50 protein-coding genes, 2 pseudogenes and 2 riboswitches (1 of these 54 cut by a window edge) are annotated in these 57671 nt (G+C 60.9%); of the genes and pseudogenes, 26 read left to right on the top strand and 26 right to left on the bottom strand.

The annotated features are described in order from the left end of the window. Positions 1-340 carry the 5' end (the start) of a hypothetical protein gene (locus NWI_RS14945; protein ID WP_011316059.1) on the bottom strand. The gene continues 620 nt to the left of window position 1, outside the view, so only the first 340 of its 960 coding nucleotides appear in the window; the start codon lies at positions 338-340; its stop codon lies off the left edge, out of view. A gap of 2 nt (positions 341-342) precedes the next feature. Next, entirely contained in the window at positions 343-531 is a 189-nt protein-coding gene (locus NWI_RS14950; protein ID WP_041345175.1) for a hypothetical protein, read from the bottom strand. A 77-nt stretch (positions 532-608) separates the two neighbouring features. Between NWI_RS14950 and NWI_RS14955 the strand changes: the two genes are divergently transcribed. Continuing rightward, complete coding sequence (locus tag NWI_RS14955) at positions 609-881, top strand: hypothetical protein (protein ID WP_011316060.1); 273 nt, start codon at positions 609-611, stop codon at positions 879-881. 177 nt (positions 882-1058) lie between these two features. On the opposite strand, the gene NWI_RS14960 is transcribed toward NWI_RS14955, so the two are convergent. From NWI_RS14960 to NWI_RS14990, 6 genes are all read right to left on the bottom strand, one after another. Continuing rightward, positions 1059-2410, bottom strand: a protein-coding gene (locus NWI_RS14960) for an IS3 family transposase (protein WP_148203749.1) whose coding sequence is annotated in 2 segments (ribosomal slippage) — positions 1059-2077 and positions 2077-2410 — 1353 coding nt in all. Because the reading frame shifts where the segments join, the coding sequence is not laid out codon by codon here. A gap of 263 nt (positions 2411-2673) precedes the next feature. Next, entirely contained in the window at positions 2674-5139 is a 2466-nt protein-coding gene (locus tag NWI_RS14970) for a TonB-dependent siderophore receptor (RefSeq protein WP_011316061.1), read from the bottom strand. A gap of 212 nt (positions 5140-5351) precedes the next feature. After that, positions 5352-6356 carry a FecR family protein gene (locus NWI_RS14975; RefSeq protein WP_011316062.1) on the bottom strand — a complete coding sequence of 335 codons (1005 nt, stop codon included), beginning with the start codon at positions 6354-6356 and terminating at the stop codon, positions 5352-5354. Positions 6357-6646: 290 nt separating this feature from the next. Next, complete coding sequence (locus tag NWI_RS14980; RefSeq protein ID WP_011316063.1) at positions 6647-7165, bottom strand: RNA polymerase sigma factor; 519 nt, start codon at positions 7163-7165, stop codon at positions 6647-6649. 345 nt (positions 7166-7510) lie between these two features. Further along, positions 7511-7942: a hypothetical protein gene (locus NWI_RS14985; protein ID WP_148203881.1), complete on the bottom strand. Its 432-nt coding sequence runs from the start codon at positions 7940-7942 to the stop codon at positions 7511-7513. Between the two features lie 276 nt (positions 7943-8218). Continuing rightward, positions 8219-8689: a MarR family winged helix-turn-helix transcriptional regulator gene (locus NWI_RS14990; RefSeq protein ID WP_011316065.1), complete on the bottom strand. Its 471-nt coding sequence runs from the start codon at positions 8687-8689 to the stop codon at positions 8219-8221. Positions 8690-8973: 284 nt separating this feature from the next. Between NWI_RS14990 and NWI_RS15000 the strand changes: the two genes are divergently transcribed. Beyond that, positions 8974-9420, top strand: coding sequence for a VOC family protein (locus tag NWI_RS15000; protein ID WP_011316066.1), 447 nt, complete (start codon positions 8974-8976; stop codon positions 9418-9420). 113 nt (positions 9421-9533) lie between these two features. Here the strand turns inward: NWI_RS15000 and NWI_RS15005 are convergent, their stop codons facing one another. Then, positions 9534-10709: a ribonucleotide-diphosphate reductase subunit beta gene (locus NWI_RS15005; protein WP_011316067.1), complete on the bottom strand. Its 1176-nt coding sequence runs from the start codon at positions 10707-10709 to the stop codon at positions 9534-9536. Between the two features lie 92 nt (positions 10710-10801). After that, complete coding sequence (locus NWI_RS15010) at positions 10802-13711, bottom strand: ribonucleoside-diphosphate reductase subunit alpha (protein WP_011316068.1); 2910 nt, start codon at positions 13709-13711, stop codon at positions 10802-10804. Between the two features lie 113 nt (positions 13712-13824). Further along, positions 13825-14046: riboswitch (cobalamin riboswitch) on the bottom strand. A gap of 199 nt (positions 14047-14245) precedes the next feature. On the opposite strand from NWI_RS15010, the gene NWI_RS15015 reads away from it, so the two are divergent. The 4 genes from NWI_RS15015 to NWI_RS15030 all read left to right on the top strand — a co-directional run bounded on the left by NWI_RS15015 (position 14246) and on the right by NWI_RS15030 (position 19682). After that, positions 14246-14914: an epoxyqueuosine reductase QueH gene (locus tag NWI_RS15015; protein ID WP_041345688.1), complete on the top strand. Its 669-nt coding sequence runs from the start codon at positions 14246-14248 to the stop codon at positions 14912-14914. 39 nt (positions 14915-14953) lie between these two features. Then, positions 14954-15159, top strand: a riboswitch (cobalamin riboswitch). A gap of 109 nt (positions 15160-15268) precedes the next feature. After that, positions 15269-17608, top strand: coding sequence for a 5-methyltetrahydropteroyltriglutamate--homocysteine S-methyltransferase (gene metE, locus NWI_RS15020; protein ID WP_041345181.1), 2340 nt, complete (start codon positions 15269-15271; stop codon positions 17606-17608). A 390-nt stretch (positions 17609-17998) separates the two neighbouring features. Beyond that, the gene (locus tag NWI_RS15025) at positions 17999-18589 is read left to right on the top strand and encodes a L,D-transpeptidase (RefSeq protein ID WP_011316071.1); all 591 of its coding nucleotides are present in this window, start codon (positions 17999-18001) and stop codon (positions 18587-18589) included. 55 nt (positions 18590-18644) lie between these two features. Continuing rightward, positions 18645-19682 (top strand): amino acid ABC transporter substrate-binding protein, encoded by a 1038-nt coding sequence (locus tag NWI_RS15030; protein ID WP_011316072.1) that lies wholly within the window; start codon positions 18645-18647, stop codon positions 19680-19682. A 54-nt stretch (positions 19683-19736) separates the two neighbouring features. Here NWI_RS15030 and NWI_RS15035 read toward each other — a convergent pair whose 3' ends face one another. Then, positions 19737-20408 carry a DUF938 domain-containing protein gene (locus NWI_RS15035; RefSeq protein ID WP_011316073.1) on the bottom strand — a complete coding sequence of 224 codons (672 nt, stop codon included), beginning with the start codon at positions 20406-20408 and terminating at the stop codon, positions 19737-19739. Positions 20409-20754: 346 nt separating this feature from the next. Between NWI_RS15035 and NWI_RS15040 the strand changes: the two genes are divergently transcribed. Continuing rightward, positions 20755-21225, top strand: coding sequence for a hypothetical protein (locus NWI_RS15040; protein ID WP_011316074.1), 471 nt, complete (start codon positions 20755-20757; stop codon positions 21223-21225). Between the two features lie 292 nt (positions 21226-21517). Continuing rightward, a complete protein-coding gene (locus tag NWI_RS15045) occupies positions 21518-22558 on the top strand; it encodes an MBL fold metallo-hydrolase (protein WP_011316075.1) in 1041 nt (346 codons plus the stop codon). Between the two features lie 128 nt (positions 22559-22686). On the opposite strand, the gene NWI_RS15050 is transcribed toward NWI_RS15045, so the two are convergent. From NWI_RS15050 to NWI_RS16515, 3 genes are all read right to left on the bottom strand, one after another. Continuing rightward, the gene (locus NWI_RS15050; RefSeq protein ID WP_011316076.1) at positions 22687-23868 is read right to left on the bottom strand and encodes a sensor domain-containing diguanylate cyclase; all 1182 of its coding nucleotides are present in this window, start codon (positions 23866-23868) and stop codon (positions 22687-22689) included. Between the two features lie 643 nt (positions 23869-24511). Then, entirely contained in the window at positions 24512-24871 is a 360-nt protein-coding gene (locus NWI_RS15055; RefSeq protein WP_148203882.1) for a PRC-barrel domain-containing protein, read from the bottom strand. Positions 24872-25143: 272 nt separating this feature from the next. Next, positions 25144-25542 carry a copper-binding protein gene (locus NWI_RS16515; RefSeq protein ID WP_011316078.1) on the bottom strand — a complete coding sequence of 133 codons (399 nt, stop codon included), beginning with the start codon at positions 25540-25542 and terminating at the stop codon, positions 25144-25146. A 116-nt stretch (positions 25543-25658) separates the two neighbouring features. Here NWI_RS16515 and NWI_RS15065 point away from each other — a divergent pair, with 116 nt between their 5' ends. From NWI_RS15065 to NWI_RS15090, 6 genes are all read left to right on the top strand, one after another. Then, on the top strand, positions 25659-26642 hold the full coding sequence (locus NWI_RS15065; protein WP_011316079.1) for an IS481 family transposase: 984 nt from the start codon (positions 25659-25661) through the stop codon (positions 26640-26642). Then, positions 26629-27069 (top strand): four-helix bundle copper-binding protein, encoded by a 441-nt coding sequence (locus NWI_RS15070; RefSeq protein WP_011316080.1) that lies wholly within the window; start codon positions 26629-26631, stop codon positions 27067-27069. Before NWI_RS15065 ends, NWI_RS15070 begins: the two co-directional genes overlap by 14 nt. A gap of 312 nt (positions 27070-27381) precedes the next feature. Further along, on the top strand, positions 27382-27753 hold the full coding sequence (locus tag NWI_RS15075) for a DUF2946 domain-containing protein (RefSeq protein ID WP_011316081.1): 372 nt from the start codon (positions 27382-27384) through the stop codon (positions 27751-27753). Positions 27754-27862: 109 nt separating this feature from the next. Then, the gene (locus NWI_RS15080) at positions 27863-30238 is read left to right on the top strand and encodes a TonB-dependent receptor family protein (protein ID WP_011316082.1); all 2376 of its coding nucleotides are present in this window, start codon (positions 27863-27865) and stop codon (positions 30236-30238) included. A 17-nt stretch (positions 30239-30255) separates the two neighbouring features. Beyond that, a complete protein-coding gene (locus tag NWI_RS15085) occupies positions 30256-31464 on the top strand; it encodes a sialidase family protein (protein WP_011316083.1) in 1209 nt (402 codons plus the stop codon). Further along, the gene (locus NWI_RS15090) at positions 31461-31988 is read left to right on the top strand and encodes a TlpA family protein disulfide reductase (RefSeq protein ID WP_011316084.1); all 528 of its coding nucleotides are present in this window, start codon (positions 31461-31463) and stop codon (positions 31986-31988) included. Before NWI_RS15085 ends, NWI_RS15090 begins: the two co-directional genes overlap by 4 nt. A gap of 280 nt (positions 31989-32268) precedes the next feature. On the opposite strand, the gene NWI_RS15095 is transcribed toward NWI_RS15090, so the two are convergent. Both NWI_RS15095 and NWI_RS15100 read right to left on the bottom strand, forming a co-directional pair. Continuing rightward, positions 32269-33414 carry a nickel/cobalt transporter gene (locus NWI_RS15095; protein ID WP_011316085.1) on the bottom strand — a complete coding sequence of 382 codons (1146 nt, stop codon included), beginning with the start codon at positions 33412-33414 and terminating at the stop codon, positions 32269-32271. A gap of 24 nt (positions 33415-33438) precedes the next feature. Beyond that, on the bottom strand, positions 33439-34083 hold the full coding sequence (locus tag NWI_RS15100) for a DUF1007 family protein (protein WP_011316086.1): 645 nt from the start codon (positions 34081-34083) through the stop codon (positions 33439-33441). Positions 34084-34384: 301 nt separating this feature from the next. Here NWI_RS15100 and NWI_RS18055 point away from each other — a divergent pair, with 301 nt between their 5' ends. Further along, positions 34385-34684 carry an ArsR/SmtB family transcription factor gene (locus tag NWI_RS18055; protein WP_041345183.1) on the top strand — a complete coding sequence of 100 codons (300 nt, stop codon included), beginning with the start codon at positions 34385-34387 and terminating at the stop codon, positions 34682-34684. Between the two features lie 63 nt (positions 34685-34747). Here the strand turns inward: NWI_RS18055 and NWI_RS18060 are convergent, their stop codons facing one another. Further along, complete coding sequence (locus NWI_RS18060; RefSeq protein WP_187147991.1) at positions 34748-35026, bottom strand: hypothetical protein; 279 nt, start codon at positions 35024-35026, stop codon at positions 34748-34750. A 201-nt stretch (positions 35027-35227) separates the two neighbouring features. Between NWI_RS18060 and NWI_RS17200 the strand changes: the two genes are divergently transcribed. Further along, positions 35228-35554, top strand: coding sequence for a hypothetical protein (locus NWI_RS17200; RefSeq protein ID WP_148203884.1), 327 nt, complete (start codon positions 35228-35230; stop codon positions 35552-35554). 259 nt (positions 35555-35813) lie between these two features. Here the strand turns inward: NWI_RS17200 and NWI_RS15115 are convergent, their stop codons facing one another. Genes NWI_RS15115 through NWI_RS15125 form a run of 3 tightly spaced genes read right to left on the bottom strand, consistent with a single transcriptional unit; the run spans position 35814 to position 41850 of the window. Further along, positions 35814-37382 (bottom strand): efflux transporter outer membrane subunit, encoded by a 1569-nt coding sequence (locus tag NWI_RS15115; RefSeq protein WP_011316090.1) that lies wholly within the window; start codon positions 37380-37382, stop codon positions 35814-35816. A gap of 40 nt (positions 37383-37422) precedes the next feature. After that, a complete protein-coding gene (locus NWI_RS15120) occupies positions 37423-40575 on the bottom strand; it encodes an efflux RND transporter permease subunit (RefSeq protein ID WP_011316091.1) in 3153 nt (1050 codons plus the stop codon). 18 nt (positions 40576-40593) lie between these two features. Further along, a complete protein-coding gene (locus tag NWI_RS15125; protein WP_011316092.1) occupies positions 40594-41850 on the bottom strand; it encodes an efflux RND transporter periplasmic adaptor subunit in 1257 nt (418 codons plus the stop codon). Positions 41851-42177: 327 nt separating this feature from the next. Between NWI_RS15125 and NWI_RS15130 the strand changes: the two genes are divergently transcribed. From NWI_RS15130 to NWI_RS15160, 6 genes are all read left to right on the top strand, one after another. Continuing rightward, a complete protein-coding gene (locus NWI_RS15130; protein WP_011316093.1) occupies positions 42178-42852 on the top strand; it encodes a response regulator transcription factor in 675 nt (224 codons plus the stop codon). Between the two features lie 289 nt (positions 42853-43141). Beyond that, a complete protein-coding gene (locus NWI_RS15135; RefSeq protein ID WP_011316094.1) occupies positions 43142-44512 on the top strand; it encodes a sensor histidine kinase in 1371 nt (456 codons plus the stop codon). Positions 44513-44829: 317 nt separating this feature from the next. After that, a complete protein-coding gene (locus NWI_RS15140; RefSeq protein WP_011316095.1) occupies positions 44830-45294 on the top strand; it encodes a DUF2231 domain-containing protein in 465 nt (154 codons plus the stop codon). Between the two features lie 731 nt (positions 45295-46025). Then, positions 46026-46559, top strand: coding sequence for a hypothetical protein (locus NWI_RS15150; protein WP_041345187.1), 534 nt, complete (start codon positions 46026-46028; stop codon positions 46557-46559). 148 nt (positions 46560-46707) lie between these two features. Continuing rightward, a complete protein-coding gene (locus NWI_RS15155) occupies positions 46708-47673 on the top strand; it encodes an IS481 family transposase (protein WP_011316097.1) in 966 nt (321 codons plus the stop codon). Between the two features lie 160 nt (positions 47674-47833). Then, complete coding sequence (locus NWI_RS15160; protein ID WP_011316098.1) at positions 47834-48784, top strand: IS481 family transposase; 951 nt, start codon at positions 47834-47836, stop codon at positions 48782-48784. Here the strand turns inward: NWI_RS15160 and NWI_RS17205 are convergent. Beyond that, a protein-coding gene (locus tag NWI_RS17205) for an IS5 family transposase (protein ID WP_430691775.1) occupies positions 48781-49550 on the bottom strand; the annotation gives its coding sequence in 2 pieces (ribosomal slippage) (positions 48781-49236 and positions 49239-49550; 768 coding nt in all). The two genes, NWI_RS15160 and NWI_RS17205, sit on opposite strands and share 4 nt — an antisense overlap. Before the next feature lie 163 nt (positions 49551-49713). Here NWI_RS17205 and NWI_RS17210 point away from each other — a divergent pair. Beyond that, positions 49714-50650, top strand: a protein-coding gene (locus tag NWI_RS17210) for an IS630 family transposase (RefSeq protein ID WP_148203782.1) whose coding sequence is annotated in 2 segments (ribosomal slippage) — positions 49714-50049 and positions 50051-50650 — 936 coding nt in all. Because the reading frame shifts where the segments join, the coding sequence is not laid out codon by codon here. A 93-nt stretch (positions 50651-50743) separates the two neighbouring features. Next, positions 50744-51513 (top strand): annotated as a pseudogene (locus tag NWI_RS17215) (IS5 family transposase). A gap of 47 nt (positions 51514-51560) precedes the next feature. Here the strand turns inward: NWI_RS17215 and NWI_RS17220 are convergent. Next, a protein-coding gene (locus NWI_RS17220) for an IS5 family transposase (RefSeq protein ID WP_244375027.1) occupies positions 51561-52311 on the bottom strand; the annotation gives its coding sequence in 2 pieces (ribosomal slippage) (positions 51561-51981 and positions 51980-52311; 753 coding nt in all). Positions 52312-52413: 102 nt separating this feature from the next. Beyond that, a pseudogene (locus NWI_RS17225) lies at positions 52414-53164 on the bottom strand (IS5 family transposase). Positions 53165-53618: 454 nt separating this feature from the next. Between NWI_RS17225 and NWI_RS15210 the strand changes: the two are divergent. After that, positions 53619-53930 (top strand): helix-turn-helix domain-containing protein, encoded by a 312-nt coding sequence (locus NWI_RS15210; protein WP_011316101.1) that lies wholly within the window; start codon positions 53619-53621, stop codon positions 53928-53930. 316 nt (positions 53931-54246) lie between these two features. On the opposite strand, the gene cbbX is transcribed toward NWI_RS15210, so the two are convergent. From cbbX to NWI_RS15225, 3 genes are all read right to left on the bottom strand, one after another. Then, positions 54247-55161, bottom strand: a complete 915-nt coding sequence (gene cbbX, locus NWI_RS15215) for a CbbX protein (RefSeq protein ID WP_011316102.1) — start codon at positions 55159-55161, stop codon at positions 54247-54249. Positions 55162-55321: 160 nt separating this feature from the next. Then, the gene (locus NWI_RS15220; RefSeq protein WP_011316103.1) at positions 55322-55747 is read right to left on the bottom strand and encodes a ribulose bisphosphate carboxylase small subunit; all 426 of its coding nucleotides are present in this window, start codon (positions 55745-55747) and stop codon (positions 55322-55324) included. An 11-nt stretch (positions 55748-55758) separates the two neighbouring features. Further along, positions 55759-57228 carry a form I ribulose bisphosphate carboxylase large subunit gene (locus tag NWI_RS15225; protein WP_011316104.1) on the bottom strand — a complete coding sequence of 490 codons (1470 nt, stop codon included), beginning with the start codon at positions 57226-57228 and terminating at the stop codon, positions 55759-55761. A 181-nt stretch (positions 57229-57409) separates the two neighbouring features. On the opposite strand from NWI_RS15225, the gene NWI_RS18065 reads away from it, so the two are divergent. Continuing rightward, entirely contained in the window at positions 57410-57571 is a 162-nt protein-coding gene (locus NWI_RS18065) for a hypothetical protein (protein WP_187147992.1), read from the top strand. Positions 57572-57671: the final 100 nt, after the last annotated feature.

Genomic DNA, 57671 nt, shown 5'->3' on the forward strand with positions numbered 1-57671 from the left:
AGCGGGCTTCGCTGAAGAGCATCAACCCGCGCATGGCCGCAGACCATTGAGAACGATCAAGCTGCTCCTCGACCGTCAACGCCGTGCCTGGCGTATTTCTAAGAAACGTCGGCTGCCGCCACCATACCGAACGAAGGTTGGTCCCAACCTGCCAAACCTGATCGACATACCGGCAAGTGAGGCGCGCCCTCGCGGGATCCAATTGGAGGCCAACGTCGCGGAGTTGCTCCCTGTTCAATCGAAGGAAGCCAATGCCCATTGTTGACAGATGATAGCAAATACGATCGGTTGAAATATCTGCCAAGCTCGACAAAATCAGTACGTCGACATTGCCCGGCAAAACTATTCTCCTTTTTGATCTTCTCCCGTTTCGATATCATTCTTTTTGGTGGAAGGCGCGCCTCCGTTCTGGAAAGCCACGACTCCGCTCTGATTGCGCCAGACCCCCGCCGAAAAGTCGTACGTCGCATCCGTTGGCTGGCCGTTTCCGCTGGCTTGGTATTTTTTGGCTTTGCGCTGCAAAATATGCATGACGACCCCCGAAATATATTGTCCCCCGTCTTCCTCTAAACGATATCTGAAATCAGTGGGGGCACAAGCTATAGAACGTGACCGGTGTTGGACGGCGACCGGAAGAGCCAACACGTATCCTCAACATGCAGCAGTCCAGTAACGTGCGCGCCAGGAGCGAGCAAGCCTTCCGCGACAGCATCGTCATGTCACCAGAACACGCCGCGTCGTTCAAAGACGCTCATCGCTATCGTCTCGCCAGCGAAGCTCCCGCGTCATTCGCACGTCTGCGCATGCACGAATATCTGCGGGCACCTCGGAAATGGTTGGCGTCGATTAACGGACGGGTGCGCAAACGGGAAAACGAATGAGTGCAACATCGAGAGAACGGATCGTAAAAAATCGTAGAACGTTCGTGCACAGAAACTGCACACGACCCCCTTCTAACTATTTGATTTCGCGAAACTCTCCATCTGTCCGTCGTCAGATAATTTGAGACTGATCAGACATTTCTAGAAGAGAGGCTCTGGTTCATCTGTGGTTAGAGTTTAAGCGGCCTGCAGCTGATGCTGCAAGCGACGGTTTGCGATGGTGTCGCGCTTGATGCGGTGTCGTTCGGCGAGGATTGTCTCAGCCCTGCCGAAGTAGACGTCGGCAGGTGTAACGTTGCCGATGCTCTCGTGGTAGCGGTCATGATTATAGTGTTCGACGAACGCGGCGACCTGACGTTTGAGGTCGTCCGGTAAATAGTAGTTCTCAAGCAGGATGCGGTTCTTCAACGTTTGATGCCAACGCTCGATCTTGCCCTGAGTCTGAGGATGATACGGCGCTCCGCGCACATGCTGCATGTCCTTGGCCCTGAGCCACGTGGCCAGATCATCCGCGACGTAACTCGAACCATTGTCGCTGAGAAGCCGGGGCCGCTGCCTGACGCTGACGTGATCCAGACCAGAGGCGGCCAGTGCCTGATCGAGCGTAGCCGTGACGTCGGAGGCACACATCGTGGGACCTAACCTCCAGGCGACGATGTAGCGCGAGAAGTCGTCGAGCACCGTCGATAGATAGTACCAGCCCCAGCCGGTGATCTTCAGGTAGGTGAAGTCGGTCTGCCAGAGCTGGTTGGCGGCGGTGGTCTTGTCCTTGAACTCGTTCGCCGCCTTGATCACTACATAGGCCGGACTGGTGATGAGGTCGTGCGCCTTCAGCAGCCGATAGACCGAAGCCTCCGAGACAAAGTACTTTCTCTCGTCGGTAAACCGCACGGCGAGCTCTCGCGGCGATAGTTCCGGAAGCTCCAATGCCAGGTCGATGATCTGGCCGCGGACGTCATCCGGGATACGATTCCAGACCCGATCCGGTCGAGAGCGGTGATCTGCCAGGGCCTCAATGCCGCCCGCGCGGTAGCGATCGTACCATCTATAAAACGTGGCGCGGGGGATGCCGAGCTTGTCCAGCGTGCGTTTGGCCGGCAAATGCGACTGCTCCACCAACGCGATGATCTCGGCTTTCTCGGACGCAGGATACCTCATGCCTCGTTCTCCCCATCCCCGTTCATGCTTTTTTTTAGCAGACGGTTCTCCAGGGTGAGATCGGCGACGACTTCCTTCAACGCCGAGGCTTCCCGACGAAGATCTTTCACCTCGCCAGAGGTTGCGGCACGTGCCGTGTCGCCCGCCAACCGGCGCTTGCCGGCTTCCAGGAACTCCTTGGACCAACCGTAATACATCGAGGCGGCGATGCCTTCGCGGCGGCAAAGCTCGGAGATGTTCTCCTCGCCGCGCAGTCCTTCCAGCACGATACGGATCTTCTCCTCCGCCGAATAATGCCGGCGCGTCTGCCGTCGGATGTCCTTCAGCACCTGTTCTGCCGGCGCTTTGCCTGGTCCGGATTTCTGTCTCATCTGCGCTCCAAATTGGCTGCGATGATCCAGAAATCCTCCCTTCCCGAAAACTCCTAAACTGTCTCAAGAGCCCTGACGGCGGACACTCTCCATCCAATCCATCATCGGCGCAACGGAGAAAAGCCGAGACAAGCCTGTCTGATCAGGTCCCGGTAAATCCAATGCGTCCCAACCGCGGCGCGACTTTACTCAAACCTCGCTCCAGATCACGTGAGCAATCGCTGTGACCGGTCCACAGCGCCACAGCCGCGAATGCCGTCAAGCTACCAGCGATAACTCACCCTGCCGAGCACGGTGCGCACGCGCCCGACGTTGCATTGAACAAGGCTGAAGCACCCCACGACATACTGATTGTCGAACAGGTTGCTGACGTTGAGGGAGAAACGCCAGTTGTCGATGTCGTAGCGGGCCATCGCGTCCACCACCGTATAGGCGGGCGCCTCAAACGTGTTCAAAAAGTCTCCCGCGCTGGCCGAGACATAGCGTATGCCGCCGCCGAAGCCGAGCCCGTTCAGTGCGCCCTCGCGGATGGTGTAGTCGGCCCAGAGCGATGCAAGATGCGGTGGCGTCGTCACCGGCCGCTTGCCAAGGTTGGCGTCGTTGCTCTGGGTCACCCGCGCATCGTTGTAGGCATAGGCGGCGGTCAGGTTGAGATTGCTGGTCAGGCTGGCGACCGCCTCGAACTCGAAGCCGCGAGATGTGACCTCGCCGATCTGGATTGAGAACCCCGGATTTGCCAAATCCGCCGTCGTGACATTCTGGCGCTGCAAGTCGTAAACCGCGGCGGTGATCCGCAAGTTCATGTCCCTGGGCTGGTACTTGATGCCCGCCTCATACTGCACGCCGGTCTCCGGCCGGAGCGGCGACCCGTCGAATGTCCTGCCGGAAAGGGGCGTAAAGGATTCGGCATAGCTGACATAGGGAACGACGCCGCTGTCGAACTCGTAGCCAAGCCCGGCCCGCTTGGTGAAAGCCCGATTGTTCTGATCGGTGACCGAGCCGCCAATGATATCCACTATGCTGGTGTCCGCCCAGTCGTGGCGTCCGCCGAGAGTCAAAATCCATTGGTCGAGCTTGATCTGATCCTGAACATAGACGCCGATGAAGTTTTCGGGTTGCCTCTCTGCATATTGATCAGTAGTCGACCAAACAACAGGCGAACCATAAACCGGCGCGAAAACATCGATCGGACCGACGGTCCCATAATTACCTAGGACAGCGGTTTTACCCCGCCGATGGTCCACGCCGAACAGCACGGTATGTTGCAGGGGGCCGGTCATTGCTTTCAGCTCGGCATGATTGTCGATCGCAAACGTATCCCTCGTAACATGTCGGCTTTCCGCCCGGCGATTCACCGTGCGCAGATCTGCGCCTACAGACGTCGGATTGACGTCACGACGCTCCCAACTCTCTCGTGAATATTGAACGTTCTGCCTGAAGGTCAGGCTATCGGTGACGTGGTGTTGCAGATTGTATCCCGCGACAGTCATCTCCGTTCTGTTATAAGTGTCAGGCTCACCGATGAACCGCGTAACCGGGATCCGCCCGTTCGGATTCGGCAGCACCGTCCCCCGCGCGGGAAGGCCGAAGTTCCATCTGCCCTGGTTTCTCTGATGCAGGCTGTACGCCGTGATTTCCGTCTCGGCGGTCGGACGCCAGGTCAACGCGCCGGAGAGAAACGCGCGCTTGTCGTTCGAGAAATCGATGCCGTTGCCGCCCTCGCGCAGCAGGCCGGTGAAGCGATAGAGCAGCTTTCCGTCCTCCGTTACCGGCCCGCCAAAGTCAAAAGCGCCACTCCTCTGTTCGAAGCTGCCACCCTGAAGCTGAAATTCATGAATGGGTTTCTCGGAGGGGCGCTTGGTGACGAGAGCAATCACGCCGCTGGGCTGACCCTGACCGTAAAGGACCGATGCAGGCCCGCGCATCACCTCGATACGCTCCAGCCCGTAAGGCTCGATATCGGACCAGTTCGTGGCGCCACGTAGCCCGTTCAGATAGATCGCCCCGTTAAATCCATCGGCACTGAAGCCTCGCACCTGGAACCTGGGTGCGAATTGCTGCTGGCCGGTACGCTCAGCCAGAACACCCGGCGTATACTGCAGCGTCTCGTTCAGGGTCTGGTTTCTCCGGGTCTCGATCTGGTCGCGCGTCACCACCGAGATCGACTGCGGCACTTCGAGGATCGGCGTGTCGGTCTTGGTGGCGGTGGCGCTACGGCTGGCGACAAAGCCGTTCACCGGACCCCATGCGGTCTCGCCCTGAATATCGATCGTATCGAGCGCGATCGCCCCGGCTGGCGCCGCACCGCCGGCTGCGGCGCTATTTGGCCCGACAAGAGTAGCCGTGTTGGCCCCGGTCAAACTGACATTGATTCCGGTGCCGGCAAGCAACATTCGGAGCGCCTGCGCGGGCGGCATGGCGCCGTTCACAGCAGTCGAGCGATGGCCATCAGTGAGGCGGGTGGAATAGCCGACCTGCCAGCCGCTTGCGCGAATGAAGGCATCGAGCGCCGCGGGCAACGGCTGAGCGGGAATCGAGAACTGAACGGCCCGGCTCTGCGCCGAGGCCGGGGCCGGGGCCGGTTGTTGCGCCAATGACGGAGACGACAAGCCAACGCCTGCGCAGCACAAAATCGTCGACGCCAGCAGCCACGAGGTTATGCGGCGGAGACTTCCAGCCGTAAAGGGAGTCCCCTGCTTGTTCTTTACCGCCTCCAGTCGAAATGCCATCTGCGAAGCCCCGTTTAGTCCCAGAGTCTTTCACCGCTTCATGGAAACGGTGAAAAACTCTGTCCTTATGTTTTGACGCGTTTTCTTCACGCGAACCGGTGTCCGCTTCGCTCGAAAACGCTGGGGTCCACGCGTCCGCTGAATGCGAACGTCGCGCCCTATCACTGAGGACTGAGAAGGACCGCCAATCTCACAAAAAAAGTTTGCGCGGGTCAGCGCAGCACGACGATTCCGCCTGGAAGCACCGTCACGGTCGCACCGGCGGCTTCCGCCAGCGACTGGATCACCAGAAGCGGTTGATCCAGTTTGTAGTTCCCGCTCACCGAGACCTGCTCGATCGCGCTGGTCGCGACGAAGATTCTTCCGGGATAATAGCGGCGCAGATCGTTCAGAACTTCTCCAAAAGGCCGGTCATCGAAACGAATGCGGCCTTCCAGCCACGCGAGCGAACGCTCCGCATCGATTTTCCGGACTGGCGAGATCGATGTCGCCGTCACGCTGACCGTCTCACCCGGCGACAGTGAGGCGTGCTCGCGCGGATGCGCGCGGTTCGCGACCTCCACGACGCCGCGGCTGAGAACCACGTTGTCTTCGCTATCATCCAGTTTCACCGAGAACGCCGTGCCCTTGACTTCGACATCTCCGAAATGACCGGCGACCCGGAACGGAATCGGCAATCCGGAGCGCACGTCGAAATAAGCCTCTCCCTTCAGCACCCTGACGTCGCGCTGTCCGTTCGCGAAGTCGAGGGCAACCGCGCTCCCGGTATTCAATGTCAGGCGCGATCCGTCAGGCAGCGTCACCAACCGCTGTTCACCCGCGGCGGTGACGTAGTCGGCCTGCAGCCGCAGCGACAGGTCGGGCCCTTTCGCCAGTGCAAACGCGACGATCACGGCCGATGCGACGGCGGCCGCCTTCTTGGCGAGCGAGCGCCGCCGCGTTTTCTGCCGTGGAGCAGCAACCCCCGTGGCGTCGGCGACATTTTTGGTGGCCTGCAAGAATTCCGCCGCGCCCCAGACTTCCGTGACCTTCTCGAACGCCGCCGCCCGACGCGGATCGCCATCGAGCCAGGCCCTGAAAGCGCGGCTGGTCGCGGGATCGCCGCTCTGCCCTTGCAGGCGCACGAACCAGTCGAGCGCCTCGGCGGTGAACGGATCGTCCGCGCCGGGCTTTGAAGAACCGCCTGCTTCAGGATCGGCAGGGTTGTCCTGTGTCACTCAAATCGCCCGCGTTGCTGCCTGGAGGTCTCATCAGACGTGGAGGTCTCATAAGATATGACTCCATGCACGATCCGATCTCACAAAAAAAGAGCGGGACGGAATCCAGAAACGGAATCCAGAAAAAGTCCCCGTCAGGACGGGCGCGGGAGAGGCAGGTCTTGGCTGTAGCGTTTTCAAGCGAAGCATGTCCTCGGGCCTGACCCGAGGACGGATGACCTGTTCGCGTGAAGAAAACGCGTCAGATCAAAAACATGGAGCCCGCTTCTGATTGGATCAGAAGCGAAAATCTAGCCGCGCTTTGGCCGCTCCATGGCGGTCATGCAATGTCCCATCGCCAGCCGCACGTCATTATAGACCGTATTCGGAGAGACGCCGAGGTGCTGGGCAATGGCGGGATAGGACCAGCCCTCGATCCGCCTCAGGAGAAGCACCTTTCTCGGCCTTTCGGGAAGCCCGATCAGCGCCTGCTCGAAGAGATGGAGCCGCTCCTTGTCGATCAGCGCCATCTCCGGGGACGGCGCGTCGCAGGGAATATTGAGAACGGCCTTCTCATCGGTGATCGGACATTCGACCTGGGCGCGCCGCTGCTGAAGGCGCTCCTGGTCGACGGCGATATTGCGCGCGGTCCGGAACAGATAGGCTTGCGGGTTCTCGATCAGGCTGCGCTGCGCCGACGCCAGCAGCCGAAGGAAGGTTTCCTGAGTCGCGTCCGCGGCATCCGCCCGATTGCGGAAACGCCGCTGGAAAAACCGGCGAAGCCGGCCTTCCTCCGTCTGCTGCAACTCCTGAACCAACGTCCCGAGCATATCGGGGTCTCCTGTTCAACATCACGGCGGGCGTCGTTCCAAATGCTAAGCCGCCCAAACGGAAAACCACCTACATGACCAACCGAACGACCCGGTCGCACGGTCCCGCCACATGCCAGGATGAACCGGCCGCACCGAGTTTCTTAGCGTGACCGGATTTCCCTCACAAACACAATTATTTAGAATGAGTTTAAGAAGGTCGGCCAGAAAATGAGGTTGAACCCACTCACCATCCATCACATTGAAATCTCGATCCATTACTGGGACTTCATCCGAAGCGGGGATGCCTCATGATCTATTCGGTCAGCGGATGGGCATGCTTACAACTGGGATCAGTCACTGACCCTACTCGGCCGCTATGGACTTATGCAGGTCCGCGCAGGCGTCATCCGCGGCGCGATCGAGAATGAAGATGCTGTCCGCTGGTCCGAAAGCAACGTACTCGCCCGGTCCTTCCGTGACGCGCGCCTCCGTTCGCATGGTGATGTCGTCATCAATATAGATCTTCAGCTTGTTGTCGACAGGCTCGATCATGAAGATACCGCCTTCCGCATCGAGATTCTCACCGGTCATATGGCAGGCGATGCCATCGGCGTGTGCGTAGTTTGAAACGATTGCGCGCCCGTCGGCGCGGTTTGCTTGTTGGTCAAACGCGCATTGTCCGATGGCCCGCCACGGCCGGGTGTCGTTGCGACGCATGATCTCCAGTCGGGCGAAAGTCAGGAGCGGCGTATCGACGCTGTCTGGATAGGTTTCACGCCGCAGCGCGAACCTCATGGACGTCGTCTTCTGATTCGGTTTCTTCGCCAGATGAGCGGCATCGTAATGGCGGGTGAAGCAGGCCTGCGAGCCGGCTGCGTCATCAATAAGATCAGACGCCGCGTGAACGTCAGCGGCAGCAACCGAAATCGCGGTTAGAATTAAGAGCGTTTGTTTGTTCATCCTCGCCTGCATTTCCGTCTGCCCCGTTGAAATGACGGAGTATACCGAAGAGACGTTGGAGGAAGCAGCGGTTATTTCAACTGCACGCGCCTGGGCCGGAATGACTTTTGTTCAGCCCGCGACACCGCCGCGCTTGTCGGATCTCGACAGCACGTTGAGTTCGAGGCGCAGATGATCCGGGTCCGAGAGCTCCTTTTCGATTTCCGCATGAAGATGCCGCCAGATCGGCACTGCCTCAGCGAGAACGGCTCTACCCTCAGGCGTCAGCCGGAGCAATCGGGCACGACCGTCCTTTGGGTCAGCCTTCGTCTCGACAAGACGCCGGCGTTCCAGCGGCTTGAGATTAGCGGTCAGGGTCGTCCTGTCCATGGCCAGCAGCGCCGCCACGCTGCCGAGGTTCGGTGGTTGCGGCCGGTTGAGCGACATGAGCAGGGAGAATTGCCCGTTGGTAAGGCCGACCGGCTTCAGTGCGTCGTCGAACCGGCGTGCGAGCGCGCGCGCCGCCCTCTGGGCGTGCAGACACAAGCAGGTGTCGCGCACCAGAATCGTGGTTTCGAAGGTAGGATCCGAGAATGTACGCATCAGGGAGCTTGACTCCGCGGCCATATTACGTTGATATCAACTCATAGAGAAGATCGTCAATCAACTCCGGTGCCTCATCCCCATCGACGGACACGGAAGGAAGCAGGGGTTGTTCCCAAGGCGATCGATCCTGATGAACTGTCGGCGGGCGGCGAACGTTGATGCCGCTCGACGATGACGACTTCAGCACGCGCCTCGCCTGGATCGCCGGGCGCTCGGGCATGTCCTGCCACCTCCATCCTTACTGATGCGAGTCAACACCCCTGTGGGATAAGGAGACGACCATGAAGATCGTGACCAGCCTCAGCTTCCGGGGCCAGTGCCGCGAGGCATTCGAGTTTTACGCCAAGATCCTCGGCGGGACGATCAAGGCGGCCATTCCGTATGCCGATGCGCCGCCGGACATGCCTATCACGGACGAGAAGTACAAGAGCTGGCTGATGCATTGCTGGCTCGATGCCGGTGACCAGTCGCTGATGGGCGCCGACATGGATGTCGGATGGGCTTCCAACATCGACAAGCCCAAGAACGGCTTCGACGTCACCCTGCACACCCAGGACATGACCGAGGCGCGCCGCTGGTTCGATCAACTGTCGGAGGGCGGAAAAGCGGGCATGCCGTTCTCGGAAACCTTCTGGTCGCCCGGCTTCGGCACGTTGATCGACAAGTTCGGCATCCCCTGGATGATCAACGTCATCCCATCCGCTGACTGGAAGCCGCCGCAGGGTTGATCGCGGGTCCGCGGGCTCAAGCCCGAGGACATGCTTGGCTTGAAAACGCTACAGGCAAGGAATGCGATCGGGCGCCGGCTCCGATGGAGCCGGCATATCGTCCGCGATCGTGCTCAATCCCACGCAAGCGCGCCGCCGTTCTGATATTCGATGACGCGCGTCTCGAAGAAATTCTTCTCCTTCTTGAGGTCCATCGCCTCGCTCATCCATGGGAAGGGATTGTCGGCATCGGGAAACACCGGCGCGAGCCCGAGTTGGGCGCAGCGCCGGTTGGCGATGACATGCATATAGGTCTCGCACAGCGTCGCATTCAGGCCGAGAAATCCGCGAGGCATGGTGTCCCGCCCATAGGCGGCTTCGAGGTCGGCGGCGTTCTTCAGCATGGCGCGCACCTCTTCCTGGAACGGCTTGGACCAGAGATGAGGATTCTCGATCTTGATCTGGTTGATGATGTCGATGCCGAAGTTCAGGTGGATCGACTCGTCGCGCAGGATGTATTGATACTGCTCGGCGATGCCCACCATCTTGTTGCGCCGGCCGAGCGAGAGGATCTGTACGAAGCCGGTATAGAACCACATCCCCTCGAACACGACGTAGAACGCGACGAGGTCACGCAGAAACGCCTGATCCGCTTCCGGCGTACCGGTCTTGAAGCCGGGGTCGTCGAGATGCCGCGTGTGCTTGAGCGCCCAGGCCGCCTTGTCGGTGATCGAGGGCACCTCGCGATACATGTTGAACAACTCGCCCTCGTCGAGACCGAGGCTTTCGACGATGTATTGGAAAGTGTGGGTGTGAACGGCTTCCTCAAAAGCCTGGCGAAGCAGATATTGCCGGCATTCGGGATTGGTGAGGTGGCGGTAGATAGCCAGAACGATGTTGTTGGCGACCAGCGATTCCGACGCTGCGAAGAAACCGAGGTTGCGCTTGACCATGCGCCGCTCGTCATCGGTCAGGCCGTCCTTCGATTTCCATAGCGCGATGTCGGCCTGCATCGAGACCTCCGTCGGCATCCAGTGATTGTTGCAGCCGGAGAGATACTTCTCCCAGGCCCAGCGGTACTTGAGCGGCAGGAGCTGGTTGACGTCGGCGCGGGCGTTGATCATGCGCTTGTCGTCGACGCGCACCCGCGCGCCACCGCGATCGATGTCGCCCAGGCCGGCGGCGTCGGTGGGCGCGTCGGTCTTTGTCGGGCGCGGTGATGAATCAGAGGCTACGTCGTTATGCGCAAGCGCCTGCGGCGGAACAAGTCGTACTGGCGTGGATGGAGAGGTGTCGGACCAATCGAGCATGATCGTGTTCCTGGAAATTGGCGTCAAAATCTTTATCGTCGATGCGCATGCGGTGTGCGCCCTGCTCCCGCACGCGGGGAACGGTAAGCAGACTACTGACACGCCTCGCAGGTCGGATCATCGACGCGGCAGGATTTCCATCCTTCGCTCGCGGAAGCGACCGCGGCATGACCATTCAACGGCGCGACCGATACCGACGCGGCGACCGCGTTGAGCTTGCCGTCCGTACCCTTGAGAGTCGATTTTTCGACATGCGTCGCCGACCGCGAGCGAAGGTAATAGGTCGTCTTCAGGCCGCGCTTCCAGGCGTGGCGATAGAGCGCATCGAGCTTCTTGCCGCTCGGATTAGCGATGTAGAGATTGAGCGACTGCGCCTGGTCGATCCACTTCTGCCGCCGCGCGGCCGCATCGATCAGCCAGGCCGAGTCGATCTCGAAGGCGGTGGCGTAGAGCGCCTTGAGGTCATCGGGAACGCGGTCGATCTCGCCGACGCTGCCGTCGAAATATTTGAGGTCCGAGATCATCACCTCGTCCCACAGGCCGCGCGCCTTGAGATCGCGCACGAGGTGCGCGTTCACCACCGTGAAGTCGCCGGACATGTTGGATTTGACGTAGAGGTTCTGATAGGCGGGCTCGATCGACTGCGACACGCCGCAGATATTGGAGATCGTCGCGGTCGGCGCGATCGCCATGCAGTTCGAATTGCGCATCCCGATGGTCATGACGCGCTGGCGCAACGAGTCCCAGTCGAGACGGCTGGAACGGTCGATGTCGACCTCCGCGCCGCGCGCCTCATCGACAAGCTCAAGCGAATCCAGCGGCAGGACGCCCTTCGACCACAGCGAGCCCTGATAGGAGGGGTAGCGGCCGCGCTCGGCGGCGAGTTCGACCGAGCCGGAGATCGCGTGATAGGCGATCGCCTCCATGCTCTCGTCGGCGAAGGAAACGGCTTCATCCGAGGCATAGGGCAGGCGCAGGATGTTGAGCGCGTCCTGAAAGCCCATGATGCCGAGACCGACCGGCCGGTGCCGCAGGTTCGAGGTCCGCGCCTCCGGAATGGTGTAGAAATTCACGTCCAGCACGTTGTCGAGCATCCGCATCGCGATCCTGACCGTGCGCGCGAGGTGCTCGTGGTCGAGCTTGCCGTCCTTGATGTGGTTGACGAGATTAACCGAGCCGAGGTTGCAGACCGCGACCTCCGTGTTCGAGGTGTTGAGCGTGATCTCGGTGCAGAGGTTCGAGGAATGCACCACGCCGCAATGCTGCTGTGGCGAGCGCAGGTTGCAGGGATCCTTGAAGGTGATCCAGGGATGCCCGGTCTCGAACAGCATGGTCAGCATCCGCCGCCACAGGTCGACGGCGCGGACCTGCTTCGTCACCCGCAGTTCGCCGCGCGCCGCCTTCTCCTCATAGTAAGCGTAGCGCCCGGCGAAAGCCTTGCCGGTGAGATCGTGCAGGTCCGGCGTCTCGTCGGGGGAGAACAGCGTCCACATGCCATCCTCCTCGACACGCTGCATGAAGAGGTCAGGCACCCAGTTCGCCGTGTTCATGTCATGGGTGCGGCGGCGGTCGTCGCCGGTGTTCTTTCGCAGGTCTAGAAATTCCTCTATGTCGATGTGCCAGGTTTCGAGATAGGCGCACACCGCGCCCTTGCGCTTGCCGCCCTGGTTGACGGCGATCGCGGTGTCGTTCGCGACCTTCAGGAACGGCACCACGCCCTGGCTTTCGCCGTTGGTGCCCTTGATGTGAGCGCCGAGCCCGCGCACGCGCGTCCAGTCGTTGCCGAGCCCGCCGGCATATTTGGAAAGCAGCGCGTTGTCCTTGATCGCCTTGAAGATGCCGTCGAGATCGTCGGCGACGGTCGTGAGAAAGCAGGACGAGAGCTGCGGGCGCAGCGTGCCGGCGTTGAATAGCGTCGGCGTCGAGGCCATGAAGTCGAACGACGACAGCAGGTCGTAGAACGCGATCGCCTTCTCCTCGCGGTCGATCTCACGCAGCGCCAGACCGCACGCGACCCGCATGAAGAACGCCTGCGGCAGCTCGAAACGCACGCTTCGGACGTGCAGGAAGTAGCGGTCATAGAGGGTCTGGAGTCCGAGATAGTCGAATCGCAGATCGCGTTCGGGCTTCAGCGCCGCCGCGAGCCGGTCGAGGTCGAAGCGGCCGATCTCCGGATCGAGCAGTTCATGGTCGATGCCGGCCCGCACATAGCTAAGGAAATAGTCCGCATAGCGCTCCGCCATCTCGGCCTGCGTGGCCTGCTCAAGCCGCCCCGCGACAAAGCTCAAGGCCTCGCGGCGCATCTTGTCGAGCAGCAGCCGGGCGCTGACCTTGGCGTAATCGGGATCGGTCTCGACCAGCGTGCGGGCGGCCAGGATCGGTGCCTGCGCCAGTTCATCCACGCTGATGCCGTCATAGAGGTTGCGATGGGTTTCCGTCAGAATGGCCGAGGCGGAAACATCTCCAAGCCCCGCGCAGGCCTCCTCCACCACGGCAGTGAGGCGCGGGGTGTCGAGAGCGATCAGCGATCCGTCCGCCGACTTCATCCGCAGCGCCGCTTTCGCCGCCGCCGCGCCGCCCTTCTTCGACTTCGATTCCTGCGCCTTCGCGCGCTCGCGGGCGCGCTCCTCGCGATAGAGCACATAGGCGCGCGCGACCTTGTGATGCTCGCTCCGCATCAGCGCGAGTTCGACCTGATCCTGAATGTCCTCGATGTGGAAGGTGCGGCCGGCGTCGGAGCGTCGCGTCAGGCTGGCGACGATCTGATCGGTCAACCCGGTGACGATGTCGTGGACCCGGCGCGAGGCGGCGGCGCTGTTGCCCTCGACCGCCAGAAACGCCTTGGTGAGCGCGACCGCGATCTTGGCGGAATCGAACGGCGACACCGAGCCGTTGCGCCGGATGACTTGACAGGCCGGTTCGCTCGACGGCGCCGTGGCCGCGGCAGACAGGGACGGACGCACGATACGCGCAGCAGGTACAGTTTCAGTTGCAGCAGACATCGCTCACCCCGGTCTGGTTGCGAGCCGGGGTCTAGCCGGGACGCGCGCAGAAAAACGCCGCGATGAGGTCGCGATTCCTGCCGTGCGGCCCGCCGGGACACCCCGCCCAGGGACATTCTTTTTTTGCCACGGCAGGTCTACTGACTTGCGGGTCCAGGCATCGGTCCGGTCTTCCCAGAGCCTTGCAGCCCCAGTGACACTCAAGTGGACTTCGGCTCGCCGCTTACAGTTGCGGGGGCAGCGCCGGCCTTGCCCGGATCACGGACCGAGACGCACCGGCTTCCCTCTTAGCTCTCGGTGTTGCGACTCGAGAGACCTTGGCCACTATATTTAGTAGCTACAGCACATTCGGAGTCAATGAATCGTTTTCGAATCCGGACGCCAATGCTCGCAATCCACAAGCGAGGCCGGATACAGCCCGGACGAAATTTCCACCAATCGATTGACCGGCCCTTGACGCTCCGGCTGTTCAGACCATTATCCCGGCGGACAGGCTGCGGCGTTGTTCCCGCGCCTCAACCGTTGAGCCTGACCGTGACCGAATTCGTCCGACCGAATCTGACGCCCCCGAACGGACAGAAGAAAGTGCTTCTGCACTCCTGTTGCGCGCCGTGCTCCGGCGAGGTGATGGAGGCGATGCTGGCGTCGGGGATCGATTACACGATCTTCTTCTACAATCCGAACATCCATCCCCTCAAAGAATATCTGCTGCGCAAGGACGAGAACGTCCGCTTCGCGGAGAAGCATGGCGTGCCGTTCGTCGACGCCGATTACGACAAGGACAACTGGTTCGCCCGCGCCAGGGGGATGGAGTGGGAGCCCGAGCGCGGAGCGCGCTGCACCATGTGCTTCGACATGCGATTCGAACGCACCGCGCTCTATGCGCATGAGCATGGTTTTCCGGTGATGACGTCCTGCCTCGGCATCTCCCGATGGAAGAACATGGCGCAGATCAACGACTGCGGTCATCGCGCGGCCGGACGTTATCCCGGTGTGTCATATTGGGACTTCAACTGGCGCAAGGGCGGCGGCGCGCAGCGGATGATCGAGATCAGCAAGCGCGAGCAATTCTATCAGCAGGAATATTGCGGCTGCGTCTATTCGTTGCGCGACACCAATCAACACCGCCGGAATCATGGCCGGGCACCTATCGTGATCGGGACGCAATTCTACCGGCAAGGCGAGGAACCGGACGCGACATAAGATTCGTCCGTGCCGGTTGACGGCCCGTGGACGCTGGCCCATAGGATGGGGGGTCGAGGTTCTCCGGGACGATTCACGCCCGGAGCTAAGAGGGAAGCCGGTGTGTCTTCGGATAAAGCCGGCGCTGCCCCCGCAACTGTAAGCGGTGAGCCGTGGTCCATCATGCCACTGGGTGTTGTCCCGGGAAGGCCGGACCAAAGCTGAGACCCGCGAGCCAGGAGACCTGCCCCGGCAACATAGTCGTCCTCGGGCGGGGTGTCCCGGTGGTGCGCTTGCGGTCTCGATGGCGGCGCGCCGCCAGGATTCCCATGCCGCGTCGCTAAGGCCCAGCCCCCAACACATGGGGTAAAGCCAGTGTCTGTTTCCTCTCCTCTTCCCGTGGCTACGCTCGGCACGCCGCGCATCGGTCCGCGCCGCGAACTGAAAACCGCGCTCGAAAGCTACTGGTCCGGCAAGTCCGACGAATCCGCATTGCTTGAAGCGGCGGCCGGATTGCGCGCCGCGAACTGGGCGCGCCAGAAATCGCTCGGCGTCACCGTCATCCCGTCGAACGATTTCACCTTCTATGATCATGTGCTCGACACCAGCGTCATGGTCGGCGCGATCCCGGACATCTACGGATGGAAAAGCGGACCCGTGCCGCTCGCGACCTATTTCGCGATGGCGCGAGGCGCCCAGGGCGGGAATGACGATGCGGCCTGCGCGCATGGTCATCAGGGCGACGGTCACGCTCATGGCGCGCCGGCGCAGGAAATGACCAAGTGGTTCGACACCAACTACCACTACATGGTCCCTGAATTCACCAGCGGCCAACGGTTTCAGCTCTCTTCGCTCAAGGCCATCGATGAATATCGCGAGGCCAAGGCGCTCGGCTACCAGACCCGGCCGGTGCTGCTCGGTCCCGTCACCTATCTGAAACTCGGCAAGAGCAAGGACGCGAATCTCGATCCGCTGTCGCTGCTTCCTGACTTGCTTCCGGTCTATATCGATGTGCTCAAACGCCTTGCGGCGGAGGGCGCCGAGTGGGTGCAGATCGACGAGCCCTGTCTCGTTCTCGATCTCGACGACGCGACCCGCAAGGTGTTGCGCGCGGCTTATGAACAGCTCGCGGACGCGCTGCCGAAGCTGAAGGTCATGCTGACCACTTATTTCGGCGGGCTCGGCGACAACCTGGATGCCGCATTGTCGCTGCCGGTCACGGGACTTCACATCGATCTCGCTCGCGCGCCGGACCAGCTCGAGGCGGTAGCGGCAAAGGCGCCGCACGATCTGATCCTGTCGCTCGGCGTGATCGACGGCCGCAATATCTGGCGCGCCAATCTTCCCGCGTTGCTCGACCGCCTGGAGCCCGTCGTCTCCGAACGCGGCGCCGATCGTGTGCAGATCGCGCCCTCCTGCTCGCTTCTGCACGTGCCGATCGACGTATCGCTGGAAACCGATCTCGACGCGGAGTTGAAGAGCTGGCTCGCCTTCTCGGTGCAGAAGATGGGTGAGCTTGCGACGCTCGGCGAGGCGCTCGCCAAGGGCCGCGCCTCGGTCGCCGACGCCCTGAAAGCATCGGCGGACGCGGCCGCTGCGCGCAAGGCGTCGCCGAAGGTTCACGACGCCAAGGTCGAGGGCCGGATCGCGGCCGTCACCTCCGACATGGCGCGGCGCAAGAGCGCGTTCGCAGAGCGCGCGAAATTGCAACGCGAGCGCTTCGGGCTGCCGCCGTTCCCGACCACCACGATCGGTTCATTCCCGCAGACCGCCGAGGTTCGAAAGGCGCGCTCGGCCCACGCCAAGGGGACGCTGAGCGACACCGACTACGAGAAATTCCTGCAGGAGGAGACGGCGCGAACCATCCGCTGGCAGGAGGACATCGGCCTCGACGTGCTGGTGCATGGCGAGTTCGAGCGGAACGACATGGTGCAGTATTTCGGCGAGCAGCTGTCCGGATTCGCGTTCACCCGGCACGGCTGGGTGCAGAGCTACGGCTCGCGCTGCGTCCGCCCGCCGGTCCTGTTCGGCGACGTGTCCCGGCCCAGACCGATGACCGTCGGCTGGTGGAAATACGCACAGTCCCTGACCGCGAAGCCGATGAAGGGCATGCTCACCGGCCCCGTCACCATTCTCAACTGGTCCTTCGTGCGTGACGACGTGCCGCGCAGCCTCGCCTGCCGGCAGATCGCGCTTGCGATCCGCGATGAGGTCTCGGACCTGGAGCAAGCCGGCGCGACCATGATCCAGATCGACGAGGCCGCGCTGCGCGAAGGGTTGCCGCTGCGCCGGTCGGAATGGAAGACCTATCTTGACTGGGCCGTCGAATGCTTCCGTCTGTGCGCCAGCGGCGTCGCCGACGCCACGCAGATCCACACCCACATGTGCTATTCGGAGTTCAACGACATCATCGACGCGATCGCGTCGATGGACGCCGACGTCATCTCCATCGAGACCTCGCGGTCCAAGATGGAACTGCTCGACGCCTTCAAGACCTACAAGTACCCGAACGAGATCGGCCCCGGCGTCTACGACATCCACTCTCCGCGTGTGCCGGCGGTCGATGAGATGACCGGGCTGCTCAAACTTGCACGCGAGCGCCTTTCCGACAGGCAGATCTGGATCAATCCGGATTGCGGGCTGAAGACCCGCAAGTGGGAAGAGGTCAGGCCGGCGCTCGTCAACATGGTGGAGGCGGCGAAGCTGATGCGTTAACGACAGCTGAGGCATCAGCACCGTCGTCCTGATGGCCGGGCATAGCCGATCGAAGAACGGCGTCGCTTCACTCGCCTATGGTCCCGGCCATCCATGTTTTTGATCCGGCTGAACCTATCGCGCTCACCTATCGCGCTCTATGGTAGATAACAGGGGGTAGATAACAGGCCCCTTGCCGCGCCTCTTCAGTTTGAGTCTGATTGGGGTCCGGCCGGATCGAAACGTCAAATCCGCAGGCAGGAGCGGATCCCGAAAGCTTTACGCTTTTCCGGGCCGGCGCCGTGCGATCGCTTGCCATCACGCCGTGGCTGCGATTTTATGCCATAGGTGTGATTTGACGAGAACGCAGGCGGGAGAGCATCCGCCGTGCGGCAAGCGAGGAGACAAGCGATGACCGCGTTTCGGCCCCTGATTCTGGCGGTTGTTGCTATGGGGAGCCTGATGCTCTCGGCCACGCCCGGCTTTACGCAGCGGTTCGACGGCGATCAGCCTGGTCTCGTTGCCGATGATTCGTTCCAGCTCGACCCGGAATACCGCAAGCAGGTGGTGCTCTATCGCACGACCGAGCCGCCCGGCACCATCATCATCCAGACCGCGGAACGTCACCTTTATCTCATTCAGGGCAACGGCCGCGCGATCCGCTACGGCATCGGCGTCGGCCGCGCAGGCTTTCAATGGCAGGGCATTCTCAATATCACGCGCAAGGCGGAATGGCCGGACTGGACCCCGCCCCCGGAAATGATCGCGCGCCAGCCTTACCTGCCCCGCTTCATGGCGGGCGGCCCCGGCAATCCGATGGGAGCCCGCGCGATGTATCTCGGCACCACTGTCTATCGCATTCATGGCACCAACCAGCCCGATACCATCGGGACCGCGATTTCCTCGGGCTGCTTCCGCCTGGTCAACGCCGACGTTATCGATCTCTATGATCGCATTCCGGTCGGCACGCGGGTGATCGTGCGGCAGAAACCCAAGCTTTAATTCATCATCACGTCATTCGCGCCGATACTTTCCGACATTGCGAGAGGGGCTATCCATGCGGACATTTCGAGGCGGTCTCCTGATAGGCCTCGCCATCGCCACCGCCATCGCTGCGATGGCGATCACCTATGAGCGCTATGATACCAAGACCCTGAAACGGACACTCCGCCGCGACGCGGTGCTGTGCGGCGTCAACACCGGCCTGCCCGGTTTTTCGAGTTCGGACGAGAAGGGCAACTGGTCCGGCTTCGACGTGGATTTCTGCCGCGCCGTCGCGGCCGCGATCTTCGATGATCCATCGAAGGTGAAGTTCGTTCCCCTCGCCGCCGACGAACGGTTCAAGGAATTGCAGAGCCGCAAGGTCGACATCCTCGCACGCAACTCGACCTGGAGCATGTCGCGGGAAACCAATTTCAATCTCTACTTCCCGGCGGTCGCCTATTATGACGGCGAAGGCTTCATGGTCCGCACCTCGCGCAAGGCCGACTCCGCGCTCGATCTCGGCGATACCAAGATCTGTGTCCAGTCCGCCACCACGACCCAGCTCAACCTTGCTGATTATTTCAGGGCCAATAACCTGAAATACGAGGAGATCAGGTTCGAGAAGCTGGAGGATGTGCTGAGGGCCTATGACGAGGCCAGATGCGATGTGGTGACCGCCGACGTTTCGCAGCTCTACGCACTGAGGCTGCGGCTGACCAAGCCCAATGAGAGCTTCATCCTGCCCGATGTGATCTCGAAGGAGCCTCTGGCGCCTGTTGTCCGCCAGCGCGACGACGACTGGATGATGATCATCAAATGGACGCTCTACGCGATGATCAATGCCGAGGAACTCGGCGTCACCTCGAAGAATATCGACGAGGCGATGAAATCGACCAAGCCCGACGTGATGCGGCTCGTCGGCACCGAAGGGCAATATGGCGAGGCCCTCGGACTGACGAAGGACTGGGCGGCGCGTATCATCCGCCACGTCGGCAATTACGGCGAGGTCTACGACCGCAATATCGGGACCGAGTCGAGGCTGAAGATTCCGCGCGGCCTGAATCAGCCCTGGAACGCCGGCGGTATCATGTACGCTCCGCCGCTGCGATAAACTTCCTGAGCGGAATGGGCATGGGGTGAGAATCAGACGCCGCTCACTCCGGGTTCATTCCGGCTCGCGTTCAAACGTCAGGATGAGATTGTTGGCGGGCATATCGGTGATCTCCGCGAGCGTCAGGCCATTGTGCTTCGCCAGCGCCGCGACCTCGTCAATGTCGCGCACGCCCCACTCGGGATCGGTGTTGCGAAGACCGGCGTCGAACGCCTCGTTGCTCGGCGCGGTATGCCGCCCGTCCCGCTTGAACGGTCCATAGAGAAACAGCCGTCCATCCGGGCGCAGACAGTGCGCGGCGCCCGCGAACAGACCCTCGGCGACACGCCACGGCGCGATATGGATCACATTGGCGCAGAATACCGCGAGCAGCGCGCCGGGCCTCTCGCTCATTTCCGCCAATTGCCCTGGGTTCGACAGGTCGATCCGCCGGGGTGGCCGGACGTTGGCGAGGTTCTCGCGGGCGGTCCACGCCGCGATGCTGCGGAGATGATGGTCGTTGAGATCGGTCGGCCACCAGGTGACGCCGGGCGAGTGCCGCGCAAAGAAAACGACGTGCTGCCCAGTGCCGCTGCCGGCCTCGAGCACATCGCCTGTCTTGCCGCGCAGGAATTTTTCGAGAACCGTCCAGATCGCGACATGGTTGCGGTGAAACGCCGCCGCGTCGAGGCGGTCATCGGCTGTCCACGGCCGGCGGTCGTTGCCGATGTCAGGGTTGTCGGCCATGAGACGTTGCCTTTCATTCCGGCGCAATGCCTGCACGCTCGCCGATGACGGCGGCGAGGTCGCGGTGCGAGGAGCGACACGGATCCAGGATGCGGACCGTGAAGACGGAGATCAAGCCCGAATCACGACTCCGCAGTCTCGCGCTACTGCCCTTGGAGGGACGGCTGGAGAAACTCCTCGAATCCCCGACCGGAAGCTTGCCAAAGGCAAGGCGCGCGACGTACGCTATCATTACCGGTGTTCTCCGAACTGCTCGGGCGATCCTGCGATGGGATTTGCCCGGGAATCTGCACGCGCCTGAGCAGCAATGCGTGCGACAGGATCGCGACGACCACAGGAGGTATTTATGCGTCATATCATTGCCGCGGCGGGACTGCTGATTGCATTCACCTCGCATGGCTTCGCCACCGAGTCGCAACCCGTCGACACTCAACCTCCCGAGCCGCAACATCGCCTTGTGATCCAGGTCGACCACAACGATCGGCACACCATGGACTTCGCACTGACCAACGCCACCGACGTAATCGAATACTATCGCGGCCTTGATCAGACCGTGGCCGTCGAAATCATGGCGTGCGGCCCGGGCCTCCATATGCTCCGAATAGACACCTCGCCTGTGAAGGAGCGCATCAAGCGTATCCGGGAAAGCGCATCCCCCAGCAGGATCCAGTTCTCTGCCTGCAACAACACCAAGGAGAACATGGAGAAAAAGGAAGGCCGTCCGCTCGAAATGCTGCCGGGAACGATGATCGTGCCTTTGGGCGTGGTGCGGCTGTTGGAGTTGCAGGAGAAGGGTTGGAGCTACGTGCGGCCGTGACCAGCCGCTGACTGTGATGTCCCGAAGCGCTCCCTAGAGCCTTTCTGTTTCCGATAGAATCAGAAGCGGACCCTATAATTTTGATTCGACGCGTTTTCTTCACACGAACCGGATTCCATCCTTAGGGCTCAAGCCCGAGGACATGCTTCGCTCGAAAACGCTCGAGGTGACCGCGCGCCAGACTGTGCCCGGTTGCAATCGCCTGCGTGCAGCATAGATTTGCTGGAGCCGTCACGGGCAAGAAAGAACCGCACGGGGGGCAGAGTTGTAACAGGGGACAGGTCGTACGATCATGATCTTTCGCCAGCTGTTCGACAGCGTCTCCGGAACCTACAGCTACCTGATGGCGAGCCGCGCCGGAGGCGAGGCGCTGATCATTGATCCGGTACTGGAGAAGGTCGACCGTTACTGCCAGTTGCTGCGCGAGCTCAACCTCAGGCTTGTGAAGGCCATCGACACGCATCTTCATGCCGATCATATCACCGGGCTCGGCGAACTGCGGGATCGCACCCAGTGCGTGACCGTGATGGGCGAGCAGACCAGGGCCGACGTGGTGTCGATGCGAGTCAGCGATGGCGACAAGGTCAATATCGAGGGCATCGGTCTCGACGTCATGTATACGCCGGGCCACACCGACGATTCCTACAGTTACCTCATGGGTGACCGCGTCTTCACCGGCGACACGCTGCTGATCCGCGGCACCGGCCGCACCGATTTCCAGAACGGCAGCGCACGCGCGCAATATGATTCGATCTTCAATCGGCTTTTGAAACTGCCCGACGAGACCATGGTGTTTCCCGCGCACGACTACAAAGGCGACACGGTCTCCACCATCGGCGAGGAGCGGCGCCACAACCCGCGGCTTCAGGTGCGTTCGATAGACGAATATGTCGAGCTGATGGACAACCTGAAACTGCCGAACCCGAAGCTGATGGACGTGGTGATTCCCGCCAACATGCATGTCGGCCTCAGGCAGGACGACCTGGCGAAGCAGGGCCTTGCAATGACGCCGCGAGAGGCGATCGCCCGGCTCGGCCAGCCCGACATCCTGCCGGTCGATCTTCGCGAAGCTCACGAGCGAGCCAGGCACGGCACGCTGGCCGGCGCGCTGCATGCGCCCTACCCCGACATCGCCGACAGCCTGAAGCCCGGCGGCATGTTGCGCGAGGTGGCCGCCGCAACCGGACGACGCATCGTGTTCTTCTGCGCCTTCGGCGAGCGCTCAGCCATGGCCGTCACCGCGGCGAAGGACGCCGGCCTGACCAACGCGGTGCATATCGAGGGCGGCATCGACGCCTGGAAAAGAGCCGGCGGACCGGTGGTCGCGGACTGAATCAGCGGGATCCTCGACTTTCGCGCCGTTCAATATCGCCCATCACGGTGTCTCGTTCGCTTCAGGATGGACGGCCGCATGACGGACGGCTCACCGCGGAAGCGCGATAACGATATCGGCGCCATCGCTCACGCCATAGGGTGTGCGGATTGCGATTGTGAACGCGAACTTTCGTACCAATCATCCATACGGAGCGCGCTTCTCAACAGCGAGTCATCGTACTCCACGCCGGTGTCGGTGTTCTTGGCAATGTAGAGGGCCTGGTCCGCAAGGCCGAGGAGTTCATCGAGATCGGCCGCTCCACAATAACACAGCGCGTAGCCGACGCAGGTCGTCACGCTGATTTCATGCCCATGGACCAGGAATGGTTCAGCGATCGCGGCGCGAAACTGCTGCGCCTGCGCCGCGGCTTCATCGGGATCGTGGAGGTCGCGCTGGATGACGGCGAACTCATCGCCTCCCAACCGCGCGACAATGTCGCCAGGCCGGAGCGTCTGTATGAGGCGCATGGCGATCGCCTTGAGCAAACCGTCACCGACGGGATGGCCGAACACATCGTTCACAGGCTTGAAGTTATCGAGATCGAGGCAATGCACCGCAAGAAGCCGCTGGCCGGAACCGACCGCGATATGGCTGTCGAACCATTCGCGCAATGCGAGCCGGTTCGGAAGCGTGGTCAGGACGTCCCGTCGCGCCAGCGCTTCGAACGTCAGCCGCCTCGCGATCTCGGTGCTGGTGACGCGCCAGCGGGCGAGCAGGCTCTGGCAGCCGCCGGCGAGCAACGCCGACGTCATTGCCGCGGTAATCCAATAGATCGGCTCATGGTGCCACGCAGCGACCAAAATGGTGGGGACGATCGCAACCAGCATGCTTGTAATGGCGATCCGCGGTCGCAAGCCCACACCCGTCGCCGCACCGGCACCATAGCCGACGAGCAGGCATATCATCAGCATATGGAACCGCGCGGGGTCGAGCATGAAGACGTAGGCGGCGGACACGCCCAGCACGACGGCGAACTGATAATAAGCCAGCGCAAAGCGCTTCTCCAGCGCGCGTGCTCGGGTGATCTCGAGGTCGGACGCCGCGGCCTCTGCGCGGCCCCCTATCAGAATCCAGATCCGCGCGGCATTGGACAGCAGGCCGATGAACGAAAAGACCGCGAGCACCCGATCACCGGCTTCGAAGGCCATGACGCTCAGCGACAGAACATAGCCGATCGACATGATCGTCGTTGGTATCAGCGTGGTGTAGAGACTCCGGACGAGCTCAACGTAGACGCCGTCCCGCACTGTCTCGGTTCGAAATGGCATCCCCGTTCCGCCGCCTTCCTCTCTTGCGCGTGTCTTGCCACCAATACTACGCGCCAGGTGATTAACACCATTAGCTAGATGTCATCCGGAGCAAGGTAGCGGTTCACGCAGACCTAAGGCATCTCTTCAAATTGTGAACATCGGCCTCGAAAACGTGAAGCCTGATCACCTGGCGGATCGCGGTCAGGGAACTTCGTCGAAGCCGGGCTTGCCAGAACAGTCGTTTGACCCCTCAGGCCTCCTACCCGCTACGGTGGCCCACCCTAAGTATAAAACCCTATCGGAGACCTTCGCTGCCGCTGGGTTCCCGAGCGGTGATGTCGCGCGGACAAGATCCCGTCCCGCGCAATCGACATACCTGGATGGGTAGGAACGGTTCCAGGGCACGCACCGGCTGACCGCTCCTTCCAACAGAACCGCCTTCGGTCCGGCCGCATGCTCAGAACGGAACGAGAAGAAGGGCGGAACGAGAAGGAAGGATGACGTTAACGGAGGTACCCGGAGGGAAGAACCGCCGAGGCGGTGGTAAGCGCCTCAGCGGTCGTAGCCAGCGCCAAAGGGACGAGTAAAATGGCGCTGGCTGCGGTCAATCATATCAGACCGAATGGAATCGTAGGTGCAACTCCGCGTGATTCATTCCGGCTCAGTACTTGAACTCCGGCGTCGATTTGAGCTGATCCTTGGTGACGTTCAGGACCGCACGATCCGGAAACCACTCCCGTTTCGTGTCGGAGGTCTGCCCCGTACTCGCCTTGTCCGCCTTGTTCGCGAACTTCAGACTGTCCATCGCGACCAGGACGTAGTGCGTTCCCATTCCGAGGAAGCCGCCCGCCTCGATAACAACGCCTTTGACCTGGCCTTGCGCGTTGATGATGACGTCGGAAATCTCTCCGACCTTTTCGTTCGCCTCGTTATAGATGTTCACGCCCGACATCTTGGACGCGCTCCAGTCTCCCGTCGCGGCGATCGGGGCAGCCGCCTGCGAGGGTGTCTTTGCGGTCATTTCAGCGAATGATGCAGTCGGGAGAACGAAGAGAAGTGCCGCAGCGATGCTAAGTGCTTTCAAGTGAACCTCCTTGGTTTGAAAATTGAAAACACCCCGCGATCGCCTTCGTTCCTATGTCCAGAACGTAACACAGGAGCAGATATCTCAAGTGCAGATATCTTAAGTGAAGGCATTGGAAGGTGAGGGCATCAGAAAATCGATACCCCTGCGGTCTGCTGCTGAAAGACATCGAGGCTGTCGGCGGCGAGGGCGATTGATCGAGATCGAACTCATTCGGATTGTTCGATCACCTTGAGCTCTCGAACTCTATATGTCTTGCCATCGATGCGAAACTCGACCTTGTCGCCCGGCTTGACACCCTCGCTCAACGTGGGCGGCTCGACCTGAAACACCATTTCCATCGGCGGCATCAGGCCCACGATCTCTTCGTGATTGATCGTCAGAGATCCTGTCGCCGGATTGATGGCCGTCACAAAGCCGACCGCTTGAAACAAGGCATCAGACCGGTCCCGGGTTTCGTTTTTGGCTTTGTGAACCTGGACCAGCAGAAACTCCGTGCCCCGCGCTCGGGCGGCCGCGCCGTCCCCGGAGGAGAAAGCGTGAGCCTTGCCGAAGTCGAGGATTACCGCCGTGGCGGCGATGGTCCATACGAAAATACGATATCTCATGGCATGTCCCGAATTGGCCGGCACGAATCTTCCGCATTGCGCGCACCGAACCATACTAGCTGTTTGATCCCGGCATTTGATGGTGCATTATTTTCCGGAGAATGGAAGGATGCGCTATGGGACAGGTTCTTCACGGGAGCGCCACGACGACAGAGGCAATCCGTCGAGCAATACAAAATAGTGAAGAGAGCCTGAGAGCGCTGTCGAAACGCTACGGGATCAACCAGAAGACCGTCGCAAAATGGAAGAAGCGGACCTCGGTGGCCGACCTTCCGACGGGACCGAAAGATCCGCGCTCGACGGTGCTCTCATCCGAGGAGGAGGCGATCATCGTCGCCTTCCGCAAGCATACCCTGTTGCCGCTCGATGATTGCCTCTACGCGCTTCAGCCAACGATCCCGCACCTGTCGCGGTCTTCATTGCATCGCTGCCTGCACCGTCACGGCATCAGCCGGCTCCCGGAGGTCGAAGGCGACAAGCCGATCAGGAAGACGTTCAGGAGCTACCCGATCGGCTACTTCCACATCGACATCGCCGAGGTGCAGACGGCTGAGGGCAAGCTGCGCCTGTTCGTGGCCATCGACCGCACTTCGAAGTTCGCCTACGCCGAGCTCCACCAAGAGGCGGGCAAGATGGTCGCGGCTCAGTTCCTGCGCAACCTCATCGTGGCAGTTCCCTATGCCATCCACACGGTGCTGACGGACAACGGCATCCAGTTCACCAACCACGCCCGTCACAAATATGCGTTCCACCACATCTTCGATCGCGTCTGCGACGAGAACGGCATCGAGCACAGGCTCACCAGGATCAACCATCCCTGGACCAACGGACAGGTGGAACGGATGAACCGCACCATCAAGGACGCCACCGTCAAGCGCTTCCACTACGACAATCATGACCAACTGCGCCGGCACCTTCAGGACTTCATCAAGGCATACAACTTCGGTCGAAGGCTGAAGACGCTCAAAGGCCTCACACCCTACGAGTTCATCTGCAAACGATGGACTTCAGAGCCCGATCGATTCATCATCGATCCAATCCATCAAATGCCGGGACTGAACATCAGTTCAATCCCAGGAGAAAGTAATGCATCGTCGTGAATTCGTGACCGCCATCGGAACCGCGGCAGCCGTCGTCTCGGCGGCTCAAGCCTTCGCCGTCACGGCGGACGCCGCCACCGGCGAATCGATGCACCCGGCAAAATACAAGGCTCTGGAAGAAGCCATCGCTCATTGCATCTCGGCAGGCGACGCCTGCATGCGGCATTGTCTCGGCATGTTAAGCATGAAAGACGTAAGCATGGCCGGCTGCACGAACGCGACCTATCAGGTGATTGCCGGCTGCACGGCGTTGCGAACACTGGCGGCGGTCAACTCGCACCACGTTCCGGCCCTGGGCAAGGTCGTCGCGCAGATGTGCACGGATTGCCAGAAGGAATGCGAGAAATTCCCGGATGTGGCGGAGTGCAAGTCGTGCGGCGATGCGTGCAAGACCTGCGCCGAAGAATGCCGTAAGGTGGCGGCATAAGACGGCCCCGGCCGCCCGCTCAGGGAAGACCCCATAGCGCAGCGACGAGACTGGCGGTAGAACCCGGGCGTTCACGCCAGCATGGGCTATTTGAGAACGCTAGAGCATGATCCGTTCAAGTTGAATCGGACCATGCTCTAGAGATTATTGTCTGGTCGCATTTTCTTGCGGCGAACCGGTATCCACTTCGCCGGAAAATGCTCTACGGTGAAAACGCGGTAGCCAGACATAACGGAGCCCGAACCGGCCGGGGCATCTTCTCGACAAACCAACCCCGCCATGGTAGTTCCCTGCGCGAAAGGCTAAGGGATCATGCGCCGGCGGCTGGGAAGATTTCTTCCGATCGTCATGTTTGCGATGCTGGTGCAGATATTCGCACCCGTAGCCGCCTGTCTGGCGTTCAACCCGGCCACGGCCGATCCGCTGGTGGGCGCGATATGCTCGCACGCGTCCGACCCGAGTTCTCCGCAGGACCGTGAGAACGATCCGCAGCAGATGCACGGCGGCGCCTGTGCGTTGTGTTGCGTCATTCAGGCTGCAACTCCGCCCGCCGATCCGCAAGCCTTCGCGGTCGGGATCGAGCGTGACGCGAGCACCGTCATCTGGCGCGGCGCGGTCTTCGGGCCGCCGCCTTTCCCCGTTGACGCCAACGCGCAGGCGCGCGCGCCCCCTTCCATTTCCTGATTGACCAAATCTGCGATCACCGCGACTGCATCGCTGCGGCGAGGCGCGTTTGATTGAATGCCTTGTTTGATTGAATGCCTTGGGCGATCGCCCGCATCAGGAATATGCCATGTTTCGTTCTTGCCTCCTTTCGAGCGCCGGCGCGCTCGCGTTATTCGCTGTTTGCGACGGGGCCGCGGCGCAGACGGCGGCCTCGACACTGCCAGCCATCACGGTCGACGCCCCGCGCCAGGCCCAGCCCAGCCCGCGCAAGAAGAGAGCGGTCGTCCAGCGCGGCGCTCCGAGATCCTTGCGGCCGCAGCCGGCCGTGGCGGTGATGCCGTCGCCGGCGCCTACGGAGTCGCTGCTCGCGACCCTTCACCGGGCGCCGATCGGACAGCCCCAGACCACCATCGGCCGCGATCAGTTTGACAACAGGCCGTCATTCTCCGTGGCCGACGTGCTGCGTGACAGTCCCGGCATCTCCGTCAAGCAGGGGAACGGCCCGCGCGACTTCGGCATCTCGATCCGCGGATCGAACGCGCGCAACGGCTTCGGCATCCGCAATCTGGTGATCTTCGACGATGGCTTCCCGGTCACCCAGCCAGACGGACTGTCCCGCAGCGACCTGATCGATCCTCATGCCTACGGGGCCATCGACGTGATCCGGGGTCCGTCGTCCGCGCTTTACGGCAACTACGCGACCGGCGGCGCGCTGAACTTCAGGACCCGCCGCGGCGCGGAGATCAACGGCTTCGAATACGGTTCCGATGCGGGAAGCTATGGATACTTCAACAACTATCTGACCGTCGGCCAGAAAACCGGAAACTTCGAAGCCTCGCTGTTCGCAAGCGACACCCGCAGCGACGGCTACACGGGTAACACCTGGTTCAACACCCAGACCGTGAATTTCCTCGGAACGCTGCAGGCGACGCCGGACGATCGCCTCACCTTCAAGCTGATCAACAATACGCTCGACGCGCGTCTCGCGATCCGATCCTCGCTCAATCAATTCGACGCCAATCCCTTCCAGCGCGGCTGCGCAACGGCCGCGACGGCCGCTCCCGGCTGCGGCACTGTCAGCCTGTTCAATAACGGCTTCAACCCAGCCGCCGGAACCACTCCTACAACGGCCGAGCAGGCCGGCTTTGGCCGCACCGATCGCCGGACGATCGTCGGCGGCCGCTGGGAGCATGATTTCGACAACCAGACCACCTGGCGCAACCAGTTCGTGTTCGACGACCGCAACATCAGCCAGCCGACCGGCGCCACGGGCGCGATCGGCGACTATCCGTCCTATAACCTCATGAGCGACATCGTCAGGCGAGGTCAGATCTTCGGGATGGACGCCACCGGCTATCTCGGCGTGTTCTACAACACCCTCAGCTGGTCCGGCGACACGTATCGCGTGATGCCGGGCGGCAACGCCTCGCGCGGCTGGCTGGTGTCAAATCTCACGGGCATGCACACCAATTACGGCGCGCGCGCGCGCGGAGAAATCCAGATCAATGAATCATGGTCCGCGATCGCCGGCATCGGATGGGAGACGACGCATCTCAAGGGCGTCAATACCGCCTATAGCTACGCGGGCCCAACCGGAATCCCGGCCACGACGATCAACAGCGTGGATCGCCAGCTCCAGAACACCGCGCCGGAGTTCGCGCTGCAATACCGCGCCGACAAGGACTGGCTCTTCCGCGCGCGGGTCGCGACCGGTTACGGGACGCCACAGGTCGGCAACCTGTTCGTGCTGCCGAACGGCCAGAACGGCAACAACACGCAGCTCAATCCGCAAAGGAATCTCGGTTACGATCTCGGCTTCGACTGGACGCCGGATCCGACACTCAGGATCAGCGCGACAGGATTCTACGAGTTCTTCCGCGACGAACTGGTCACACAGGCGGCCCCCCTCGGCGCGCCGAATGCGAGCTATACGTTCAATGCCCCGAAATCCGAGCACCGGGGCGTCGAACTATTGGCGCAATGGCGCTTCCTACCAAGCTGGCGTGTGACCGCCGCCTACACCTATCTCGACCAGATCTACACGAGCTACACCGAGAACATCAACAACGGCGCCACCTTCAGCTTCGATCGGGCGGGCAACAAAATTCCCGGCATCTCGCCGAACGAACTGACGGCGCGGCTTTCCTACGACCAGCTCTCGGGCGCCCTGCAAGGGGTTGGCGCGTTCGTCGAGCTTCAATGGAAGGACACGTTCTATATGGACAACGCCAACCTGCTGAAAGCGCCCGGCTACGAACTCGTCAATCTCAATGTGCACTACGACACGCCCCTGCAATCGGAGTATCTAAAGTCGTTCCATCTTTATTTCGAAGTGAGGAACGTCTTCGACAAGACATTCGTGGCGTCCGCCAACAACATCGCCAATACCGTCACCGCCGCGGGCCTTCAAAACCCCGCCAGCGTTCTGGCCAACACCGGCGGGTCGATCTATGCCGGGCAGCCACGCATGTTCATCGCAGGAATGAGGCTTGCGTTTCGATAGCAAAGGGAAGCCTGACCATGATCAGAACGGCAGCAGCAGCAGCGATTGCGCTCTTCCTGCAAGGCGCTGCGAACGCGCAGATGAGTCACCACCACGCCTCAGAGGCCGCCTGCGATACGACCGAGCTGCGCTGCGCGACCAAGGTCACGCCGGCATTCGCGCCTGACGGAACCTTGTGGCTGGCGTGGATGGCGGGCGGGCGCATTTCGGTGGCGCGCTCCGGGGATCACGGAAAGACCTTTTCAGCACCCGTCGCGGTGTTTGATCAAGCGCTCAAGCTCGATTGGGGACCCGATGCCCGCCCCAGCATGATCGTTGACCGGCAAAACCGGATCGCCATCGCCTTTTCGATTTTCCGCGACAAGAACTTCAACGGCGAGGTGCTGTACACGCGCTCCGTCGATGAAGGCCGCCGCTTCAGTAAACCGGAACCCATTACACCGGGCACTGAAAGCCAACGCTTCGTGCAACTCGCGCTGGACAGCGACGGTTCGGTCTTCGCGGCCTGGATCGACAAGCGCAACCGCGCGCGCGCAAGCGCGGGCAATCAGAGCTATAACGGAGCAGCGCTGTTTTTTTCCTGGTCGAAGGACGGCGGCGGCACCTATTCCGAAACCCGGCTTGTGAAAGACAACACCTGCGAGTGCTGCCGGATCGCCGTCGCGTTCGCAGGCTCTCGCCAGCCCGCCGTTCTGTTTCGCAATATCTTCCCCGGCGGCGTTCGGGATCACGCGATCGTCACCTTCGGGGATTCGGCTGCGCCGGGGGAAATCCACCGCGTCAGCCACGACGGCTGGAAGACCGACGCGTGCCCGCATCAGGGGCCAAGCCTCGCCATCTCGCCGGAGGGAACCTATCACGCGGTCTGGTTCACCAGCGGCGAAGCTCGAAAAGGTTTGTTCCATGCGCGCTCGACCGACGGCGGACAGACCTTCTCCGAGCCCATGGCGATCGGCAGGCCCGACCGGAACGCGTCACGCCCCTACGTATTGACGAGCGGCTCGGGCACCACGATCGTCTGGAAAGAATTCGACGGCGAGAAAACCACCGTGAAGCTGATAAGGTCCGGCGATGATGGAAAAAGCTGGTCGCAACCGCGAGACATCGCCGCGACGACGGACGCGTCGGATCATCCTCTGCTTGTGGGGAATGGATCGGAGGTCTTCCTGTCATGGATGACGAAAGCTGACGGCTATCACATCACGCAGATCGATAGCGCGCCATGAAACATCCCTTGTTACTCTTCGCGTTCGTGCTTGCCGGCGCCGTTCTTCCACAACGTCTTGCGGCGCACGATGAATTGCGCGCGTTTCAGCGCGGAAGCTGGCAAACCATCCTCCACGCACACGCAGGCCGTCCGATGATGGTCAACTTCTGGGGGGTTACCTGCGGCCCTTGCAAGGTCGAACTGCCGCTTCTCGGAAAGTTCGTCAAGGACAATCCCGGCGTCGATGTCGTGACGGTCAATGCCGATCTCGTTCCGAACGCGCGCGAGGCGGCGCTATCGATGCTGCGGAAGGCCGGACTATCGTCGACCGAGAACTGGACCTTCAGCGACAGTTTCGTCGAACGGCTGCGCTATGAGATCGATCCCGCCTGGCAGGGTGACATCCCGCGCACGATGCTGATCGCGCGCGACGGAAAGATCACAACCATTGAAGGCATCGTCGAACTTGCCAAGGTGAGGGAATGGTTCGCGAGCCAGGCGGTCGAGGCAGACTCGGAAAGCACGCGTCGAACGCATAATTGATGGCGAGCCTGTCGGGAGTTCTTCCCCGACATTTGAATCCGTGATCTTCGCAGCGAAAGACGTGCGGCGGTGCTGCCCTTCTTGTTTTAACGCGTTTTCTTCACACGAACCGGTATCCACTTCGCTCGAAAACGCTATAAGATTCGAACACTGAACCAGGAGATCCGCGAGCGACGCACCCCGAGAAACATGAAGCCGTTGCGCGCCCCCCCCCATGCGCAAGTCGCGCCGCCCGGTGTAGCGTTCCTGATCAATCGAACGGGGCTCCAAGCGTCGCTGATTACGCGTTGAACATCCAGAGCTGCTCGCTTGCCATAAAGCCCGTCAGCAGGAACAAGCCGACGACGATGACCATCGCCGCGGCGCCAACCTCGATGCCCTTCATAACAAGCGCTCCCCTGCCCGGTCGAGCGTCCGTCATACGACCGGCGAGATTGCGTGCGCAGACAGCAAGCGTCGCAATCGCAGCGATCGTGATCGCCGTGCCCGCTCCCATCATCAGGGCCGAACCTATTCCGGTCCAGAACATATCCTGAGACAATGCGAAGACCAGGATGATGATCGCACCCGAGCAGGGTCGCGCGCCCACGGCCAGAACGGCCGCAAAACCCCTTCTCCAGCCGCCAGGGCCCGCGAGGTCCTCCGGTTCCGGACCATGAGCGTGCCCGCATCCGGATGCGTGATCATGATCGCAAGCGGGATCGCAGTCCTTGTGAGCGGAATGATCATGCCGGAGATGACCATGGCGTTGTCCATCATGATGACGGCAACCACAATCGACCGCGGGTTTTGAAAGATCGGGAACGCGATGCTCAGCAGCGACGGCCGCGGCGCCAAGGCTTCTTGCACGCCTGATCTCGCGACAGGATCGCAGGAAGCTGCGTCCTTTCACCCAGAGCAAGCGAGCGCCGATCAAGACAACCAGACCATAGCTGAAGATCTCGATCACGCGAACCGTGTCGCCCATGGCCTTTGCGGTCACTTCAAGAACGATCGCCCCGATGGCGACGATCGCAATCGCGACCATCGCCTGAAGCATCGCGGACGCGAACGAAAGCGTCACGCCACGCTTCCAGGTCTCATTGTTCGCGACGAGATAGGAGGAGATCACGGCCTTGCCATGGCCAGGACCGGCGGCGTGGAAAACGCCGTAGAGAAACGAAAAGCCGAGCAGACCCCATATTGCGGAGCCATCGGTCTTGCTGGCACGGACAAGAGCGGAAAGCGAGCGGTAGATTGCGGCCTGCTGACTGAAGATCCAGCCGAAGAAACCCGCGGACGAAGACGCCGCCGCCGGCTGCCGGGAGCCTAACGACAGGCTTTGCGCGAGTGCAGCATCCATCAGGCCGGCAACGAGCAGCAGCGCGCAGGTAAAGATCGCCACCTTCGCCGCATACGGGCACTGATGTCCGTGACCATCAGCCATTAAATACTTCTCGGTCACATGTCGTCATGGACACTTGATGCGGATCTTGTTGGAAAAACCCTGTCCGAAAGTATCAAGGGAATCGAGCGGGTTTTGATCGAGCTGGCTCATCCGAAGCTGCTCGTCGGCGGTCGGCGTGCGAGGGCTATCGACGATCAGCTGGCAGCTTGCGGGCGCTCCGGCCAAAGCGACAGGCTGATCCTTCGCGAGCCCGAAATCGACGAAGATCGTCGGATCATACACCTCGATCAGCATCGCCTTGGCGGCAACAGGCGTCTTCAGCGGCAGCGTAAAGTGCAGGATCAAGGCCGAATCCTTGTATTCAAGCCAGTAATCAACGGGATCGGAAAACGTCGCTTTCTTCCCGTCAGCCTTCGCGTAGGTGAAATAGTCATTCTCCTTGAGAGATGTCACGTTCACCTCCGCGAGGGCGTTCAGTTCCTCGCGCGTATATTGTCCCTTTGTCGCATGATGGATGCCCTGCAAGGCATAGGCGGAGAACATATCGTCGAACGTCCATGCGTGACGGATTCCGCTCATCACACCGTCCGGTGTGTAGAGAATTTCGCTGCGGATGGTGACCCAGACATGCGGATGAGCACTGGCGGACATCAGCGTGCCCGCAAGGAAAAGAAGCGCAAGACAAATGATCGACCGGATCCGGCTCATGATCCTGAGAGCGATAAGGACAAGTGCGGCGGAATAGCGGCGGCGATCGGAATCGGAAAGGATCCGCGCCGTCGACGACCAGGCTCCGTGCGATCGCAACTCGTGCGCCAGCACGGCGACGACGGCTCGCGCAATCCGGATCACTCGCGGGAAAGATCCGACAGCGAAGCCGCCGCGACTCTCCGGTCGCAAATCCACGACCGACTTCGCGCGGCCGATCCGGCAGGTTCTCATGCCCGGCGGCTTGACGAACACAATCCGATATTCTATAGTTCATTGGAATATTGGATTTTCTGGTGAGATGGTTTCCGATCCTCAATGGCATCAGCTTGAGTTGGCCGCCGAAATGCTCAAGGCGCTGGCTGACCCACACCGGCTCGGCATCCTCTTGCGGTTATCAAAACGCGAGCTGAGCGTCGGAGAACTCGCCGAGATCGAACAGGAGAAGGTCACTACGATGTCCGCCCGTTTGAAGGTCCTGCTGACGGCGCATCTCGTCAAACGGCGGCGCAAGGGCCAGAGCGTCCTTTATTCGTTAGCCGACACGCACGTGCTCAACCTCGTGGACAATGCGATCGAGCACGCTTGCGAAGGCCACTAAACCCCAGCCAGGAAAGGAAAGTACATGACGACTCATGCTGATCATCCGCACAAGCACGGGCCTTCATGCGGCCACGTCGGGATCAAACACGGCGATCATGTCGACTACCTGCATGACGGCCATCTGCACCACCAGGCCGGCGACGCCGTCGAGGAGCACGCCATCGACGTCAGCGCCGAGAATCCCGACCGTTGCACGCCGGAGTTTGGTCATGTGGGCCACGACGCCGGCCATGTTCATGGTCCCGATTGCGGACATCAGGCCGTTCCCCACGGCGATCACGTCGACTATCTCGTGAACGGCCGGCTTCATCATCCTCATGGTGATCATTGCGATGACCACGGAGCGATCGAGGTCGTCGCTAGCTAGGAGCCGTCAGTCCTGACGGCGGGAAAAGCGAGTTCTCCAGGGCGCGGCATTCGACCTCGAGCGTCGGGCCGCGTTCCGTTTTTTGACCTTAGGAAACGGCTTTCCCGTCATTGCCAAATGATGCCAAAGCCCTATGCTTGGCGGACTGAAGGCCGGCCGGCAGGGAGCAGAGGCATGAGGATACTGACCGTCGCGTTCGCTCTTGGCTCGGCCCTGGCGCTGTGTTGTTCGGGAGCGTTCATTGCTCCCGTCCATGCGAAGCCCAGGCGGGTCATCATCGTCACGCCTCCAACCCCGCAACCCTACTGGGACTCCTATATCGTTCCGCGATACCAGTATCGTCCCGAGGACGATCGGGTGGATCCATGCGGCGGACCGGTGGTGCCGGTGATACGATATGGAGCTCAAGAGGCGACGATCCCCTTCTGGCTGGCGAATGATCTGGGTCTTGGCCTTGTGCATGGTCGGGACTGGCCATGTCGGGGACGGGGCTATCGTTAAGCAAAAGGCGCCAATGGATGAGGCGCGCCGCTCTGGCTGCGGAGTGGACGAAACGAACGGCCTTTCCGCTTCCGGTCGAACCAGAAACGGGGCTCCGGATTGGTGTTCTGACGCGCGCTCTTCACGCGAAGCCACGACCGCTTCGCTCGAAAACGCTATAGGCCGTAACGAACCTGAGCCGGCCCTAGAGCATTTTCCGGCGAAGAAAATGCGACCAGACAGCCATTTCTAGAGCATGGTCCGATTCAACTTGATCGGATCATGCTCTAAGGACAAGGCCAGCCTCGTTCACTTCGGGTACGACTTTGATCGCGGCCTGCTTGCGATCGTCTCTGTTCCACCACCCGCCGCCGAGCGCCTGAAACAACGCGGCGGTATTCGCCAGTTGCGCGGCCTGCGCATCGAGACGCGCGAGAGAGGTCTCCAGATAAGCCTCCTGCGCGGCAAGCAGAAGCGGCACGCTGATCTGCCCCTGATCGACCTGTTTGCGTACGAGCGTGATGCTCTCCGTCGCCGATCGTTCCGCGCCCGTCGCCGCACTGATCGCGCGCGTGCCCGCCTGAAGGGCTCGCAAGACGTCCGCGACGTTTTGAAAAGCCGCGAGGACGACGCTGCGATACTGAGCGAGCGACTGTTCGGCTTCCGCCTCCGCGGCGCGCTGCCGGTTTTCCAGCCTCCCCGCGTCAAAAATGGTCTGCGCCGCATTGCCGGCGATGATCCCGAGCCCCGCGGCCGGATTGGCCAGTTGCGTAAACTGGGCAGCCGCCGCTCCACCGCTTGCCGTCAGGGTGATCTGCGGGAGGCGATTGGCGATCGCTATTCCGATCATCGCATTGTCCGACTGAAAGTCCGCTTCGGCGGCCTGAATATCCGGGCGCTGCCTTACGAGATCGGCCGGAAGAGTGAGCGGCAGACGACGGGGCATTCGAAATGACCCGAGATCGAACCTTTCTTTAGGGTCGTCGCTCGCCAGACGCCCGGTCAGGAACGACAACAGATGACGCTGTTGCGCGAGCTTCTTTTCGAGATCCGGCAACAGCAGCCGGGTTTGCGCCACCGCGGTCTCCTGCGCCGCGACGTCGGTCTGGGCGATCTGCCCCTGCTCCTGCTGCCGCCGCAGCAACCTCAAAACCTCGCCCTGCAAACCGAGGACACGGCGGGTCGCCGCGATATGTCCCCGCAGCCGGCCTTCCTCGATCGCCGCAAGCGCGATGTTGCTGGCCAATGTCAGATAGACCCCCTCGCGCTGGAACGCGCGCATCCTCGCCTGCGAATTCGCGGACTCGACCAGACGGCGCGTCCCTCCCCACACATCGGCAAGGTAAGACACGGTGACCTGACCGGTGTGCAGGCTCAGAAGGTGAGCATTCGACTCGAGCGGCGATTGAAGATCGACCGGCACCTGTTGCCGTGAGGATTCGAAGTTTCCCATGACGCTGGGAAACAGCGCCCCGCGCTGGGCCAGCGCGTTGGCCTGCGCCACCCTGACCGCGGCCTCCGCGGCGGCGAGATCCGCATTGTGGGCGATACCATCCTCCACAAGGCGGTTCAGCGCGGGCGAGCGGAACAGCTCCCACCATTGGGGAGGAACCTCCCCAGCGCGCACGATCGAATGTCCGGGCACGCGATCCCCGGCGCGATCGGACAAGTATTTGACGGTGTCCGGGGGCGCCGGAGGTTTGAAGTCAGGTCCCACCGCGCAGCCTGAAAGCACAGGCGACGCGGCAGCCAGGAACGCCACGATGAAACATCGCGTGCAGGAAAACGCCAGCTTCCCCGCTGTTCCCGGTGAAGGAAATCCCGATCCATTCTGTCGACTTGACCGCACGAAATGCCTCTTCAACAACCTCGGCTCGCGAACCGACCTTCTATTCCGCCGGTTTGCACGCCGCTTCGGGCGCGGCCACTACCGTTCTTCGACGAGAAAACAACGCGATGAGCGCCGGCAACGCGACGAGGATCACCACCGGAGCCACCATCATTCCGCCGACCACGACGACAGCCAGCGGCTTTTGCACCTGCGATCCGATTCCGGTCGAAACGGCGGCGGGCAGCAGGCCGATACCCGCAATCACGCATGTCATCAGGACAGGACGCATTTGAACCTCTCCTGCTCTTATGATCGCATCTATCCGCTTCATGCCCGACTCGATGAACTGGTTGTATTGCGACAGGATCAGGATCCCGTTCATCACCGAAATACCGAACAGCGCGATAAAGCCGATGGCGGCCGAGACGCTGAAAGGAATGCCCGTGACGAACAGCGCGAAGACGCCACCGATCACCGCCATCGGAATGACGCTCAACGCCAGCAACGTATCACGTATGGAGGTGAAGTTGATCCATAGCAGCAACCCGATGATGCCAAGGCTGAACGGCACGACAATCTGCAGGCGACCAATCGCTTCCTGCAGATTGCGGAATTCTCCCACCCATTGCAGTTGAGTGCCGGCAGGCAATTTCACGTCCTGCGCAATTCGCTGTTCGGCTTCCTTGATGGTGCTGCCGAGATCGCGATCACGCACGCTGAACTTGATCGGCAGGTAACGCTGCTGCTGTTCCCGGTAGATATAGGAGGGACCGGTGACGAGCCGGATCTGCGCGACCTCGCTCAACGGGATCTGCGTTATTCCCTTGGCCCCGGATACGCCGATCGTCAGCTTGCTGATCGCCTCCGCGCTCTGGCGATACTGCGGAGCCAGCCGCACCACGATCGGAAAATGGCGATCGCTTCCATGCTCGTAGAGGTCGCCCGCGGCCTCTCCGCCGACGGCCGTCCGGATCATCGAATTGATATCGCCCGGCGACAGTCCGTAGCGCGCGGCGCGCTCACGATCGATGCTGATCTGAATCGTCGGCTGGCCCAGCGAGGTGAAGACGCCGAGGTCCGTCACACCCGGAACCTTCTCGAGCACCGCCTTGATCTCTTCGGCCGTGTCGGTCAGTTCCTGCAAATCATTGCCGAACACCTTGATCGAGTTCTCGCCTTTGACGCCCGACACCTGCTCGGCCACGTTGTCCTGCAGATACTGCGAGAAATTGAACTGGATCCCCGGAAACTCCATCTTGAGCCGCGCCTGAATTTCTTCAGTCAACGTTTCCTTGTCCACGCCATGGCGCCACTGACCGACCGGTTTCAGCGGAGTGAAAAACTCGACATTGAAAAAGCCGGCGGCGTCCGTGCCGTCGTCGGGGCGGCCATGCTGCGTCACGACCGTATCCACCTCGGGAAAGCTGCGGATCAGCCTGCGCATCCGGTTGGCGTAGCCATTCCCCTCCTGAAGGGAGATCGTTGCCGGCATGGTGGCGCGTATCCACAGATTGCCCTCCTCCAGCTTGGGAAGGAACTCCAGTCCCAGAAATCGCATCGCGATTCCCGCCAGCACGAACACCGCCAGCGTCACGGCGACCGTGGACCTTTTATTCGCGACAGCGATCCGCAGGACCGGACTGTAGAAACGGTGCAGCGTGCGCACCAGCCATGTTTCGGTCTCCTGAACATGCTCGGGCAACAGAAGCGCGCTGAGCGCCGGGGTGACGGTAAAAGTCGCCAGCAAGCCCCCCGCGATGGCGTAGGCATAGGTCTTGGCCATGGGGCCAAAGATGTGCCCTTCGACGCCGCTCATGGTGAAAAGCGGTATGAACCCCGCGATGATGATGCCGGTCGCGAACAGGATCGAGCGGTTGACGCCCGCGCCCGCGGCATAAATGGCGAGCAGCTTTCCGCTCAATCCGGCCGCGTTGTCGTCCTCGGGGAACGTCCTCTCGCCGCCATGCCCGAGCTCCCGGAATATTCGCTCGACCATGATCACGGTGGCGTCGACGATCAGACCGAAATCGATCGCCCCGACCGATAGCAGGTTGGCGGATTCGCCGCGCAGAACCATGATTCCGATGGCGAAGAACAATGCGAACGGAATTGTCGCGCCCACGATCAACGCGCTGCGAAGATTCCCCAGGAACACCCACTGCAACGCGAAAATCAGCAGGATGCCGACCGTCATGTTGTGCAGGACGGTATGCGTCGTGGTGTCGATGAGATCCTGACGATCGTAAATTCGTTCGATCCGCACGCCGGGAGGCAGAATCCCGGACGTATTGATACGCTCGACTTCAGCCTTCACCCGCTCGATGGTCGGACTGCTTTGCTGACCGCGGCGCATCAGGACGATGCCCTGAACGATATCGTCGTCGTTGTCCTGGCCGGCAATACCGAGGCGGGGCTGATGCCCGATGATGACCGTGCCAACGTCCCGGACCAGGACAGGATTGCCGCCGGCCTGCGTCAGCATGGTGTTGTTGATGTCATCGCTCGAGCGTATCAACCCGACACCACGCACGACCGCCGACTGCGTGCCGAGATTGACGATGTTTCCGCCGACATTCAGGTTGCTGCTGCGCAGCGTCTGCAGCAATTGCGTCAGCGTCAGCCTGTGGGCGACAAGCTTGTCGAGATCGACCTGCAGTTCGAAGGTCTTGGTCTTGCCGCCCCAGCCGATGACATCCACGATGCCCGGCACCGCGCGAAACCGCCGCTGCAGCAGCCAATCCTGTAGGGTTTTCAGATCGAGCACGCTAAAGCCGGGCGGGCCGACAAGCCGGTAGCGATAGACCTCGCCGACGGGGCTGACGGGACTGATGGTGGGCTGCGCGCCATCCGGCAGTCCGGAGAGCTGCGACAGGCGGTTCAGAACCTGCTGCAGCGCCTCATCATAGGTATAGGCATAGGTGAATTGCAGTTTGACGTCCGACAGGCCGTAAAGAGAGATGGTTCTCATCACCCGGAGGTTCGGCACGCCGGAAAGCTGGGTTTCGATCGGAATCGTGATGTAGCGTTCGATCTCCTCGGCGGAGAGTCCGGCGCTTTGCGTGATCACGTCCACCATCGGCGGAACGGGATCGGGGTAGGCCTCGATATTCAGGACCCTGAACGCGGCAATCCCGCCGGCCATGGTCATCATGAAGAGGACCAGCACCAGAACGCGCTGCCGCAATGCAAACGCGACGATCGGATTGATCATGGCAAGCTATCGTACCGGTCAGGTCTGTTTGGCAACTGTCATCCGGTCGATGAACAGACTGCCGCGGGTGACGATCTTCTCGCCCGGATGGAGCCCGTCCAACACCTGGATCAGCCGTCCGTCTGATTGACCCAACGTGATCTGACGCAATTCCACGCTTTGATCGTCGCCGACGATCCAGACATGCGCATTGCTTCCTTCATAGATGACCGACTCAAGAGGGATCGCCGGCATTGGCGCTCCCTCGCTGGCGACGATCGTGACACTCGCAAACATCTCGGGTTTGAGCAGTCCATCCGCGTTATCGACGCTGGCGCGGACCAGAAGCCGCCGATTGTCCGGGTCTATTCCCGGCGCGACGTAGTCGATCCGGGTCTCGAACACCCGGTCAGGCTGCGCCAGGACCTTGAACGTCAGCCGCTCACCGATCTTCACCTTGGCGACATCGGTCTCGCGGACATAGGCCACGATCCAGACTTTCGACGTGTCTCCGATCAGGAGCGCCGGATCGCTATCGCCGGCTCCGGCGCTGACATACTGTCCGATCCCGACCTTGCGATGCAGAACGGTGCCGGCCAGCGGCGCGTAGACCGGGGCGTCGGGCGTCAGCGCCCCCGTCTTCTCGAACGCGTCAATTTCCGCATCGGTTTTCCCGACGAGCCGCAACCGGTTGCGCGCGGCCTGAAGTGCGATTTCCGCTGAACGGGAATCGTTTTCCGCGGCGGTGAGATTGGTCTGGGCTTCCTGCCATTCTCTCTGCGACGCCGCCTTGTCCTTGGCCAGGCTCGACATCCTCCGCTCGACGATCTGCGCGAGGTTGACCTGGGAAACCGCCTTGTTCCGGGTCGTCAGGGCGACCACGAAATCCCTCTGGGCGTCCAGGGAATCGGCCGCCGCGATCACAAAGAGAAGCTGGCCTTTCTGAACCTGATCGCCGGATGCGACCATCAATTGCGTCACCCGGCCCGCATAGGGCGCGAAGATGCGAGTCGACAGGTTCTGATCGATCGCGATCTTTCCCTCGGTACGAAACTCGGAGCGGAACGCGTGCTGCTCGACCGGCTGCACCGTCACGGTGCCCCATTGCGATGACGTCAACCGCAGCTTTCCGTCAGGCTGCTTGATTTCACTGTCCAGCGTCGGATTTCTGGCGGCGCTGCCGCGATCGATGTTCAGGACGACAGCGGCCGTCCCGACAAGGACCAATGCGCTCGCAAGGCCGATGGCAATCCGCGGGATTTCCCGCACTCGCCGGAGTGACGCCAGACCACGCATGATCCCTTATCCATATTCCCTTGCCCCGCCGGTTGTCAGAACAAGCCCATCCCGTCAAAATTGATAATTCAAATGCTGGCCTAAGGCCTTACCTGTCCGAGCGCGTGTTCCCGGGGCGAACGAGGGCTGCTTACCCGGTGAACCGCCTCCATTATAGAAGCTGCATCTTACGGCAGCCTTACAAACACCGTTATGACAGTCCCCTTACATTCAGCTTTCAGCTCGAGCCCCTTTGCTTCTGATATCATCAGAGGCAATGCTCTATGGTATTGATTTAACGCTTTTATTCACGCGGACCGGCGCGAGAGTTGGAGAGTTATCGCATCCATGAGAGTCTTGATCGTCGAGGACAGTGAAGAACTGGCCGATCTTCTGGCAAAGGGACTGCGGGCGGCCGGGTACCAGATCGATCTCCTCACCAATCTTGCCGACGCCGCCAGCGCCCTGGGAACGACGCGTTATGCGGCATTGATCCTGGATCTCGGCCTGCCCGATGGCGACGGGCTTTCGATCCTGCGGGAACTGCGGCATCGCAAGGATCCCCTCCCCATCCTCGTCCTCACGGCGCGCGGCGGCGTGGAGGATCGGGTCAGCGGCCTGCGAAGCGGAGCGGACGACTATCTTGTCAAACCCTTTTCCTTTGACGAACTGGTGGCGCGGCTCGAAGCGCTGCTCAGACGGCCGGGGCAGTTGCTCGGCAGCTCATTGCGGCTTGCCAACGTGACCTTCGACAGTGAGGGCCGGCAGGCTTTTGTCGACATGAAGCCTCAGAACCTCACCGCCCGGGAGATCGCGGTGCTTGAACTGCTTTTGCGCCGCAAGGGTAACGTCGTTTCCAAGAAACTTCTCGAAGATCAGATCTTCGGCCTCACCGGAGATGTCGCCTCCAATGCCGTCGAGGTTTATGTCCATCGCCTGCGCAAGCAGCTCCTCGACATTGGCGCAAAGGTCAAGATCAGCACTATTCGCGGCGTGGGCTATGTGATGATGGAGAGCGACTAGCGTGGCGGTTCAGAGGTTCGCTTTCAGCCTCCAGCGATTCTGCCAGGCGAACTTCCGAAGCTAAAGCACACCAGAATCTTTCACCGCGTCACGGAAGCGGTGAAAGATTCTGGCTTTTTGGTTTGAAGGGTTTTCTTGCCGAGAACTGGATTCCATCCTCGGGACAAGCCCGAGGACATGCTTCGCTCGAAAGCGCTATGGACTATAAAGTTGCCGGTCTCCCTTTGATTTCGAAGTTCGCATCAAAGGTTGCTGCAAGGGTAAGCGAACTTCGGAATCGGGACGCTGGATGCCGCTGCGAAGATCGATCCTGTCGCGCATTGTGGTTCTTCATGTTGTCGCGATCATCGTCGCGGCGCTTGTATTGCGGTCAATCCTGCACTGGTCGCTGGCGTCCGACGTCGCCGAACTCCAGCTGGACAAGATGGCGACCCAGATCGAGCTGTTTGCGCGCCATCTGAAACCTTCATCGGCCGGAGGATGGTCGCTGAACCTTCCTGACGGCACACGCGAGCAATATCTCGAAGCCTATGGCCGCTACAGCTATGCGATCATCGACGACGCGGGCTCGGTGATCCTTGCATCGAGTCCCGACAAGACACCCCTCTTTGCCATCGACTCCAGCGCGAAGGGCATCGTCCCGCACAATACGCGGACCGAGGGCGGAGCCAGAACGATCGCCGGCGCCAGCGCGCGCAGGGTTATCGACGGCCATCCCGTCTGGATACAGGTTGCGGAAGATCTTTCGCACAGCGATGTCGTCGTCGATGATGTCCTGACCAACTTCCTCCGGCGGGTCGTCTGGATCGTCGTGCCGGTTCTTCTTCTCCTGCTTGCCGCCGACATCGTCATTTTCCTGCTGGCGATCAGGCCGTTGCACCGCGCGTCCGGCCGGGCGAGAGATATCAGTCCCACGCGTCTCGATGTCCGCCTGCCGACCGACGACATGCCTTCCGAAATCCTGCCGCTCGTGGAAGCCGTCAATCAGGCCCTCGATCGGCTGGAGCATGGCTTTCTTGCCCAGCGCGAGTTTGCCGCCGACGCGGCGCATGAACTGCGCACGCCGCTCGCCATCCTTCGCACGAGAATTGAGACGCTTCCCCTTAATGATTCGATCCACGATCTGGCGCGTGACGTCGAAAACATGAGCCGCGTTGTCAGCCAGTTGCTCGACGCGACGGAGCTTGAGACGGCGGTGGTCGATCCGGATGCCGTCGCGGACATTCACGGGGTTTGCGTGGAAGTCGCGGAGTTCATCGCGCCGTTGGCGCTGAAGCAGGGGAAAAGCATCGAATTGATGTGCTCCGAGGAGTCCGTTCTCGTCAAAGGAAACGCGGAGATGATCCGCCGCGCAACGCGAAATCTCGTTGAAAACGCTCTTCACCACACGCCCGAGGATACTACGATCCAGATCGTCATCAGCGCGGATGGCTCGATCAGCGTCATCGACAATGGCGATGGCGTGCCGGTCGCGGACCGCAAGCTGGTTTTCCAGCGATTCTGGCGGCGATCCCCGCGCACCACCGGAGGCGCGGGCCTGGGATTATCGATCGTCGAGAAAATTGTGGAAGCACACCAGGGAAGCATCGCCGTCGACGATGCTCCCGGCCGCGGCGCCAGGTTCACCATGCGGTTCCGGCGTGATCAGGGGACGCCTTGATCGGATTCATCGGAGCGGCGGCGCTGCGGCTCGCCTGGAACACTCCCTGACCCGCCTTTATCGGAGCGGCGGCGCTGCGGCTCGCCTGGAACACTCCCTGACCCGCCTTTATCCTCTATCCTCTCGCCACGAAAGGAACGAACGGCCTCGTCGCGAGATTGTTGGGCTGTAGTGTTTCGCGTGATGCAGGTCTCCGGCCTAGGCCGGATGAAATGGCCCTGTTCGTGTCAACGGCGCGTCAAATCAACATCCGAGAGCCACGGTTCCGTTTCCTGTCCGAAGCGGAAGGCTCTACCCGGCAAAGCAAGGGTTTCCCTATGGCGACAAATCCACGTTCCACGGCGCAAGTCGCAGGCCATCCCATCCATCCAATGGTGATCACATTTCCCATCGCCTGTTTCGTCCTGGCCTTCGCGTCAGATCTGACCTTCTACGCGACATCCAATGAATTCTGGGCGACAGCCTCTTTCTGGCTGCTCGGCATAGGTCTCGTTACGGCGGCGCTCGCAGCCGGGACAGGCCTCGTCGATGTGTTCGGCGATGGCCGGGTGCGCAACCTGTCGGACACCCGGGTTCACGCCATTGGCAATGCCATAGCGCTGCTGATCGCGCTCTATAACTGGTACATGCGATTTGAACAGGGGACCTCCGCGGTGGTGCCCTCCGGCGTGGTCCTTTCGGGCATCGTGGTCTTCGTGCTGGCGATTGCCGGCTGGAAGGGTGGCGAAATGGTTTTCCGTCATCGGGTCGGGGTCGCCGATCCCCGCGATGAACGCGACTGATGTGTCTTGATGGGTGAGCTGCGGGCAGCTCACCCATGGAGCCGGCCTTCGTAGCCGAGGCGCGCAAAGCATAGAGGTCGGCGCGATCGCAAGGTCCGAACTCCAGATCAAATCCTCCTCTTCCAGACGGTTGAGCAAGCCGAGATCGCGGCGGAGAAGATCAGACGCCGCGTTGCGCGGTTTGACCCTCACCCGGCGGAGCAAGGCAATTCGCAAATGAAGGACACCCGTGAATGGGCGGAAAGGCTTCGGCGAGAAGCCGAGGACTGCAGGCTCATGAGCAGGCTCGCGACCAGCACGGCAAAACGCGAGACGTTTGCGCGCCTTGCTGAAGCTCATGATCTTCAAGCCGACCAACTTGAGGCGCTTATCGCGTCCGGTGATTTACCACAGGTGAGCTAGAGCATTTTCCGGCAAAGTGGATACCGGTTCGTCCTTCTCTCACACCCTTGTTCGATCTTTAGCGACGACGATCTGTTCCTATCTTCAATTCGACGATAGAGAGAACAGAACGGCGAGCGAACATCGCTTGTGGAGGCGTCGAGGCGAGGCTTTTTGACGGGCGCATCACGACGCATGGACGCGTAGCGACCTGTATCAGCAACAGTATTGTGAGGCGCAAGGCATTCCGCGAGGCGTTTGGCAACTGGCGGTAGTCGTTTAAAGTGGAGCCACAGCGGCCCGGACGGAAGCTGCTGTGTCGACGATGCCCCCTATCGGAGCTTGTTGTCGTGGAGAAGAAAGAGATGATCGCGCATCACGAGGCTGGACACGCCGTGATCGCGCGCGTGCTGGATATTCCGGTAAGCTACGCGACCCTTGATGCACTCGACGGCGCTGGCGCCGTGATGACGGCGTCCAGCGCGACCCATCTCGCCTTCGATGACCTTGAGGCGCCGGAAAAGTACGCCATTGTGGCGCTGGCCGGCCCGCAGGCCCAGCATCACTATCGTCCCATGTCCCTCGCGGCCCAGAATCGCGCGTGCGACGGCAGCTGGCGCGTGGATCGCGCCAACGCGACCAGCCTCCTGGCAATGCTGGTTCTGCGGCAGCACGGCAAGCCGGCGTTGCCGGGTAGCTACGTCGAGTTGGACGGCCCCGAGACAGAGGAGTTCGACCGCCTGTTCATCCGTACGACCCAAAAGACCGCCGATCTGGTCCAGGAAAACTGGCCTGCGATCCAGCGCGTCGCAGCAGCCCTGCTGAGTCGTCCCGGACTTACCGAAGGGGATATCGACGCCCTCATCGCGGCGCGCGACAACTAGCTGGTCTATCTATCCCGCTTAAATCCGCGTTCGAACCCGGCCTTCACTGCCGGGCAGCTGCCGCTCCCAACCGTCGCGATGGATTCACTAGCTGTTTGATCCCGGCATTTGATGGTGCGTTATTTTCCGGAGAATGGAAGGATGCGCTATGGGACAGGTTCTTCACGGGAGCGCCACGACGACAGAGGCAATCCGTCGAGCAATACAAAATAGTGAAGAGAGCCTGAGAGCGCTGTCGAAACGCTACGGGATCAACCAGAAGACCGTCGCAAAATGGAAGAAGCGTAGTTCGGTCGCCGATCTGCCGACCGGGCCGAAAGAGCCGCATTCGTCAGTACTTTCGCTCGAGGATGAGGCGATCATCGTCGCCTTTCGCAAGCACACGCTGCTACCGCTGGACGACTGCCTCTACGCACTTCAGCCGACGATCCCGCATCTGACGCGCTCGTCACTGCATCGCTGTCTGCAGCGTCATGGCATATCCCGACTGCCGGACGTGGAGGGCGACAAGGCGCCGAGGCGGAAGTTCAAGTGTTATCCGATCGGCTATTTCCATATCGATATCGCCCAGATCCAGACGGCCGAGGGCAAGCTCCAGCTCTTTGTGGCCATCGATCGAACCTCGAAGTTCGCCTTCGCACGTCTGGAGGAGAGCGCCACGGTCCACACCGCTGCGGCCTTCCTCAAGGCTCTGATTGAAGCCGTGCCCTACGAGATCCACACCGTGCTGACCGACAACGGCACTCAGTTCTGCGATCTGCCCTCACGCAGGAACGGCCCCACCGCAAGGCTGCGCCTCCACATGTTCGATCGTGTCTGCTTCGGGAACGGCATCGAGCACAGGCTGACGAAGCCCAATCATCCCTGGACCAACGGCCAGGTCGAAAGGATGAACCGGACCATCAAGGATGCCACCGTCAAACGCTTCCACTACGACAACCACGATCAGTTGCGACGGCACCTTCAGGACTTCATCGACGCCTACAATTTCGGCCGCCGCCTCAAGACCCTCAACGGCCTCACACCATACGAGCTCATCTGCAAACAGTGGACTTCAGAGCCGGATCGATTCATCATCGATCCAATCCACCAAATGCCGGGACTGAACAACTAGAGCATGATCCGATCAAGTTGAATCGGACCATGCTCTAGGGATGGTTGTCTGGTCGCATTTTCTTGCGGCGAACCGGTATCCGCTTCGCCGGAAAATGCTCTAGGTGTTTGATCCCGGCATTTGATGGTGCATTATTTTCCGGAGAATGGAAGGATGCGCTATGGGACAGGTTCTTCACGGGAGCGCCACGACGACAGAGGCAATCCGTCGAGCAATACAAAATAGTGAAGAGAGCCTGAGAGCGCTGTCGAAACGCTACGGGATCAACCAGAAGACCGTCGCAAAATGGAAGAAGCGGACCTCGGTGGCCGACCTTCCGACGGGACCGAAAGATCCGCGCTCGACGGTGCTCTCATCCGAGGAGGAGGCGATCATCGTCGCCTTCCGCAAGCATACCCTGTTGCCGCTCGATGATTGCCTCTACGCGCTTCAGCCAACGATCCCGCACCTGTCGCGGTCTTCATTGCATCGCTGCCTGCACCGTCACGGCATCAGCCGGCTCCCGGAGGTCGAAGGCGACAAGCCGATCAGGAAGACGTTCAGGAGCTACCCGATCGGCTACTTCCACATCGACATCGCCGAGGTGCAGACGGCTGAGGGCAAGCTGCGCCTGTTCGTGGCCATCGACCGCACTTCGAAGTTCGCCTACGCCGAGCTCCACCAAGAGGCGGGCAAGATGGTCGCGGCTCAGTTCCTGCGCAACCTCATCGTGGCAGTTCCCTATGCCATCCACACGGTGCTGACGGACAACGGCATCCAGTTCACCAACCACGCCCGTCACAAATATGCGTTCCACCACATCTTCGATCGCGTCTGCGACGAGAACGGCATCGAGCACAGGCTCACCAGGATCAACCATCCCTGGACCAACGGACAGGTGGAACGGATGAACCGCACCATCAAGGACGCCACCGTCAAGCGCTTCCACTACGACAATCATGACCAACTGCGCCGGCACCTTCAGGACTTCATCAAGGCATACAACTTCGGTCGAAGGCTGAAGACGCTCAAAGGCCTCACACCCTACGAGTTCATCTGCAAACGATGGACTTCAGAGCCCGATCGATTCATCATCGATCCAATCCATCAAATGCCGGGACTGAACATCTAGGTCATCGACTCATTAAATCGCAACCAGATGCGGATTGAGGCGAGCTTGATGGAGGTGAGGAAGTTGTCGTCACGTTTGTCATATCTGGTGGCGACGGCGCGATAGTGCTTGATCTTGTTGAAGAAGCGTTCGACCAGATTGCGCTTGCGATAGAGCCGTCTGTTGAACTGCAAGGCCGCAACGCGATTTGGCATCGGCTTCACATTGGCTCTCGCGCCGCGCGCGGCCAGCGTTTGACGCAGGGCGTTGGAGTCGTAGGCCCGGTCGGCCAGCAGCACGTCGCCGCGTTCGACGGTGTCGATCATGTCCTGCGCGCTACGCCCGTCATGGGCCTGGCCTTCGGTGATCCTGAGGACGATCGGCAGGCCGCAGGCATCCACCAGCGCGTGGATTTTGGTGGTCAGCCCGCCGCGCGAGCGACCCATGCAACGGGATCGCGTCTGTTTTTTTGACCGTTGGCCGCATGTTGATGCACGCGGATCGACGACGAATCGATCATTTGGATGCCGCCATCGTAAGCCTTTGAAACAGCCGACAGAATGCGATCCCACACGCCTGCCTTGCGCCACCGGTTGAAGCGGTTCACGCAAGTGGTGTGCGGGCCGTAGCGCGCTGGAATGTCCGCCCACGGCGCACCGGTGCGCAGCCGCCAGAAAATCCCGTTCAGCACCCGCCGATCATCCACCCGTGCAACGCCGCGCGACTTGTTCGGCAACAGCGGCTGGATCACAGACCATTCAAAATCCGTCAGATCAAAACGTGCCATTCAATCCTCCCACCTCTGGAGATTGAATCACGCATCCCGTCCAAACGGAATCCCGTTTATGGGTTCGTGACCTAGAGTCTTTTTGGGTTGATCTGACTCGTTTGAGGATTCACGGAGGGGTTTTTCTGGGCCAGGGTTTGGCTGTCTTGATTCGGAGGCAGCGATGACACGGGCCTATTCGTCTGATTTGCGCGAGCGGGTGATTGGTGCGGTTGCGGGCGGGCTTTCGGCAACCTCGGCGGCCAAGGTTTTTTCGGTGAGTGCCAGCAGCGCGATCAAATGGGTCCGTCAGTGGCGGCTTGACGGACGAACGGCGCCGAGCGGCCTTCGCGGTCATCGTCGCGCGGTTCTTGAGCCGCATGCCGCGTGGCTGCTCGACCTGATTGGGGCACAGTCGGATATCACGCTTGAAGAAGTCCGGGTCCTGCTGCGCGAGCGCGGCATTACGGTCAGCGTGGCAACGGTGTGGAGCTTCTACGACCGGCGCGGCATCAGCTTCAAAAAAAAGCGTTTACGCGACCGAGCAGGATCGGCCCGACGTGGCGATGGCCCGCGAGGTCTGGAAAGCGCAACAAGGGCTGCTTGATCCAGCCCGCCTCGTCTTCATCGATGAGACCGGCACCTCGACCAACATGGCGCGATTGCGTGGCCGCTGCCGCCGTGGCCAACGCCTGGTCGGCAAGATTCCACACGGTCACTGGAAGATCACCACCTTCGTCGCGGCACTGCGCCACGACGCTATCACCGCTCCCTTTGTCATCAACGAGCCGATGAATGGCGAGATCTTTCGCGTCTACCTGCAACGATGCCTGGTCCCGACCCTGAAGCCAGGCGACATCGTGGTGATGGACAATCTGCCCGCCCACAAGAACGACGATGTTCGACAAATCATCGAGGCCGCTGGCGCGCAGTTGCGCTATCTGCCGCCGTACTCGCCCGACCTCAACCCGATCGAGATGGCGTTCGCAAAGCTCAAGGCCCATCTGCGAAAGGCCGCCGAGCGATCGATCCCCGCACTCTGGAACAGGATCGGTTCTATCCTCGATCTCTTCTCTCCAGACCAATGCATCAACTTCTTCAATCACGCCGGTTATGCGTAATCTCAATCCAAAATGGCTCTAGGTCACGAACCCATAAACGGGATTCCGTTTGGACGGGATGCGTGATTCAATCTCCAGAGGTGGGAGGATTGAATGGCACGTTTTGATCTGACGGATTTTGAATGGTCTGTGATCCAGCCGCTGTTGCCGAACAAGTCGCGCGGCGTTGCACGGGTGGATGATCGGCGGGTGCTGAACGGGATTTTCTGGCGGCTGCGCACCGGTGCGCCGTGGGCGGACATTCCAGCGCGCTACGGCCCGCACACCACTTGCGTGAACCGCTTCAACCGGTGGCGCAAGGCAGGTGTGTGGGATCGCATTCTGTCGGCTGTTTCAAAGGCTTACGATGGCGGCATCCAAATGATCGATTCGTCGTCGATCCGCGTGCATCAACATGCGGCCAACGGTCAAAAAAACAGACGCGATCCCGTTGCATGGGTCGCTCGCGCGGCGGGCTGACCACCAAAATCCACGCGCTGGTGGATGCCTGCGGCCTGCCGATCGTCCTCAGGATCACCGAAGGCCAGGCCCATGACGGGCGTAGCGCGCAGGACATGATCGACACCGTCGAACGCGGCGACGTGCTGCTGGCCGACCGGGCCTACGACTCCAACGCCCTGCGTCAAACGCTGGCCGCGCGCGGCGCGAGAGCCAATGTGAAGCCGATGCCAAATCGCGTTGCGGCCTTGCAGTTCAACAGACGGCTCTATCGCAAGCGCAATCTGGTCGAACGCTTCTTCAACAAGATCAAGCACTATCGCGCCGTCGCCACCAGATATGACAAACGTGACGACAACTTCCTCACCTCCATCAAGCTCGCCTCAATCCGCATCTGGTTGCGATTTAATGAGTCGATGACCTAGGTCAAGCACGATGGTCCGGTTCAGGACCCACTAGGCCGGATCGACATTCACGGCAGCCAGATCAGGGCTGCGGCCAGGTGAACGAAGCCCGTGAAGTGAACGGTGCGCCTGTCGTAGCGTGTGGCGAAACGGCGGAAGTGCTTGAGACGGTTGAAGCAGCGCTCGATCCGGTTGCGGTGCTTGTAGAGACCGGCGTCATGCGGGATGATGATTTTGCGTGTCCTGTTTGAGGGGATCACCGCTTCGGCGCCCATGCCGGCGATGAGTGCACGCAAGGCGTTGCTGTCATAAGCCTTGTCGGCCAGCACGGCGTCCCCGGCCTGGGCTTCGAGCAGCGCGGGGGCTTGTGTGATGTCTCCGACCTGCCCGGCGGTGACGATGAAACGCAAGGGTCGGCCCAGCGCATCGGCGAGCATGTGGACCTTGGTGGTCAGTCCACCTCGGGAACGCCCCAGCGCCTGATCCTTGGCCCCCTTTTCCGGTAGCCGCCTGCTGATGGGCTCGAACGATGGTTGAGTCGAGCATCAGATACTGGTTGTCGCGATCGGCTGTCAGGGTGGAGAATACCCGTTCCCACACACCGGCATGGCACCACCTGCTGAACCGCCGATGCACCGTCTTCCAGCGACCATAGCGCTCCGGCAGGTCACACCAGTGCGCGCCGGATCGCAGCACCCACAGGCAGCCGTTCACAAACAACCGATTATCCGATCCCGTCCGTCCCGGATCAGAGGCCTTGCCTGGCAGCAACGGTGCAATCTTCGCCCACTGATGATCGCTCAGCTCATACCGCTTGATCCCCATCGTGCAGCTCCGTGTCAGAATCACGGAACCCTATGAATCAGCGATCAGACCGTCTGGGAATCCTGAATGTCGATCCGGCCTAGGCCGGATCGACATTCACGGCAGCCAGATCAGGGCTGCGGCCAGGTGAACGAAGCCCGTGAAGTGAACGGTGCGCCTGTCGTAGCGTGTGGCGAAACGGCGGAAGTGCTTGAGACGGTTGAAGCAGCGCTCGATCCGGTTGCGGTGCTTGTAGAGACCGGCGTCATGCGGGATGATGATTTTGCGTGTCCTGTTTGAGGGGATCACCGCTTCGGCGCCCATGCCGGCGATGAGTGCACGCAAGGCGTTGCTGTCATAAGCTTGTCGGCCAGCACGGCGTCCCCGGCCTGGGCTTCGAGCAGCGCGGGGGCTTGTGTGATGTCTCCGACCTGCCCGGCGGTGACGATGAAACGCAAGGGTCGGCCCAGCGCATCGGCGAGCATGTGGACCTTGGTGGTCAGTCCACCTCGGGAACGCCCCAGCGCCTGATCCTTGGCCCCCCTTTTCCGGTAGCCGCCTGCTGATGGGCTCGAACGATGGTTGAGTCGAGCATCAGATACTGGTTGTCGCGATCGGCTGTCAGGGTGGAGAACACCCGTTCCCACACACCAGCATGGCACCACCTGCTGAACCGCCGATGCACCGTCTTCCAGCGACCATAGCGCTCCGGCAGGTCACACCAGTGCGCGCCGGATCGCAGCACCCACAGGCAGCCGTTCACAAACAACCGATTATCCGATCCCGTCCGTCCCGGATCAGAGGCCTTGCCTGGCAGCAACGGTGCAATCTTCGCCCACTGATGATCGCTCAGCTCATACCGCTTGATCCCCATCGTGCAGCTCCGTGTCAGAATCACGGAACCCTATGAATCAGCGATCAGACCGCCTGGGAATCCTGAATGTCGATCCGGCCTAGAGCCTTTCACCGCTTCATGGAAACGGTGAAAGATTCTATCTTTATATTTTGGCGCGTTTTCTTCCCGCGAAGCCCGATTCCACTCCGCTGGAAAACGCTCTAATTCGGTTTGAGAGCCCGCATCAACGGTTTTACGCTGGCCGGAGGGCGGCATCACGCCGAATGCGAGAGCATCACTGGACCCGGCTATTGACCGACCTCGGCGGGAGAGTTCCGATAATCATTTGCGCGCAGGAAGGGCGCAATTTACATTTGTAAAGCACCAGACGCATCGCTGATGTGTTTTACATTTAAATTGATGCTTGATACTAAATTTCATACGGCTTAAACATATTCTATGAATCGCATCGGAGTTGCCAGAATTCATGATTTCCGCTAATCAACTCAGGGCTGCCCGTGCGCTACTGGATATAGATCAACGGCAAATGGCTGAACTGGCGGATCTTTCAGTTCCGACTATTCAACGAATGGAAGCCAGTGACGGCGTCATCCGCGGCAATGTCGATTCCCTGATGAAACTGGTTTCAGCTCTGGACAACGCTGGCATCGAGTTGATCAGTCCGGATAGTCAAAGCTTGGCTGGCGGCCGGGGCGTCCGACTCAAGGAACACGTCACAAGGCCGGGGATAAAGCAACCAAAGCCTTTCTCGTCGCGGCCCTTGGAGCGAACTCGATAATTCACCCTCTTTGAAATGGTCTCGCTGAAGTATGATTTTCGGATGTCCCTTGCGGACGTCAAATCTTCACCAAGCGCTTCGCGTGGGGAGTGCCAGCGCCATCGGCGCGACGTACCGCATCGCTCGCTTCTATCGCCCATCACCCCGGTCTGACGTTTGACGGTCGACCGGAGCAGGCTTCGCCAAGTCCCCAACGCGACGTACACCGCCTTGTTGCGCACAAAGTCTTGGTCGCCAACCTTGACTCGCAACGCATCGAAGAACGCGAGCGGATAGCTGACAGCGGAATGCTGCCACATGGCCGGTCTCGGCAGGATTATCGCCTTCTCTTGTCCGTCAATTGCTCGACAACGGCAGGCTGCGACGTTTCGAACACGCGACTGGCAAGAACGTCGGACGCGACTACCGACTGAACATCGTCGACAGACAGGATGGCGTCCTCGTCCGCGACCAGGCGATTGGCCTGACGCAAGCGAATACGATCCAGCGCGTTGCGAATCGAGCGTGCGTTGGAGAACAAGGGCTGCGCCTTGCGCAACGCGATGTAGCGTACAAAGGCGTCGCGGGCGTCAGAGGTGAATTTATAGTTCATGTGACGCAGCATCACCTCCGCGATCGCGAGCAACTCCTCGTTTGAGTAGTCGGGGAAGTCGATGTGATGGGCGATGCGCGAGCGGAAGCCGGGGTTGCTCGAGAAGAATCTTTCCATACGGTCGGCGTAGCCGGCGAGGATCACCACCAGGTCCTCGCGTTGCGACTCCATGACCTGAAGCAGTATCTCGATGGCTTCCTGGCCGTAGTCACGCTCGTTGTCGGGCCGATGGAGGTAATAGGCCTCGTCGATGAACAGCACGCCGCCCATCGCCTTCTTCAATATCTCCTTGGTCTTCGGCGCGGTGTGGCCGATATATTGTCCGACCAGTTCGTCGCGCGTGACCGACACGACATGGCCACGGCGTACATAACCCAGCCGATGGAGAATATCGGCCATCCGCAGGGCAACGGTGGTCTTGCCGGTGCCGGGATTTCCGGTGAACGACATGTGCAATGTCGGGGTCTCCGACGTCAATTCCATTTTCCTGCGTATCCGCTCGACGAGGAGCAGCGACGCAATCTCCTGGATTCGTGTCTTGACGGGCTTGAGACCGATCAGCTCTTGATCGAGCTGCTTGAGTATCTCGCCGATTCCAACGGCCTCGAGTTCCTCGCGAAGGTTGACTTGTTCTTGCATCGAAGATGGTCCTGATAACCTCGGTCGGGAGCTTCTTTATTGACGACTGCTCGCGGGAAAACCGTTCGGGGAGAAAGGCTCCGTCGTCAGGAGACGACGGAGCAGGACATCCGGGCCGGACGGCAGAAAGGATAAATCGTCCAGCCTTAGCGGGATGGAATCATGATGAATAGCGCTGACCTTCGGAACGTTCGGCCACCGCATAAGAGGTCGTGGTGTACCGGACGTTGCGACTATCGGATTCCTGGCGCTCGAGCCGGAAGCCCGGCTCGTTCTTCGGCCTGTTGACGATGAACGAGATCTTCACCGACTCCCAGCCAGGACTGGAATCGAACCCGGAGATCCGGATGTAGCGGTCGCCATAGACCTTCCGGCACTCCTTCAGCTCCATCAGCACGCCTGCCGCATCCGGCAGGTCGAACATCGGCAGATTCCACATTTCCCAATAGGTATTGCGGGGATGCGGATCGTCGGTGAACTCAATGTTCACCGCCCAGTTCTGGCTGAGACAATACTGGATCTGCCGGGAAATCTGATCATCGGTCAGATCGGGCAGGAACGAAAAACAACCTTGAGTAATACGCATGATGTCCTCCATTACGCCGCGGGAACGGCGGTCGGCACGTAGTCGGGAGCGTCGGTCGAGGCGTAGTCGAAGGTGACGTCCTTCCAAACCTCGAGGGCCTGCTTCAGCGGCGTGCAGCTCGCGGCTGCCTTGGCCAGGATCTCCGGCCCTTCGCTGACGTAATCGCGACCTTCATTGCGAGCGAGGATCATCGCCTCCAGCGCCACACGATTCGCCGTCGCACCGGCCTGGATGCCCATCGGGTGACCGATGGTGCCGCCGCCGAACTGCAACACCACATCCTCACCGAGGTGCTGGATGAGCTGGTGCATCTGGCCTGCATGGATGCCGCCGGAAGCGACCGGCATCACCTTGTTGAGGCTCGCCCAGTTCTGGTCGAAGAAGATGCCGTGTTCGAGCTGGGTCGGATTATACTCCTCGCGGCAGATATCGTAGAAGCCGCGCGTGGTGAGCGGATCGCCTTCCAGCTTGCCGACCACGGTTCCTGCGTGGATATGATCGACGCCGGCGAGCCGCATCCATTTGGAGATGACGCGGAATGACACGCCGTGACTGCGCTGCCGCGTGTAGGTCGAATGACCGGCGCGATGCAGATGCAGGATCATGTCGTTCTTGCGCGCCCAATTCGACATCGACTGGATCGCGGTGTAGCCGATCACCAGGTCGATCATGACAACGACCGAGCCCAACTCTTTCGCGAACTCGGCGCGCTCGTACATGTCCTCCATCGTCGCCGCGGTGACGTTGAGGTAGCTGCCCTTGATCTCGCCGGTCGCTGCCTGCGCGCGGTTGACCGCCTCCATGCAGTAGAGGAAGCGTTCTCGCCAGTGCATGAACGGCTGCGAGTTGATGTTCTCGTCGTCCTTGGTGAAATCGAGACCGCCTTTCAAGGCCTCATAAACCACGCGGCCGTAATTGCGGCCGGACAGTCCGAGCTTCGGCTTGACGGTGGCGCCGAGCAGCGGCCGACCGAACTTGTCGAGGCGTTCGCGCTCGACGACGATGCCGGTGGGCGGCCCCTTGAACGTCTTGACGTAAGCAACGGGCAACCGCATGTCCTCGAGCCGCAGGGCCTTGAGCGGCTTGAAGCCGAACACGTTGCCGATGACCGACGCGGTGAGGTTGGAAATCGAACCGGGTTCGAACAGGTCGAGATCGTAGGCGATATAGGCGAAGTACTGGCCTTCCGCCCCCGGCACCGGGTCGACGCGGTAGCACTTGGCGCGGTATTTTTCGGCCGCCGTGAGGCGGTCCGTCCACACCACGGTCCAGGTCGCCGTCGAGGATTCACCAGCCACCGCCGCCGAGGCTTCGATCGGATCGACGCCATCCTGAGGCGTAACCCGGAACAGGCAAATGACGTCAGTGTCCTTCGGCGTGTAGTCCGGCTCCCAATAGCCCATCTTCTTGTAGGACATGACGCCGGATTTGTAGCGGTCCTTACCGCGAACGGTCATCGATTTTTCGTTCTGGACGTTCATATATCTCTCCTTCTTCTCTCTGTGATCCGCGAAAGTTCCGGATCGAATTTCACGCCGCGTCAACGGCCGTATCGGCGATGCCTGGATCAAGTTTTCCCGCACGATAGAGCCCGGCCATCTCAGCCTGTGGGATCACCTTGATTTTTGAGGCCTTTCCCGCTGTGCAGCGATCGGCTGCTTCTTGAGCTTCAGGGATCGGCGTCAGCCTGACGGTCGTTACTCGCCAAGGGATACGCCAAGCCTTGCGTCGCTATGCCGCTTCGCGATCACGGGGCACCCCTTCTCGCCCGACATCGAACTGGACGCCCACTTGATCGCGACCATCGGGCTTCCGGACTACTAGCAGCGGTCGGTGGAGCGGAATCTTCCTCTATAAAGGCCATGGAAGAGGCAATGAAGCTTGAAAGATCGTGTCGGTAACCACTATTCACAGGCCCCGAGCA

It is taken from the genome of Nitrobacter winogradskyi Nb-255 (genome assembly GCF_000012725.1).
GTDB classification, from domain to species: Bacteria; Pseudomonadota; Alphaproteobacteria; order Rhizobiales; family Xanthobacteraceae; genus Nitrobacter; species Nitrobacter winogradskyi.

Coding starts and splice junctions, on each gene's coding strand:
- NWI_RS14950 (WP_041345175.1), bottom strand. CDS start 531: ATGCATATTTTGCAGCGCAAAGCCAAAAAATACCAAGCCAGCGGAAAC.
- NWI_RS14970 (WP_011316061.1), bottom strand. CDS start 5,139: ATGGCATTTCGACTGGAGGCGGTAAAGAACAAGCAGGGGACTCCCTTT.
- NWI_RS14980 (WP_011316063.1), bottom strand. CDS start 7,165: ATGCTCGGGACGTTGGTTCAGGAGTTGCAGCAGACGGAGGAAGGCCGG.
- NWI_RS14985 (WP_148203881.1), bottom strand. CDS start 7,942: ATGAGGTTCGCGCTGCGGCGTGAAACCTATCCAGACAGCGTCGATACG.
- NWI_RS14990 (WP_011316065.1), bottom strand. CDS start 8,689: ATGCGTACATTCTCGGATCCTACCTTCGAAACCACGATTCTGGTGCGC.
- NWI_RS15000 (WP_011316066.1), top strand. CDS start 8,974: ATGAAGATCGTGACCAGCCTCAGCTTCCGGGGCCAGTGCCGCGAGGCA.
- NWI_RS15005 (WP_011316067.1), bottom strand. CDS start 10,709: ATGCTCGATTGGTCCGACACCTCTCCATCCACGCCAGTACGACTTGTT.
- NWI_RS15010 (WP_011316068.1), bottom strand. CDS start 13,711: ATGTCTGCTGCAACTGAAACTGTACCTGCTGCGCGTATCGTGCGTCCG.
- NWI_RS15025 (WP_011316071.1), top strand. CDS start 17,999: ATGACCGCGTTTCGGCCCCTGATTCTGGCGGTTGTTGCTATGGGGAGC.
- NWI_RS15030 (WP_011316072.1), top strand. CDS start 18,645: ATGCGGACATTTCGAGGCGGTCTCCTGATAGGCCTCGCCATCGCCACC.
- NWI_RS15035 (WP_011316073.1), bottom strand. CDS start 20,408: ATGGCCGACAACCCTGACATCGGCAACGACCGCCGGCCGTGGACAGCC.
- NWI_RS15040 (WP_011316074.1), top strand. CDS start 20,755: ATGCGTCATATCATTGCCGCGGCGGGACTGCTGATTGCATTCACCTCG.
- NWI_RS15045 (WP_011316075.1), top strand. CDS start 21,518: ATGATCTTTCGCCAGCTGTTCGACAGCGTCTCCGGAACCTACAGCTAC.
- NWI_RS15050 (WP_011316076.1), bottom strand. CDS start 23,868: ATGCCATTTCGAACCGAGACAGTGCGGGACGGCGTCTACGTTGAGCTC.
- NWI_RS15055 (WP_148203882.1), bottom strand. CDS start 24,871: ATGACCGCAAAGACACCCTCGCAGGCGGCTGCCCCGATCGCCGCGACG.
- NWI_RS16515 (WP_011316078.1), bottom strand. CDS start 25,542: ATGAGATATCGTATTTTCGTATGGACCATCGCCGCCACGGCGGTAATC.
- NWI_RS15065 (WP_011316079.1), top strand. CDS start 25,659: ATGGGACAGGTTCTTCACGGGAGCGCCACGACGACAGAGGCAATCCGT.
- NWI_RS15070 (WP_011316080.1), top strand. CDS start 26,629: ATGCATCGTCGTGAATTCGTGACCGCCATCGGAACCGCGGCAGCCGTC.
- NWI_RS15075 (WP_011316081.1), top strand. CDS start 27,382: ATGCGCCGGCGGCTGGGAAGATTTCTTCCGATCGTCATGTTTGCGATG.
- NWI_RS15080 (WP_011316082.1), top strand. CDS start 27,863: ATGTTTCGTTCTTGCCTCCTTTCGAGCGCCGGCGCGCTCGCGTTATTC.
- NWI_RS15085 (WP_011316083.1), top strand. CDS start 30,256: ATGATCAGAACGGCAGCAGCAGCAGCGATTGCGCTCTTCCTGCAAGGC.
- NWI_RS15090 (WP_011316084.1), top strand. CDS start 31,461: ATGAAACATCCCTTGTTACTCTTCGCGTTCGTGCTTGCCGGCGCCGTT.
- NWI_RS15095 (WP_011316085.1), bottom strand. CDS start 33,414: ATGGCTGATGGTCACGGACATCAGTGCCCGTATGCGGCGAAGGTGGCG.
- NWI_RS15100 (WP_011316086.1), bottom strand. CDS start 34,083: ATGAGCCGGATCCGGTCGATCATTTGTCTTGCGCTTCTTTTCCTTGCG.
- NWI_RS18055 (WP_041345183.1), top strand. CDS start 34,385: ATGGTTTCCGATCCTCAATGGCATCAGCTTGAGTTGGCCGCCGAAATG.
- NWI_RS17200 (WP_148203884.1), top strand. CDS start 35,228: ATGAGGATACTGACCGTCGCGTTCGCTCTTGGCTCGGCCCTGGCGCTG.
- NWI_RS15120 (WP_011316091.1), bottom strand. CDS start 40,575: ATGATCAATCCGATCGTCGCGTTTGCATTGCGGCAGCGCGTTCTGGTG.
- NWI_RS15125 (WP_011316092.1), bottom strand. CDS start 41,850: ATGCGTGGTCTGGCGTCACTCCGGCGAGTGCGGGAAATCCCGCGGATT.
- NWI_RS15130 (WP_011316093.1), top strand. CDS start 42,178: ATGAGAGTCTTGATCGTCGAGGACAGTGAAGAACTGGCCGATCTTCTG.
- NWI_RS15135 (WP_011316094.1), top strand. CDS start 43,142: ATGCCGCTGCGAAGATCGATCCTGTCGCGCATTGTGGTTCTTCATGTT.
- NWI_RS15140 (WP_011316095.1), top strand. CDS start 44,830: ATGGCGACAAATCCACGTTCCACGGCGCAAGTCGCAGGCCATCCCATC.
- NWI_RS15155 (WP_011316097.1), top strand. CDS start 46,708: ATGGGACAGGTTCTTCACGGGAGCGCCACGACGACAGAGGCAATCCGT.
- NWI_RS15160 (WP_011316098.1), top strand. CDS start 47,834: ATGGGACAGGTTCTTCACGGGAGCGCCACGACGACAGAGGCAATCCGT.
- NWI_RS15210 (WP_011316101.1), top strand. CDS start 53,619: ATGATTTCCGCTAATCAACTCAGGGCTGCCCGTGCGCTACTGGATATA.
- cbbX (WP_011316102.1), bottom strand. CDS start 55,161: ATGCAAGAACAAGTCAACCTTCGCGAGGAACTCGAGGCCGTTGGAATC.
- NWI_RS15220 (WP_011316103.1), bottom strand. CDS start 55,747: ATGCGTATTACTCAAGGTTGTTTTTCGTTCCTGCCCGATCTGACCGAT.
- NWI_RS15225 (WP_011316104.1), bottom strand. CDS start 57,228: ATGAACGTCCAGAACGAAAAATCGATGACCGTTCGCGGTAAGGACCGC.